Origin of the sequence: Kitasatospora sp. NPDC059327, assembly GCF_042752535.1 — a bacterium.
GTDB lineage: Bacteria > Actinomycetota > Actinomycetes > Streptomycetales > Streptomycetaceae > Kitasatospora.
On the sequence record NZ_JBHYYB010000043.1, the window covers coordinates 1 to 55,328 of the forward strand.

A 55,328-nucleotide genomic window follows, 5' to 3' on the forward strand; every position below is an offset into this window, starting at 1 on the left:
CAGCTCTACCACTGCCTGCAGAGCCGGCAGCTCTTCGACGAACAACATGCGTTCACCTCCGGTCCCTCAGCGGCTCTGGCCGCGACGGCTTGACTAGTTAGGCACGCGAGATGTCTCTCGGAGTGGGGAGGGGTGGATCCCGCTTATCGGATCACAACCCACCGTCACAATCCCCTCACATACCGCCATCGGAGCGCGTGGCAACCCAAACGGCGGGCCCGCCGTCATCCATTCGAACGACGGCGGGCCCGAAGGTCCTTGACGTGACGTCAGGCGTCAGAGCACCTGGAGGTTCTTCCGCAGCTCGAACGGGGTGACCTCGGAGCGGTACTCCTCCCACTCCTGCCGCTTGTTGCGCAGGAAGAAGTCGAACACGTGCTCGCCGAGGGTCTCGGCGACCAGCTCGCTGCGCTGCATCAGGTCGATCGCCTCGCCGAGGTTCTGCGGCATCGGCTGGATGCCGAGGGCGCGGCGCTCCGCGTCGGTGAGCGCCCAGACGTCGTCGTCCGCGCCGGGCGGGAGTTCGAGGCCCTCCTCGATGCCCTTGAGGCCGGCCGCGAGGGTCACGGCGTAGGCCAGGTAGGGGTTGCAGCCGGTGTCCAGCGAGCGGACCTCGATGCGGGTGGAGCCCTGCTTGCCGGGCTTGTACATCGGAACGCGGATCAGGGCCGAGCGGTTGTTGTGGCCCCAGCAGATGTACGAGGGCGCCTCCCCGCCGGCGCCGGCGGTGCGCTGCGAGCCGCCCCAGATCCGCTTGTAGGAGTTCACCCACTGGTTGGTGACGGCGGCCGTCTCGGCGGCGTACTTCAGCAGGCCCGCGATGAAGGAGCGGCCGACCTTGGAGAGCTGGTACTCCGCGCCGGACTCGTGGAAGGCGTTGCGGTCACCCTCGAAGAGCGAGAGGTGGGTGTGCATCCCGGAGCCGGGGTGGTCGGAGAACGGCTTCGGCATGAAGCTGGCGTGCACGCCCTGCTCCAGCGCGACCTCCTTCATGACCAGGCGGAAGGTCATGATGTTGTCGGCGGTGGACAGCGCGTCGGCGTAGCGCAGGTCGATCTCCTGCTGGCCGGGGGCGCCCTCGTGGTGGGAGAACTCCACCGAGATGCCCATCGACTCCAGCATGGTGATCGCCTGCCGGCGGAAGTCGTGGCCCACCCCGCGCGGGGTGTGGTCGAAGTAGCCGGACTGGTCGGCCGGGATCGGCGCGGTACCGTCGCCGGGCAGGTTCTTCAGCAGGAAGAACTCGATCTCGGGGTGGGTGTAGAAGGTGAACCCGAGCTCCGAGGCCCGCTCCAGGGTGCGCTTCAGCACGAACCGGGGGTCGGCGAAGGACGGCGAGCCGTCCGGCATCAGGATGTCGCAGAACATCCGGGCCGTCCCGGGCGTCTCCGAGCGCCACGGCAGGATCTGGAAGGTGGTCGGGTCCGGCTTGGCGATCATGTCCGACTCGTAGACGCGGGCGAAGCCCTCGATCGCCGACCCGTCGAAGCCGATGCCCTCCTCGAAGGCCTGCTCCAGCTCCGCCGGCGCCACCGCGACCGACTTCAGGAACCCGAGCACGTCGGTGAACCACAGCCGGACGAAACGGATGTCACGCTCTTCGAGCGTCCGGAGCACGAACTCCTGCTGCTTGCCCATGGGGACAGTCTCACCTCTGCTCTTTACGTTCGTGTTACGCCCGGAAACCACCCCAAAGCGACTGTCCCCATCATGGCGGATCGCGGCCCCCAAGGGCAGTGGCGACCCCCTGGACGCGACATCGCGTCAGATCGACGATTAGACTCGCGGCATGCCCAATCTGCGTCTCGCCCTGTGCCAGACAGACCCCTGGGTCGGTGACCTCACCCGCAACGCGGACGAGGTGGTGCGCCGGACGGCGCAGGCCGTCGGGGCCGGAGCCCAGCTGGTCGCCTTCCCCGAGATGGCCCTGACCGGGTACCCGGTGGAGGACCTCGCGCTGCGCGGTTCGTTCGTCGAGGCGTCCCGGTCCGCGCTGGTCGCGCTGGCCGCGCGGCTGGCCGCCGAGGGGCTGGGCGGGGTACCGGTCGTGGTCGGCTACCTCGGCCGGTCCGACCGGGCCTCGCCGCGGTTCGGCCGGCCGGCCGGATCCCCCCAGAACTGCGCCGCGGTGCTGCACCGCGGCGAGGTGGTCCTCCGGTTCGCCAAGCACCACCTGCCCAACTACGGGGTGTTCGACGAGTTCCGCTGGTTCGTCCCCGGCGACCAGCTGCCCGTGCTGCGGCTGCACGGGGTGGACGTGGCACTGGCGATCTGCGAGGACATCTGGCAGGACGGCGGCCGGGTGAGCGCCGCCCGGGAGGCCGGCGCGGGCCTGCTGCTGGTGGTCAACGGCTCGCCGTACGAACGGAACAAGGACGACGTCCGGCTGGAGCTGGTCCGGCGGCGCGCGGCCGAGGCGGGCTGCCCGCTGGCCTACGTCAACATGGTCGGCGGCCAGGACGAACTGGTCTTCGACGGCGACTCGGTCGTGGTCGGCGCGGACGGCGAGGTGCTGGGCCGCTCGCCGCAGTTCGAGGAGCACCTGCTCGTCCTCGACCTCGACCTGCCGGCCGCCGACAACGACCACACCGACGGGCTGCTGCTCGCCGACGGCCTGCACCTGGTCCGCCGCGAACTGGGCGGCGAGCCGCTGCCCGCGCCGGCCGTGCCGCTCCGGGCCGAGGTGGCGCCCCGGATCTCCGACGAGGCCGAGATCTGGGCCGCGCTGGTCGCCGGCACCGCCGCGTACGTGCGCAAGAACGGCTTCCGCTCGGTGCTGATCGGCCTCTCCGGCGGCATCGACTCCGCGCTGGTGGCGGCCGTCGCGGTGGACGCGGTCGGCGCGGAGAACGTGCACTGCGTCTCGATGCCGAGCCGGTACTCCTCGCGGCACTCCCGGGACGACGCCGCCGAGCTGGCCCGCCGGACCGGGCTGCGCTTCCGGACGGTGTCGATCGCCCCGATGTTCGACGCCTACCTGGCGGCCACCGAGCTGACCGGCCTGGCCGAGGAGAACCTGCAGTCCCGGCTGCGCGGCACGCTGCTGATGGCGATCTCCAACCAGGAGGGGCACCTGGTCCTCGCGCCGGGCAACAAGAGCGAGCTGGCGGTCGGCTACTCCACGCTGTACGGCGACTCGGTCGGCGCGTTCGGGCCGATCAAGGACGTGTACAAGTCGCTGGTCTTCCGGCTGGCCCGCTGGCGCAACGAGGAGGCCGGGCGGCGCGGCGAGCCGGCGCCGATCCCGGAGCACACCATCGACAAGCCGCCGTCCGCGGAGCTGCGGCCGGACCAGGTGGACTCCGACTCGCTGCCCGACTACGACCTGCTGGACACCGTGCTGAGCCGGTACGTCGAGGGCGACCAGGGTCGGGACGCGATCGTGGCGGCCGGCTTCGACCCGGCGCTGGTCGACCGGATCGTCCGGCTGGTCGACACCGCCGAGTACAAGCGCCGGCAGTACCCGCCGGGCCCGAAGATCTCCGCCAAGGGCTTCGGCCGGGACCGCCGGCTGCCGATCACCAACCGGTGGCGCCGGGGCTGATCACCACCGGGTCGGGCCGGGGCCGGTCACCCACCGGTCGGTCGCACCGGGGCCGGTCACCCCTGGTAGCGATAGCCGGCGGCGATCGCGAGGTGGTCGCTGCCGTCCCGCTCCAGGGTGCGGGAGTCGGTGGGCTTGAGGCCGCCCTTGCTCATGATCTGGTCGATCCGGGCCATCGGGAAGGCCGCCGGCCAGCTGAACCCGAAGCCGTCGCCGGCCGCGCCCTGGGCCGAGCGCATCTGCGAGGTGACCGGGGCCAGGCTCCGGTCGTTCATGGTGCCGTTGAGGTCGCCGAGCAGCAGCACCTTCTTCAGCGGCTCGGCCTGGATCGCGTCACCGAGCGCCTGGGCGCTGGCGTCCCGCTGGTTGACGGTGAAGCCGCCCTCGGCCTTCAGCCGGACGGACGGCAGGTGCGCGACGTACACCGCGACCGGGCCCTGCGGGGTGGTGACCTGGGCGCGGAAGGCCCGGGTCCACCCCATCCGGATGTCGACCACCGAGACACCGCTGATCGGGTACTTGGACCAGAGCCCGACCGTGCCCTCGACCGCGTGGTACGGGTAGCTGTCGGCCAGCCCGCTCTCGTAGGCGCGCAGCGGCTTCCCGGCCAGCTCCTGGAGCGCGACCATCTGGGCGCCCGAGTCCTCCAGCAGCTTCACCGTGCGCTGCGGATCGGCGTTGAGGGCCGCCACGTTGTGGCTGACCACCGTCCAGTCCGGGGTGCCGCCGCTCTTGTCGCTGAGCAGGCCGCCGAACATGTTGAACCAGATCACCACGGGCAGCAGCAGCGCGATCAGCGCCGTGCCGGAGCGGCGCAGCAGCGCGGGCACCAGCAGGACCGGGACGGCCAGGCCGAGCCAGGGCAGGAAGGTCTCCAGCAGGCTGCCGAGGTTGCCGACGGTGTTGGGCACCTCGGCGTGGAAGGCCAGCAGGGCGGCGGTCAGCAGGGCGAGGACGGCGAGCAACAGGCCGCGCCGCCAGGTGGTGGCGCCCCGGGCGTCCCGACCCCAGCCGCGCAGCCCCAGGAAGCCGGCCCCCCGACCCCCGGGGCCGCCGGAGCGGCCCGCGCCGTCCGGACCGCCGGGGCGGTCGAAGCCGTCGGCGCCGTCCGGGCCGGTGCCGGTACCCCCGGCGGTGGCCGGTGCGCCGCCCCCCGCCTCCGGTGCCGCCCGGTCCGTCCAGTCCGCCTGCGCCATCCTGTGGCTCCCGTTCGTTCGTGCCGTCTGCCGGTCCGACGCGCGACGCCGCCGGAGAGCGGGCACGGTGCCGGACTGGTGCCGGTTTGATCGGATTCCCGGCTCAGCCTATGCCGGGACAGACGCGGGGCCGGTGGAGCGGGTTCCGGCGTGGCCCGGTTTGGTGAGCCAGGCCACGCCGCGGTCGGTGGGCCGGGTGACCGCTCAGACCTGGGCCGGACGCCAGAGCGGGCCGCCGAGTCCCTGGAGCAGGGCGTCGACCATCCGGACCGGCAGACCCGGGTCGTCCAGGTCGGAGTCCTCCCAGAGGACGGTGCGGGCGAGGATCGGGCCGAGCAGCAGGTCGGCGAGCAGTTCCTCGTCGAGGTCGGAGCGGAGTTCGCCCGCGGCGACACCCCGGCGGACGACCTCGCGGGCCATCATCCGGCGCGGCAGGATCACCCGCTCCCGGTAGGCGGCGTGCAGCTCGGGCCAGCTGTGCATCTGGCCGAGCGCGGCCCGCAGCACCCAGCGGGAGCGCTTGGCCAGGCCGCGGATGCGCATGTACTCGACCATCGCGATCAGGTCGTCCCGGACGGTGCCGCCGGTGGTCTCCGGGACGGGGGCCTCCAGCCGGCTGACCATGTCGATCAGCAGGGCCTCCTTGTTGGGCCAGCGCCGGTAGATGGTCGCCTTGCCGACCCCGGCGGCGGTGGCGATGCCCTCGATGGTCAGCTCGGGCAGCGTGGTGCCGCCCGCCATGAGCTCCTCGACCGCGGCGAAGATGGCCTGCTCGGCCGCCTCGCTGCGCGGGCGGCCCCGACGCGGGCCGGTGCAGGTCGACGCGGCCGTGGTGTCCGTCTTCATCCCCGCTTCTCTCCCTGGATGTTCGCGGGCGCGCGGCGCCGTTCCCTCTCCGATTGTCGTCCGTGGGCGGGCCCGGTGGAAGCCGCGGCACGAACGGTGGCCCTGCCCGGCCGGACGAGTCCGGCCGGGCAGGGCCCCATTGTCGCTCAGCACCGCCGTCGGCCGTGCCGCGCGAGCGCGGGTCAGGCGCCCGCGGCCTCGGTGCTGCGGGCCGGCTCGGTGGACCCGGACTGCTTCGCGGCGTCCACCGGACGCTCCTCCCGGACGGCGGTCGGGCCGCCCGGGGCGCCACCGGGGCCGCCCGCGGCCACCCGGCCGGGGAGCAGGAACCAGGCCAGCAGCGCGCCGACCGCGGTGACGCCGGCCGAGAGGCCGGCCACCACGTGCATCGCGTCGACGAAGGAGGCGTTGGCCGGACCGATCAGCCCGGCCCCCTGCGGGCCGAGCTTGCCGGCGACGGCCAGGGTGGCCTCCAGGGACTCGCCCGCCTTCTCCCGCAGCGCCTCGGTCGGCAGCTTGTCCAGCTGCTCGGCCATGCCGTCGCGGTAGACGGTGGAGAGCACCGCGCCGAGCACGGCGACGCCGAGCGAGCCGCCGACCTGGCGGAAGGTGTTGTTGATCGCCGAACCGGCGCCGGCCTTCTCCCGCGGCAGCGAGCCCATGATGGCGACGGTGACCGGCGGCATCACGTGCGCCATGCCGCTGCCCATCAGCAGGCCGAGGACCACCAGCACCCAGATCGGCGTGTCGACGTCCAGCAGCAGGTAGCCGAGGAAGCCGATCGCGATCAGCGCCATGCCGCCGGCACAGGTGGCGCGGACGCCGAAGCGGTCCACCACCAACCGGGCCCGCGGCGCGAACAGCAGCTGGGCGACGGCGAGCGGCAGCATCAGCACACCGGCCTGCAGGGCGCTGTAGCCGCGCACGCTCTGGATGTAGAAGACGCCGAAGAAGGAGACGCCCATCAGGGCGAAGAACACCACGCCGACGACGACCACGGAGGCGCTGAACACCTTGTTGCGGAACCAGGTGACGTCCAGGGCCGGGTGCGCGGTGCGGCGCTCGAACCAGACGAAGGCCACCAGCGCGACCACGCCGACCAGCATCGGCGCCCAGGCCTCGGGGGAGGTGAAGTCGGCCAGCTCGCCGCCCTTGATGATGCCGAAGATCAGCGCGACCAGGCCGATGATCGAGAGCAGCACACCGACCGGGTCGAGCCGGCCCGGGTTCGGGTCCTTGGACTCCGGCACCAGCAGGACCATGGCGATCAGGGCGACCACCACGATCGGGACGTTGATCAGGAAGACCGAGCCCCACCAGAAGTGCTCGATCAGCAGGCCGCCGGTGATCGGGCCGATCGCGATGGCCAGGCCGACCGCGCCGGCCCAGATGCCGATCGCCTTGGGCTGCTCGGCACGTTCGAAGACGTTCATGATGATGGCGAGCGTGGCCGGCATCGCCAGCGCGCCGCCGACCCCCATCAGCGCGCGGTAGCCGATGAGTTCACCCGGCGAGGCGGCCAGCGAGGAGAGCAGCGAGGCGATCCCGAAGACCACCATGCCGGCCAGCAGGGCGCGCTTGCGGCCGAACCGGTCACCGAGCAGGCCCGCCGTGAACAGCAGCCCGGCGAAGACCAGGGTGTACGAGTTGATCGACCATTCCAGGTCGCTCTGGCTGGCGCCGAGCCCGGTGGGTGCCGGGGACGCGATGGTCTTCATCGCGACGTTCAGGATCGAGTTGTCGAGAACGACGACGAGCAGGGCGAGCACCAGGGTGCACAGGATCGCCCAGCGTCGGCGGTGGATGGCTTCCGGCACGCGAGGTGGCGCGGCTGCGGTGGTCATTGCGGCTTTCCCGTCCGTGGTGGCGTGTCACTGGCGGGCAATTCCGAGTCGTGTGCGTCTCGTAACCCCCGGGTCAGCCTAGCGCGACTTTCGATACGAGACGAATCCGTTTCGTAAAGTTCAGGCAAAGGGTCACCGCCGGGTCCGCACGGCCGCCGGTCTCCGCCGTGCCCGGACCTCCGGCGCGCGCCCCGGGCCCCCGACGCACCCGGACCCCCGGGGCGGGCCGGCCTCCGGTGTGCCGCAGATCGCAGCGCGGCCGGGGCACGCCTCTTTGCGCCCGGGCCGGGGCGTGCAAGCATGGAGGTGATCCGGGGACGCCGCACGGCGCCACGAGACGACAACCCTTCAGGAGCCTGTTCGATGAACGCTTCTTCGCCTTCGCCTGCCCAGAACCAGGCGTCGACCGCGACCCTCTACGGCGGGGTCACCAACCGCCGCGTCACCGTACGCGATCTCGCCGCCGCCAAGCAGCGCGGCGAGAAGTGGTCGATGCTCACCGCCTACGACGCCCTCACCGCGGGCGTCTTCGACGAGGCGGGCACCCCCGTCCTGCTGGTCGGCGACTCGGCGGGCAACTGCCACCTCGGCTACGAGACCACCGTGCCGGTGACCATGGATCAGATGGTGATGCTCTCCGCCGCCGTCGTCCGCGGCACCAAGCGGGCGATGATCGTCGCCGACCTGCCCTTCGGCTCCTACCAGGAGTCCCCCGCGCAGGCGATGCACAACGCCGCCCGACTGATGAAGGAGGCCGGGGTCGGCGCGGTCAAGCTGGAGGGCGGGGAGCGCAGCGCCCGTTCGATCGAGCTGCTGGTCGAGGCCGGCATCCCGGTGATGGCGCACATCGGCCTCACCCCGCAGTCCGTGCACGCCTTCGGCGGCTACCCCGTCCAGGGCCGCGGTGACGAGGCGGCGCACCAGCTGCTGCGCGACGCCAAGGCCGTCCAGCAGGCCGGCGCCTTCTCGGTCGTCCTGGAGGCGGTCCCCGCCGAGCTGGCCGCCCAGGTCACCGAGCAGCTGGCGATCCCCACCGTCGGCATCGGCGCGGGTGTGGACACCGACGCCCAGGTGCTGGTCTGGACGGACATGGCCGGGATGACGGCGGGCCGGGTGCCGAAGTTCGTCAAGCAGTACGCCGACCTGCGGGCCGTCCTCGGCGAGGCCGCCCGCGAGTTCGCCGCGGACGTGCAGTCCGGCGCCTTCCCGGCCCCGGAGCACACCTTCCACTGACCGGCCGGCCCGGCCCCGCTCCACCGCGAGCGGGGCCCCGGCCGTGCCCGTCGGCCTCCGGGCCGGGCGCCCGGGACGCCCACGACAGCGGCGCGACAGCGCGATGACAGCGGCGCGCCCGGCCGCTGCCCCGGTGACAGCGGGCCGACAGCCGGGTCGGACAGCCTGGGGGCATGACACGAATCGCCATCGCCCCGAACGACCGGGGACCCGCCGAAGGCAACGCCGTCGAGGTCCGCGGCATCGTCAAGCACTACGGCGCGACCAAGGCACTCGACGGTGTCGACCTCACCGTCCGCGAGGGCACCGTCCTCGGGGTGCTCGGCCCCAACGGAGCCGGCAAGACCACACTCGTCCGGGTCCTCTCCACCCTGATCAAGCCGGACGCCGGCACCGCCTTCGTCGGCGGCTACGACGTCCTGCGCCAGCCCAAGCAGCTGCGCCGCACCATCGGCCTGACCGGCCAGTACGCCTCCGTCGACGAGATGCTCTCCGGCTACGAGAACCTCTACCTGATCGGCCGGCTGCTGGACCTCTCCCGCAAGGACGCCAAGGCCCGCGCCACCGAGCTGCTGGAGCGCTTCTCGCTCACCGAGGCCGCCAAGCGCGTCGCCAAGACCTACTCCGGCGGCATGCGCCGGCGCCTCGACCTGGCCGCCAGCATGATCGGCCGGCCCCGGGTCCTCTACTTGGACGAGCCCACCACCGGGCTGGACCCGCGCACCCGCAACGAGGTCTGGGACGAGGTGCAGCGGATGGTCGGCGAGGGCACCACGGTGCTGCTCACCACCCAGTACATGGAGGAGGCCGAGCAGCTCGCGAACGAGCTGACCGTGATCGACCGCGGCCGGGTGATCGCCTCCGGCGGAGTGGCCGAACTCAAGGCCCAGGTCGGCGGCCGGACCCTGCAGGTCCGCCCGGCGCACCCGGCCGAGCTGCCCGAGATGGCCCGCTGCCTGCACGAGACCGGCATCGCCGAGGCCACCGTCTCCGCCGACGCCGGCCTGCTCTCGATACCGATCACCGACGAGGCCCAACTGACCTCCGTGATCGGGGTGCTCGGGACCCGCGGCTTCGCCGTCGCCGGGATCGACACCCGGGTGCCCAGCCTGGACGAGGTCTTCCTCACCATCACCGGCAAGTCCGCGACCGCCGCGACCGCCGCCCCGAGCCTCGCCAAGGAGCCCGTCGCATGACCACCGCAACGCTCGCCCCCGTCCGGGCGGAGGACACCCGGATCGGCGTCGCCGGCACCCTCCGGCACATCGGGGCCCTGACCCGCCGCAACCTGATGCGGATCAAGGCCGACCCGGAGTCGATGTTCGACGCGGTGCTGATGCCGGTCATCTTCATCGTGCTCTTCGTCTACGTGTTCGGCGGCGCGATCTCCGGAGGCCAGGACGCCTACAAGCAGTACCTGATCCCCGGTCTGCTCGGACAGACCGGGATCACGCTGGCGATGGCCGTCGGCACGGGCCTGAACAGCGACTTCCAGACCGGGGTGATGGACCGGTTCCGGACGCTGCCGATCGGCCGCGCCTCGGTGCTGATCTCCAAGATCGTCGCGGAGAACTGCCGGGCGCTGCTCTCCTTCACCATCCTGATCGGCTTCGCGATGATCCTCGGCTTCGAGGTGCGGACCGGCCCGCTGGAGCTGCTGGCCGCGATCGGACTCTCGCTGCTGTTCGGCATGTCGGTCGTCTGGATCTCGATGCTGCTCGGCATGGCGATGAAGAGCGCCCAGGCCGTCCAGGGGGTCTCCATGCTCGTCCTGATGCCGTTGCAGTTCGGCAGCTCGATCTTCGCGCCGACCGGCACCATGCCGGGCTGGCTGCAGTCCTTCACCAACGTCAACCCGCTCTCGGCGCTCGCCGACGCCTGCCGGGCGCTGCTCAACGGCGAGGGCGCGGTGGCCCACCCGGTGCTCATCGTGCTCGGCTGGTCGATCGGCATCACCGCGGTGTTCGCGCCGCTCGCGGTGGCCCGCTTCCGCAAGCGGACCTGACGGTCCGACCCCCGGTCAGGCCGGCCGGTCGACCCCTGGGACGGGGGGACGGCCGGCCGGCCAGTCGGTCAGCAGTTCCAACAGGTCGCCCGCCTGCTTGACCGACAGGCCGACGGCCTCCCGCTGGGCCGCGACGAACCCGGCCTCGCCGAGCAGGGCACGCAGACTCTCCTCGGCCCGCTCGCTCTCCATCCGGTCCAGGTAGCCGCCCTTCGGCCCGTTCAGACCGGCGTGCGCGCCGAGCAGGACGGCCGCCCGGCGGGCCGCCTCCAGGTCGTGGTCGCGTTCCGCGAAGGCGCGCAGCACCCCGATCGCCGGCGGCACCAGCATCACCGCCATCTGCTCCGCGAAACCGCTCGCCGACTCCGGCACGTCCCGCAGGCGCCGGCGGCCCTCGCTCAGCAGCTCCATCCCGCCCTCCGGGTCCCCGGCGCGGGCGACGATCCAGCCCCGGGTGACCATCAGCATCCCGCCGACCAGACCGGGGGCGAAGGGGCCCACCCTGGTGGCGTTCAGCTCGTCCAGCTGGCGCAACGCCTCGTCGTACTCCTCGCGCTGGGCGAGGATGCCGCAGAGCATCAGACGCCCGAAGAGCAGCGCACCGCTGGAGGCCTGGGTCTCGCCCGGCTCGATCCCGGCCAGGGCGTCCCGGATGTGCCGCTCGCCCTCGGCGAGGTCACGGCCGAGCATCGCGCTGCCGAGCTGCACCCGCAGCATCGGCACCTCCTGCGGGGCACCCAGCAGCTCGGCCAGCTCGATCGCCTGCCGGTACGCGTCGACGGCCTCGTCGGCCCGGCCCTGGTTGGCCATCGACTCGCCGCGGGCCGCGTAGGCCTGGGACATCCCCCAGCGGTCGCCGGAGCGCCGGAACAGCTCCAGGGACTCCTCGCCGTCCAGCAGGGACTGCTCCATCCCACCGGGCCAGTCGTTCATCATCTTGGCCCGGATCTGCAGGACGAACGCCAGGTCGTTGTCACTGCCGTGCAGCCGGCAGCCCCGCACCGCGTCGTCCAGCAGATCGGTCAGCAGCTCCAGCCGGCCGGCCAGGAAGGCCCCGAACACCCGCATCAGGCCCGGGAACCGGTAGGCCTGCGGGAGGTCCGGGGTGTAGACCGCCAGCAGTTGCTGGGAGAGCCCCAGCGCCTCCCGGTCGACCAGCACCTCCAGATTGCCCTCGAAGAGCCCGACCAACCGGTACATCACCAGCTCGCGGCGGGCCTCCGCCGCCACCTCGGGCGGCAGCGGCATGCCGTACTCCAGCACCGGCCGGCTCAGCGGCACCACCGGCAGGGAGTCCGGACCGAACGGATCCGGGCCGATCGCGCCGACCGCCTCGTACCACTCCCGGGCCTCCAGCCCGAAGCCGCGCAGCGACCAGTACCAGCTCATCCCCAGCACCAGGACCAGCGCCTCGTGCTCGTCGCCGCGGTCCACCGCCCGCCGCAGCGCCGCCCGGATGTTGTCCTGCTCGCGTTCCAGCACCGCCAGCCAGGCCAGTTGCTCCGGCCCGTGCAGGTGCAGCTCGGCGGTGCGGACCAGCTCGCGGAAGTGCTCGACGTGCCGGCGCCCGGTCTCGCCGCGTTCGGCCGCCTCGGCCAGCCGCTCGACGGCGTACTCGTGGATGGTCTCCAGCATCCGGTAGCGCGGCAGGCCCTCGCCGCCCAGGTCGGCCACCAGCAGCGACTTGTCGACCAGGGAGAGCAGGACATCCGCGACCTCCTCGCGGGGCACCTCGGCCTCGTCGGCGCAGACCGCCTCGGCGTCCTCCAGCCGCCAGCCGCCGGCGAAGACCGAGAGCCGGCGCAGCACCGCCCGTTCCTGGGTGCCGAGCAGGTCCCAGCTCCAGTCGACCACCGCCCGCAGGGTCTGCTGGCGCGGCAGCAGGGTCCGGCTGCCGGCGGTGAGCAGCGCGAACCGGCTGTCCAGGCGGTCGGCGATCTGGCGGGCCGTCATCACCCGCAGCCGGGCGGCGGCCAGTTCGATGGCGAGCGGCAGGCCGTCCAGCCGGCGGCAGATCTCGGTGCAGGCGGCCGGCTCGCTCTGCGGGTCGAAGCCGGGCCGGGCCTCGGCGGCGCGCTCCGCGAGCAGGCGCAGCGCCACCGGGTCGGGCAGCGGCTCGACCGGCAGCACGCGCTCGCCGGGGACGCCGAGCGGTTCGCGGCTGGTGGCCAGGACGGTGAGGCCGGGGCACTCGGCGAGCAGCTGGTCGGTGAGGTCGGCGGCGGCCTGGATCAGGTGCTCGCAGTTGTCCAGGACGAGCAGCATCCGGCGGTGGCCGCAGTACTCGACCAACCGGCGGACCGGGTCTTCGGCGCGGTTCTCCAGTGCCTCGGCCACCAGGCTCCCGGTGTGCAGCACCGTCTCGCGCAGCCCGAGCGCGGAGACCACCGCGGCCGGGGCGGCCTGCGGGCTCTCCAGCGGGGCGAGCTCGGCCAGCCAGACCCCGTCCGGCCAGCGGCCGGCGCCCTGCTCGGCCCGGCCGGCCTCGATCGAGAGCCTGGTCTTGCCGGAGCCGCCGGGGCCGGTCAGGGTGACCAGCCGGCTGCCCGCCAGCGCGGCGCGCAGCGCGCCGAGGTCGTCCTCCCGGCCGACGAAGCTGGTGAGCCGGCCGCGCAGGTTGCCCCCGCCCCGGGGCGGCTGGGGCGTCCGCGCCGGAGCCTGCTCGGGGGTCGTCGCCTGGTGGGGAGCCGGTCCCCGCCCGGGGGCCGGTGCCTGAGCGCGGACGGGCGGCGGCCCGGGCGCCTCGACCGGGGCCAGCAGCTCGGCGTGGAGGTCCTGGAGCCGGCGGCCCGGATCCGCGCCGAGCTCGTCCGCCAGGGCGCACCTGGTCCGCTCGTAGTGGCGCAGTGCCTCGGCGGTGCGCCCGCTCTCGTGCAGCGCCCGGACCATCAGGTACTGCAGGGACTCGTCCAGCGGCTGCCGCTCGCAGAGTTCGGCGAGCTCGGCGGTCAGCTCGGCGGCCCGGCCGAGGCCGAGGTCGGCGGTGATCCGGTGCCGGCGGGCCTCGTCCCGCTGGGCCTCCAGCCGGGTGGCGGGGCCGCCGGGGTCGGGCAGGTCGGCGAGGGCCGGTCCGCGCCAGAGCGCCAGAGCGGCGCGCAGGCGTTCGGCGGCCAGCGCGTGGTCGGCCTCCTCCAGGGCCCGGCGGCCCTCGCCCGCCAGCCGCTGGAAGTCGCCGAGGTCCGTCCGCGGCTCGGTGAGCCAGTAGCCGGCCGGGCCGGAGCCGACCCGGTCGCGGCCGATGGTGCGGCGCAGCCGGCCGACCAGGGTCTGCAGCGCGGCGGAGGAGTCCTGCGGTGGTTCGGTGTCCCACACCTCGTCGACCAGGAGGTCGGCGGGCACCGGCCGCCCCTGCCGCAGGACCAGCGCGGCGAGCAGTGCCCGCAGCCGGGCACCGCCCAGCGCGACCGGCGTGCCGTCGTCGTGGTGGGCGGTGGTGGTACCGAGGATGCCGTAGTGCACCCGCCCATTCTGGTCGATGGCCGGTGGTGTGACGTACCCGGTTTCCGCGACCGGGTCCCCGAGACCGGAACCGGAGCCCGGGCGCCGTACGTTCACCGGGAACGGCTTGTCCGGCAGCGGGCCCGCCGGGCATGATCGGTCCCCGGCCCGCACCCCAGACCCCCGGAGCAACCACGCCATGACCTTCGCCGCAACGCAGCGCTCGCGCAGCGAGGACCGACGGATCAGCCCGGTGTTCTGGGCCATGCTGGCGACCCTCGTGACCTCCGGCTGGGCGGTCTACGCGGGCTACGGCAACGCCCGGTTCGGGATCTTCCTGTTCGTGGTGGCGGGCTGGATGGTCTCGCTCTGCCTGCACGAGTACGCCCACGCCCGGACCGCGCTGCACGGCGGCGACATCACCATCGGGGCCAAGGGCTACCTCACGCTCAACCCGCTCAAGTACACCAACGCGCTGCTGAGCTTCGTCCTGCCGATCGTCTTCGTGCTGCTCGGCGGCATCGGCCTGCCCGGCGGCGCGGTCTGGATCGAACGGCACCGGATCAACGGGCGGCTCAAGCACAGCCTGATCTCGGCGGCCGGCCCGCTGGTGAACCTGCTCGCCGCGGTGCTGCTCCTGGTCCCGGTCGGCGCCGGCTGGCTGGACGGCGGCGAGGTGCACGCGGTCTGGAACGGGTACGAGCTGAGCGTGGCGCCGCTGGCCCTGGCCCTGGGCTTCCTCGGCATGCTGCAGCTCAGCGCGACACTGCTGAACCTGCTGCCGGTGCCGGGCCTGGACGGCTACGGGATCATCGAGCCCTGGCTGTCCCACAAGGCCCGCCGGGCGGTCGAGCCGTTCGCCCCGTACGGGATGCTGGCGGTCTTCGCGCTGCTCTGGCAGCCCGAGGTGAACCACTACTTCTTCGAGGCCGTCTACGGCGTGATGGACCTGCTCGGCGTCGACCGGGCGTACGCCCAGGTGGGCCGCGACCTCTTCAGCTTCTGGAAGAACTAGCGGAACCGGCCGGTCAGGAGGCCTCGGCCCGCTCGGCGGCGGCCTTCGCCAGCTTCTCGCGGCGCAGGTTGAGCCACAGGACGTTGCTGGCGACGCCCGCCAGCGGGATCCAGACCAGGCCCACCCAGTTGCCCCGCACCACGGAGACCACGGCGGCGGCCAGGGCGAGGACAACGACGATCGAGGCGAAGAGGGACGTGCGGGGCATGGCGGGGGGCTCCTAAGGCCGGGTGACGGTCGGCCCCCATTCTCGCCGACCTCACCCCCGGCCCGGGCCGGGGGTGAGGTCGGCGCGCCCGCCGCCGGTTCGGACGCCCGGCCGCCGTCGGCGCGGGAGTCGCTCCGGGTGCGCTCCGGGTGCGCTCCGGCTGTCGTGCCGGCCTGCCGTGCGGGTGTCGCTCCGGGCGTCGGCTCAGACGTCGGTGATCCGCAAGCCCGCGTGCGCCTTGTAGCGGCGGTTGACCGAGATCAGGTTGGCCACCAGCGACTCCACCTGGTGCGCGTTGCGCAACCGGCCCGCGAAGATGCCGCGCATCCCCGGGATCCGGGCGGCCAGCGCCTGGACGATGTCGGTGGCGGCGCGCTCCTCGCCGAGCACCATCACGTCGGTGTCGATCCGCTCGACCGACTCGTCCTGGAGCAGCACCGCCGAGAGGTGGTGGAAGGCGGCGGTGACCCGGGAGTCCGGCAGCAGCGCGGCGGCCTGCTGGGCGGCGCTGCCCTCCTCCGGCACCAGCGCGTACGCGCCCTGCTTGTCGAAGCCGAGCGGGTTGACGCAGTCCACCACGATCTTGCCGGCCAGCTCCTCGCGGAGGGCGGAGAGGGTGGCGGCGTGCCCGTCCCAGGGCACGGCGACGATCACGATGTCGCTCTCGCGCGCGGTGGTCGCGTTGTCGGCGCCGCGCACGCCGAGGCCGAGTTCGGCCGCCGAGGCCTCGGCGCGGGCCGCGTCGCGCGAGCCGATGATCACCTGCTGGCCGGCCTTGGCGAGCCGGTGGGCGAGCCCCCGCCCCTGGTCGCCGGTGCCGCCGAGGACACCGACCACCAGCTGCGAGACGTCCGGCAGCTCGTGGGCCGGGTTTGTCGCTGATTCGAGGGAAGTCATGGGCAGATCCTGCCAAACGCCCGGCCCCCCGCGACATTCTGTGGCGTATGGACGCGGTGAGAGTTTCGGCACTCCGGAAGCGGCTGACCGGCACGGGCTGGCTGGAGGCGGTCGGCGGCTTCGCCGGCTCGCTGCGGCACGCGGTCTCCCGACGCGGGGCCGGCGACCTGCTGCTGGTCGGCACCGAGGGGTACGAGCCCTGGCACCTGGCCGCCCATCTGGACGACGAGGCGGCCTGGTCCGACGTCCCCCGGCTGGCGCCGGTCCTGCTGCGCCACCGGGTGCCCGCGCGGGCACCGGCCCACCTGGCGCACGGACTGCGGCGGCTGACCGAGGCCGGGCGCGGGACGACCGTGCTGGTGGTGGCGCCGACGGCGGCCGGGGCGCCGCTGCTCGAACGGGTCCACGACGCCCGGCGCGGCGGGGCGACGGTGCTCGCCCTGGACGGCCTTCCCGGGCCGGCCGGGCTGGCGGATCTCGCGCACGAGCGGCTGGCGGTCGGCACCGCCGAGGAGGAGCCGTTCGACCTCGCGCAGCACCTGGTCGGCGCCGCGGCCGGGCAGGCACCGGGCCGGCGCGGCCCGCTCGACCGGCTGGCGGCGCTCGCCGGGCGGCTGACGGCGGGGCCCGGGCTCAGCCGCTGGTAGCCGGGGACCGGCGGGCGGCCGCCCGCCGGGGCGGCACGGGCGGCACAGGGCCCGCGGCACAGGGCCCGCGGCACAGGGCCCGCGGCACAGGGCCCGCGGCACGGGGCCCGCGGCACGGGGCCCGCGGCCGAAAATCCGTTGCGGCCCGGCGTGGCGGCCGCCGAGGATGGTCGTTCGTGACCGAAGCCGAACCACCTCCGAACGGGCGGCTGCGCACGCTGCTGAGCTCGCTGCGCCCCGACCTGGCCCCCTGGCACTCCTCCCGGGACTTCCGGCTGCTCTGGCTCTCGGGCTGCGTGACCAGCCTCGGCAGCTATCTGACGTACGTCGCCGTGCCGATGCAGATCAAGGACCTCACCGGCTCCTCCTTCGCGGTCGGGCTGGTCGGTGCCTTCGAGCTGGTCCCGCTGATCGTCTTCGGCCTCTGGGGCGGTGCCCTCGCCGACGCGCTGGACCGCCGCAAGCTGGTGCTGTTCTCGGAGGCCGGGCTCGGTGTGCTGACCGGCCTGCTGCTGCTCAACGCGCTGCTGCCGACGCCGGTGCTCTGGCCGGTCTACCTGGTGGCCGCCCTGGTCGCCGCCACCGACGGTCTGCAGCGCCCGGCGCTGGACTCGCTGACCCCGCGGATCGTCCCGCACGACCAGCTGACCGCCGCCTTCGCCCTCAACTCCCTCTACCGCAACGCCGGTTCGGTGGCCGGCCCGGCGCTGGCCGGGATCATCGTGGCCTTCGCCGGGGTGCAGACCGCGTACGCGCTGGATGTGCTCACCTTCGGTGCCTCGCTGCTGCTGCTCGCCCGGATCCGGGCGGTACCGCCGCCCACCGGCGCCGAGAGGCCGTCCGTCCGGGCGGTGCTGACCGGGGTCCGCTACGCCTGGAGCCGCAAGGACCTGCTGGGCACCTACGCCATCGACACCTGCGCGATGCTGTTCGCCTTCCCGGTGGCGATCTTCCCCTTCCTGGCCTCGGAGCTGGGCGCCGACTGGGCGCTCGGCCCGATGTACGCGGCCTCCGCGGTGGGCGCGCTGGCGGTCTCGGCCACCAGCGGCTGGACCTCCCGGGTCCACCGGCACGGCCGGCTGCTGGTGGTGGCCGCGCTCGGCTGGGGCGCGGCGATGGCCCTGGCCGGGCTCTGCGGAAGCGTCTGGCCGGTCCTGCTCTGCCTGGCCCTGGCCGGCGGCGCCGACCAGATCAGCGGGATCGCCCGCTCGACCATGTGGAACCAGTCCATCCCCGACGAGGTGCGCGGCCGGATGGCCGGTGTCGAGCTGCTCAGCTACTCGGTCGGCCCGCAGCTCGGCCAGGTCCGGGCCGGCGGGATGGCCGGCCTCGTCGGCGTCCGGGCCTCGGTCTGGGCGGGCGGCGTGGCGTGCGTGGTCGGGGTGGTGGCCCTGGCCGCCGCCCTGCCCAGCCTGCTCTCGTACGACGACCGCACCGACCCGCACGCGGCGGCGGTGCGCGCCGAGCACGCGAGGGCCGAGGAGGAGCGGGCCCGGGCGGCGGTCTGACCGGCCCGGTTCCACCCCATGAGAAAGTAAGTGACACAGCGCGGCTTAGCCTATTACGCTGACCTTCGTCGACGTGCGGCGAGCGAAGGGGTGGCCATGCTGGAGACCACGACGGAGAACGTCGTACGGAGCTGGGTGGACGGGTGGGTCGTGTCGCGGTCGGCGGCGCCGCCGATCGTGGAGCCCTGGGGGTACACCGTCGATGTCGGCGTCACCGGCCAGGTGAGCAGGCACGTCCTGGACGCCACTGGCGACGCCGTCCGGGAGGCCGACGTCCGCAAGGTGGCCGGCGGGGTCCGCGCCCCGGGCGTGTGGCTCAAGATCTTCGCGGAGCCGGCGGTCGTCGCCCCCTGGCTCGGGCCGCACTGGTGGGTCGACGACGAACCGGCCTTCCTGATGACCGTCCCGCTCGCCCCCGCCCACGGGCTCACCGCCCCAGCGGGCTACCGCCTGCGGACCTGGTCCCGCGGCGGCGTCGTCCGTGCCCTGGTCACCGCCGAGGACGGTGCGCTGGCGGCCCGCGGCCAGATCGCCGCCACCGGCGCGACCGCCGTCGCCGACCAGATCGAGACCGCCGCCGAACACCGCCGCAAGGGCCTCGGCTCGCTGGTCGTGCGGACCCTGGCGGGCGCGGCGCACGAGCAGGGCGCCCAGACCGGTGTCCTGGCCGGGACGCCCGACGGGCACGCGCTGTACACCACGCTCGGCTGGCGGGTGCTCGCGCCGCTGACCAGCGCCAAGTACGTCGGTCCGCGGGGCGGCTGACGCCGCGCCACCGCGCGCGCTCCCGGACCCGCCGCGGCCGGCGGGCCCGGGGCCGGGGTCAGCTCCCGCCGCCCTCCGCCGGCCGGTCGTTCCAGCGCTCGTCGTCCTTCTTCCACTCGCGGTTGCGTTCCTCCGCGGTGTCCAGCGCGCGGCCGGCCTCCTCGCGGGTGGCGTACGGGCCGAGGCGGTCCTTGGCGGGGCACTCCGGCCCCTCCTCCACCTTGGCGTGCTTGATGCAGTAGAACCACTCGCCCGGCAGTCCGGTCGGCTTGCGGTGGAATCCCAAGGACATGGCGGTCACTCCCGTTCGACGGACCTGTCGTACTGATCATTCCCCGCGACCGCCCGCCCCGCACACCCCCCGGGCGACCGGGAGCCGGCGGATAGACTCGCGACCATGGCTCTCGTACCCGGCATCCAGTCCCCCACCCGCAAGGTTCCGGCGCACATCGCACGCCCCGAGTACGTCGGACGGCCCGCGCCGACGCCGTACACCGGGCCCGAGGTGCAGACCGCCGAGACCATCGAGAAGATGCGGATCGCGAGCCGGATCGCCGCCCGGGCGATGGAGGAGGCCGCCAAGCTGATCGCGCCGGGCGTCACCACCGACGAGCTGGACGCCGTCGCCCACGCCTACATGTGCGACCACGGCGCCTACCCGTCCGACCTGGGCTACCGGGGCTTCCCCAAGTCGATCTGCACCTCGATCAACGAGGTGATCTGCCACGGCATCCCGGACTCGACCGTGCTGCGGGACGGCGACATCGTCAACATCGACGCCACCGCGTACATCCACGGGGTGCACGGCGACCTCAACGCCACCTACCTCTGCGGCGACGTGGACGAGGAGTCCCGGCTGCTGGTCGAGCGCACCCGGGAATCGCTCAACCGGGCGATCAAGGCGGTCAAGCCGGGCCGGCAGATCAATGTGATCGGCCGGGTGATCGAGTCCTACGCGAAGCGCTTCGACTACGGCGTGGTGCGGGACTTCACCGGGCACGGCATCAACACGTCGTTCCACTCCGGCCTGATCATCCCGCACTACGACAGCGAGCGGGCCACCGAGGTGATCAAGCCGGGGATGACCTTCACCATCGAGCCGATGCTGACCCTGGGCACCTACGACTACGAGATCTGGGCCGACGGCTGGACGGTCGTCACCAAGGACGGCAGGCGCACCGCCCAGTTCGAGCACACGCTGGTCGTCACCGCCGACGGCGCGGAGATCCTGACCCTGCCGTAGGCCCGCTCCCCCGCTGAACGCGTCCTCGAACCTCCCGTGCGCGGGGGTTCGAGGACGGGCCTAACCGATCAGCCACTGCTCCTCGGCGACCGCGCCCACCTCGGTGCAGGCGTCGGTGAGCACGTCCAGGACGCGCAGCGGATCCGGCAGGGGCTGCTCGGGCCCGCGGAGCCAGCGCACCTGCGAGCCGTCCGGCAGCGCGGCCGGGGGCAGCAGGGTGTACGAGCCGCGGCAGTGCCAGCGCAGGCCGGGGTGCTCGGACATGGTGTCCGGCGTGGAGTCCAGCGCGCTCGGCCACCACTCGTCCTCGTCCACCGGGGTGCCCCTGGTGGCGGTGAAGAAGAGGTGGCGGTCCTCGCCGACGGCGGCCACCGGGCCCTCGACGCCCAGCGCGGCCAGGCGGTCGAGCGCCAGCCGGCCGGCCTCGGCCGGTACGTCCAGGACGTCGTGGGCACGGCCGGTGGCGGTGATGAAGTTGGCCCGGGGATCCCGGGACAGCCAGCGGGCGACCTGCTCCGGGTCGACGGTCGCCTGGGTCTGCCAGGCGAAGGAGACGGGGTGCTGCGCGGGGGCCGGACAGGCCACCCGGTCGCAGGAACAGCGGTAGCCGGCCGGATGGGCGGCGGGTGCGAGCGGGAAACCGGCGCGCACGGCACCGAGCAACTGATCCAGCCGGGCGGCGGGACTCTCCGCATCGGCCGACCTGGCCCGCTCACGATCACGCTTCTGCCACCAGGTCGTCCACCTGCTGCCGGCTTCCATCGGGCCCCTTCCGCGCACTGCCGTGCCTGGTGTGACACAGCATTCGACGTACCACTCCGACGCAACGCACAGCGCCCCCCGCTGCTTCCCGGGACGGTGCTCGGCCCTGCTGTCCGCGCCCCGCCGGCCGGAGCCGGGGTTGCCGGGCGACCGACGCCCGGGCCACGGAACGGAGTCGCGGCAGTACGGGAACTGCGGCTCGGCGGCCCGGCGGGCACACCGCTGTGCGCCGCACCCGGCCCGTTCGGGGCCCGCTGACCCGGGTGAACCCCAGGGGCGTAACAGGAAGGATAAGGGTGCGCGGACCCTCCGGATGACCGGGGGCGGTGCCTCTCCGGTCACACTCCCGGCACCCGACCCTCACACCCCCTCCGCCGCGCCGGCTCCGCGCACGCCCGACGGCCGACCCCGCGCACGCCCGTCGCCGCCCCCGGCCGCTGGTCGGCGCCCGGTCGGGCGTCGGGCGGCCGTCGGGCGGCCGCGGCGAAGTGAGACCCTGGTGGGGTGAAGAGCGCGGACACCGAATTCGTCGGCGGCCCCCTGGACGGCCGGATCCTCCCGATCCCGTTGGGGCCGATGTACGGCGTGCCCAAGACCTACAAGGTGCCGGTCCCCGCGCACGGGGAGTCCCCCGCGCGCACACTGGTGTACGTCCGGGCCAAGCAGCAGCGGGGCACCCGCTGGTTCTGGCGCTACGAGTTCGACGAGACGGCCACCGCCCGCGCCTCCGGGTGACGGCCGCTCCCCTCGGGAGGACGGCCATGGCGAAGACCGTACGGCACCGCCCCAGGAGCAGGACGCGGGCGGTGACGCAGCACAACCGGCAGGTCGCGGCGGTCACCGCCGGACTGCTGGTGGTGGTCAGCCTCTACAGCGCGACGCTCGGCCCGAACGGCTGGCTCTGGTTCGGCTGGACGGTGCTGCTGCTCGCCTGCGTGGCCCTGTTCGCCGTCCGCGGCTGAGCGGCGGCACCGCCCGTCGTCCCCCGCCCCGCGGTCAGGCATCCTCGGCGAGGATCAGGTAGAGCTTCTTGCGGGCCTCGTTGAGCACCGCGAGGCCCTTGGCGCGCTGCGCCTCCGTCCCCGTCGCCATCACCTGCCGGATCGCCTGGTCGACCGCGCCGAGCGCCTGGCCGACCTCCTGGACGGCCTCCCAGTCGACCTCGCGGCCGGCCTCCGCCCACGGCTCCGCCGGCCCGGCCTCGGCCTCGGCCCGGCCCGCCTCGGTGAGCGAGACCAGGCGCTTGCCGCCCACCTCCTCGGCGGTGATCAGACCCTCTTCCTCCAGCAGTTGGAGGTTGGGGTAGATCGACCCCGGGCTCGGCCGCCAGGCCCCGCCCGTCCGCTCGGTGATCTCCGCGATCATCTCGTAGCCGTGCATCGGGCGTTCCTTGAGCAGCGCGAGCAGCGAGGCCCGCACGTCCCCGCGCCGGGCCCGCCCGCCGCGCCGGCCGCGCGGACCGTGCCCGCGACCCCCGTGGCCGCCGAAGCCGTGGCCGAAGGGCCCGCCGAACGGCCCGCCGGGCGGCCGCCCCGGGCCTGCGAACGGCGGCCCGAAGGCGCCGCGGCTCTCGAACCCCTCACCGGGGAACTCCCCGGACTCCGGGCCCCGTCCACGACGCCGACCGCCGCGCGGGCCCCCTTCACCGAATCGCGTTCCGGAGCGCATCGCGCTCACCTCCTGGATGACTCGGACAGTGCTTACGTCACTGTCTCAATAGCTCGACGATATATCGGTGACTGTCGCTCGTCAATCGTTTCCGACTGCCCGGCCCGTCGGCGGCCTACCGTGCGGGCCGGCCGCGGACCGGCCCGCCGACGGTGAACCCGAGCCGGCGCGGGGGCCGTCAACCCAGGTGTCGGCCCTCCGGGCCGGCCGGTTCGGCGCGCCCGAACCACGGCTCACCACGGTCAGCCGGCCTGACCGACGCCCAGGAGGTCCGCACATGGCCCCGAAAGAACGCGCGAAACCCCTGTTCGGAACCGCGAGGCTGATCAGCCTCGGCCTCGGCGTGATCGTGATCGCCACCGTGGCCTCCGGGCCGGACGGGACGGGGGCGACGACGCCCGTGGCAGCGGCCCGCGGCAACCGCCCGGCCCTGACGTTCAGCAGCCTGGACGGCCCGGTCACCCCGGACGAGATCACGTCCTTCAAGGACTACATCCGGACGCTGACCCCGGCCGCGGACAACATCCGCAACCAGTGGGCCCAGGGGCACAGCGGCGAGGACACCAAAGCGATGGGCCTGGTGTACGAGGTCTCCGCCGACCGCGCGATCCTCGACCGGATGATCGGCTTCTGCGACGCCGTCCTCTCCGAGCGCAACGACCTGGCCGAGCGCCCGGTCGGGCAGCACGTGCTCTGGACCGGCAAGGTCGATCCCGCCTGGCCCAACGACGTCACCACCAAGCCCGTCGGCACCGGCGGCGAGCAGGGCGACCCGGTCGGCCACCTCGCCAACTGCGCCCGGCTGATCCTGCGGACGCCGGCCATCTGGCAGACCCCCGTGGCGACCGGCGACCCGCACGGGTACGGCACCACCTACCTCGACCGGGCCAAGAGGTTCGTCGCGGAGGCGGACACCGCCGTCGACCGGCACATCCTGGCCCGGCTGCTGGACGTCTCCAAGGGCAACCGCCAGTACTTCGCGGCCGACTCCCCCTACAAGGGCGGGCAGCCGGTGCCGTGGAACCAGCAGATGATGTTCGACTACGCCTTCCAGAACCTGGCGATCGCGCACCAGCTCCTCGGGGACGACCCGCGGCGGGTCAAGACGTACGACTCGCTGGTGCAGGCCAGCGTCGACTGGTTCTTCTCCTCGGTGCGCACCTACACCGACCACGCCGGCAAGCCGGCCTACGACTGGGGGTACGCCCCGGCGACCAACGGCAAGGAGGACAACAACCACGGCAGCCTGGACTGCGCGGGCCTGTACCGGGCCTACCTGTCCGGCCGGTACAAGATCACCCCGGCCATGCTGGCCCCGCTGGCGAACACCTTCGTGGACGTGATGAGCAAGGCGCCGCGCCACTACGCGGGCCGGATCGACGGCGCCGACGGCGCCGGCAACAGCGCGCCCACCGAGTACGTCCGCAGCGGCTGGCTCCTGATGGCCGAATTCCGGCCCGACGCCTACCAGAAGCTGATGAACGCCAACTTCCCCGGGAAGACCACGACGGCCGACGACCAGTTCTCGCGCGCCCTGATGCTGAAGAGCCGGCGCCACAAGACGCGGGGCTGAGACGACACGCCGTGACGGCACGGCCGGGGGCGGGCCAGCACCCGCCCCCAGCCGTTACGGTGGCGGGCATGGCCGGTGAAAGAGATCTCGCGACCCTGCTGCGCGGAATGCGCCCTCGGCTCAACCCGGGGCGCTACGTGTACTGCACGCTGCCCGCGAAGGTGCCCGCCGGGATGCGGCCGGTGGTGACCGTCGCCGAACCCGAGGGCGTGACGGTGGTGGTGGCCCAGGAGGAGGCCGACGCGCTCGGCCTGCGCTACGAGTACGTGGCGGCCTGGATCACCCTGCACATCCACTCGGCGCTGGAGGCCGTCGGCCTGACCGCCGCCGTGGCGGCCCGGCTGGCCGAGGAGGGGATCAGCTGCAACGTGGTGGCCGGCTTCCACCACGACCACCTGTTCGTCGGCGCCGACGACGCCGACCGGGCGGTGCGCGCCCTGGAGGAGCTGTCGGCCCGGTCCGCCTGACCGGGTGCGCCGAGTGGCCGCTCCCCCGGGGGGCTCCGAGACTGGGAGGGCTGGTCGCCCGCCAGGTCGGTCAGCCCCCGACAGGAAGGGAGACGGCCCCATGGCGGTCTGCGACGTCTGTTCCAACGACTACTGGCTCTCCTTCGAGATCAAGACGATCACCGGCGACGTGTACACCTTCGACAGCTTCGAATGCGCGATGGAGAAGCTCGCCCCGCGCTGCGAGCACTGCCAGGTCCGGATCGTCGGCCACGGCGTCGAGGTGGCCGGCCGGTTCTTCTGCTGCGCCCACTGCGCCCGCGTCAACGGCGGTCTGGGTGAGCAGATCCGCGACGCGGTCGGGGCGCACCCGTCCTAGACGGCCCTCCCGGGCGGGCCGGCGTCCCCGGGCCGGTCCGCGGCACCGGGGCCGGCCGGGTCCCCGGGGCCGGCCGGCCGCTCCGCCGCGAGCAGGGTGACGCAGTGCGCGGCCGAGGCGAGCGTCACATGGCGGTTCCAGCCCGGATAGGTCCGCCCGGTGAAGTCCCGGACGCCGACCCGGTCGGTGATCCGGGCGAAGGAGTCGTCGACGGCCCCGAGCAGCGAGATCAGGCCGGTGAGTTCGGCGGCGTCCGCGTCGAGCAGATTGGTCAGCCAGACCTCCTCGGGCCGCCGGTGGGGGTCGGCCCCGGTGCCGAGCAGCAGCAGGTCGTGGGCGTCGGGCAGGTGGCCCGCGCCGGCGTGCGCGAAGGGCGACCGGACCCGGACGGCCGCCAGCGGGCCCAGCCGCCCCGCCCGCTGCCCCGCGGCCCCCGGGTCCGCGGCGCGGCGCAGGCTCTCCGAGGCGGTCAGGACGTGCGCGACGGCCGGCCGGGCCGGGCCGCGGTCCGCCTCGCGGGCCCCGACCACGGTGAGCGGCAGCGCGGCGTCGGCCCGCACCACGAAGGGCACCCGGGCCGCCCGCAGCCGGTGGACGGCCCGGACCACGTCGGCGTCCCCCGCCATCACCAGCGGGCGGACCCCGGGCCGCCCGGCCGGGTCGGTCACCGCCCCGTCGGCCCCGGCGGTGGCCATCGCGAGGTAGGTCTCGATCGCGCAGTCCACCGGCGACTCCGGCAGCAGTCCGTCCGGGACGGCGGTCCGGGCCCGGGCGGCCTCGTCGTCGAGCCAGTCCCTGGTCAGCAGCAGCCGCCAGCCGACCGGGTGGGCCCGCTCCGGCTCCGCCGGGGAGGCGCCCCAGAGACCGGCGGCGAACTGGGCGTTCAGGAACTGGCCGAGGGCGGGGACGTAGCGCCGGTGCACCCCGACGGTACTGTCCCCCTCCTTGGGGACGACCATCGGGCGCAGCACCCAGGCCGCCGGCGGCGCGGCGGCGGCCATGTACGCGGCCAGCGCCCGGCGCATCGGCATCCACTCCCAGGTGGAGCAGCTGACGAAGTGGTGCAGCCGCTGTTCCAGGGTGGCGTCGCCGCCCAGGCCCACCGCCATGTTGCGGAAGGACTTGCGCCCCTTCGTGGTCAGCAGGCCGCGGAGGTAGTCCCGGCCGGTCCTTCGCTGGTCGCTGCGCGGCAGTGACGCGAAGAGGTGGTCGCACAGGTCGGCGAGGACCTCGTGCCGGTCGGCGGTACCGGTCATGACACATCCCCCTGGTCGTGGGCGGTGGGGCGCCCCGGCGACGGCCCGGGTGTGGGGTCCGGGCGGGTGGTGCGAACGCGTGCGAGCGGTGTGCTCCACCGCCGGGGGATGACGGAGCACACCGCTCGGATCAGGGGACCCGTACCTGTCGGGTCATCACGCGGGCTCGGCCTCGCGGACCCGGAAGGCGCCCGCCGCGGCGAAGATCGCGAAGGCGACCAGCAGGGCCAGCACCGTGAAGCCGGCGACGCCGTAGAACCCGTCGAAGTCGGTCAGCAGGATGCCGCCGACGATGCCGCCGATGGTCGTCCCGGCGTACAGCGCCGTGGTGGCCAGCGAGGAGACCGTGCCGCGCGCGGCGGTGGTCTGGGAGAGCAGCATGGCCATGAAGATCGGGTAGTTCATGCCCAGGACGGCGGAGCCGAGGGCCAGCAGGACGATGGCCACGGCCAGGTTGGGCGCGAAGGGCACCGCGCCGTAGATGACGACCAGCGCGGCGAGCGCGATGGCGAGCGTGCGCTCCTGCCCCAGTCGCTTGATGATGTGGCTGCCGAACAGCGAGGTGATCGCCATGCCGGTGCCCAGTGCCATCATCGCGGCGCCGATCGCCGAGACGCCCAGCCCGAAGTCCTTGCCCAGCCAGGACCCGATGAACGAGAAGGTCTCGAACACGCCGGTCTGGTAGGCGAGGTAGGCGACCAGGTACCAGGTGAAGGTCCGGGACCGGAACAGCGAGGCGTAGGTGCCGAAGAAGCCGCTCGTCGCCGACGCGGGCGGGGCGGGCACCGACGGGAAGACCCGCCAGAGCACCAGCCAGGCCACGGCGGCCAGGCCGGCCACCGCCACGAACGGCACGTGCCAGGACGACGCGGCCAGCCAGCCGCCGATCGGCACGCCGACGACCTGGGAGATGGACATGCCGGCCCCGGCGAAGCCCATCGTCCGCACCACGGCACTTCCCGGCACCAGGACGGGAATCGAGGCCCAGATCTGGGGGGTCACCAGGGCGGCGGACATCCCGGCCAGCAGCCGGAAGAGGATCATCGTCCAGAAGCCCTGGGCGACGGCGCACAGCCCGGTGGCCACCGTGAAGCCGGCGAATCCGAGCAGCAGCACGCCGCGCCGGTCCCGGCCGTCCGACAGCGGGCCGGCCACCAGGGCGAAGAGCGCGAAGCCGAGGGCGTACGCGCTGACCATCCAGCCCGAGACACCGGTGGAGACGTCGAAGCTGTCGGCGAGCGTGGGGAGCATCGGGGCGACGAGGAACGTGTCGGTCCCGATCACGAACATGGTCGCGAACGACAACCATGCGATGACGCTGCTCGATCCCGGTGGAGCAGGGGACTTGGTGGCACTGCTCAGGGGCTCGGTCGTGGTCATGGATTACACCGCCGGGGAGATCAGGGGGTCGGGTTGGAACTCGGCTACCGGGCGGGCTTCTGGCCCCACCCCGAGTAGACGAGGGTCGAGACGTCCGGCGCGGGGTGGCTCTCCACCAGCAGCCGGGCCTGGTCGATCTGTTCGGCGGTCGCCAGACCGGCGCCGACGAGCCGGTCACCGCTCTGCAGCAGCCGGATGCGCAGCAGCTCGTCCTGGTCGTCGTCCACGCCCAGGCCGCCGGGGGTGACCGAGACGCCCACCGAGGCGCAGCCGGCGTCGGTGAGCGCCGCCGGGATCCGGCGGGCCCAGGCCAGGTCGATGCCCTGCGCCGCGAGCGCCGTCGTCCACGCCCCGTTGGCCTGCCGCCACTGCGGGTACGGCGAGTCCTCGGCGGGCAGGAAGTAGACGTCCTCCACCACCAGCCAGCCCCCGGGGGCGAGCCAGCGCACCGCGCGCCGGAGGATCTCCTCGCGCTGCGGCAGGTGCATGAACACCGCCCGGGCGTGCACCAGGTCGAACGAGCCCTCCGGGAAGTCCTCGGTGGTGATGTCCGCGCACTGGACGGTCAGGTTGGCCGCCCGGCCGGCGTCGATGAACCGCGGGTCGATGTCGGCGGCGACCACGCTGCCGGCGGGCACCCGGTCGGCCATCCAGTACGCGATGGACCCGGCGCCGGCGCCCAGCTCCAGGCAGCGCCAGGTGGGCTCCGGCCGGAGCCGCTCCAGGACCTGCACCGTGCCCGGGTCGTAGGTCTTCTCCAGCAGCTGGAGCCGGGTGAGCTCGGTCGGCAGGTCCTTGCTCAGGAGCCCGGTGGTGTATGCGTCGGCGTGTACGAGGTTTCCGCTCATCGCGTGGTGCCTTTCCTGGGGATGGCCGGCCGGGTGGGTGGGGTCAGGACTCGACGACGTAGCCGGACGAGTGGAGGACCCGCAGCCAGCTGCCGTCCGGCTGGCGCCGCGCGACCTGGTACCGGCCGGTGCTGTCGTCGGCCGGGACGGTCGAGGTGAGGGCGAGGTCGCCGCTGCGCAGCGTGGGCACCGTCTCCTCCAGCGCGAAGGTGGAGAACCGGGTCAGCATCTCCGCGAAGGCGGCCCGGATGGCGTCCCGGCCGACGTGCAGGCGGCCGATCGGGAAGGCCATCACCGCGTCCGGCTCGTAGAGTTCGGCGAGGCCCTCGGCGTCGCCGGCGTTCGCCAGCTCGACCCAGATGCGGGCCAGGTCCTCGGGCTCGGTGGCCTTCTCGCGTACAGCGGTCATGGAGTCCGCCCTTTCCTCGGTCGTCGACGACCGGTCTCGGTGACCGGCCTTCGGCGGCCGGTCGTCAGGGAGTCGAGCCCTCGGGGGAGCTCACGCGCTCGTCAACCCGCGAGGGTCGTAGATCGCGCGCAGTCTGGTGATCTTTCCGTTCTCGACCCGCATCAGATTCGCGACCGGGGTCGGTTCCGCGATCGTGGTGTGCAGGACGAACCAGGTCAGCACGTCGCCGTCGTCCACGAAGGTCCGCTCGACGACCAGGTCGACGGTGATGCCCGCCATGCCCTCCAGCGCCCCGGCGACCGCGTCGCCGCTGCCGTGCCGAGCCAGCGGGCCCTCGTACTCGACCTCGTCGGCGAGCAGCCGGCGCAGTGTCGTGAATTCCTTGTTCCGCCAGCTACCGAAGTAGGCGGCGGCCACCTTCTCGGCGTCATCGGCCATGGGGTCTCCCAGCGTTGTGCGCGGGGCCGGCTGGCCCGGGGGGCCGCCCGGCGGCCCCGCACCGAGAGTCTGCTCGCGCTGCCGCCGGCCGGGCGACGCCTGGCGGAGGACTATGTCAGGTCGGCCCGCCGACGGCTTCGCGCCGCAGGCCGGAGGGGGTTCAGGGCTGCAGCCGCCGGGTCGTCCACCCCGTGTCGGTGCGGTCGTAGCGCAGTCGCTCGTGGACCCGGTCGGCGCCGTTGGCCCAGAACTCGACGCCGTCGAACCGCAGCAGGTAGGCCACGTAGCTCGCCGGACGCGGCCGCGGGCCGAACTCGGCGACCCGGGAGACCTCGGCCTTGAACGCCGCCATGTCCCGCAGTTCCTCGCTCTGCCGGGAGGTCACCGAGGCGGCGTGGGTGAACAGCGGCCGCTCCAGCCACTTGGCGTCGGCCACGTCGGAGCCGAGCAGTTCCACCGCGCCGCTGACCGAGATCTGCTGGCTGGTCTCGCGCCAGTACAGGACGCCCGAGGCGAAGGGATTCTCGGTCAGCTCCCGTCCCTTCTGGCTGCCCAGGTGGGTCGCGAAGACCAGGCCCTGGTCGGTGATCTCGTTCACGGCGACGATCCGGGTCGAGGGGCGGCCCTGCTTGTCCGCGGTCGCCAGGGCGAGTGCCCTCGGCTCGCGCACGCCCAGCCGCTGGGCCCGTTCGTACCAGCTCCGGACCAGGCCGGCCGGCCCGGGCGGCGGGTTGTCGTACTCCGGGAAGTCGGTGTCGACCGTCCCGGTCATGGTCTCGGACCTGCCTGCGCTCATCTGCTCCTCCGTCGATGTGTCGTCATGGGGTGGGTCGGGCGCCGCCCTGGGCCACGGCGCCGGAGGCCCGGGCAGCGGAGGCCCGGACGCCGGATGGGCCCGGACGCCGGATGGGCCCGGGCGCCGGGTGGGCTCAGACGGTGGCCGTGCCGTGGGCGAAGACCGCGCCACTGCCGCCGACCTCGACGAACTCGATCACCCCGTCGGTGGCCTCGGCCCGCGCCAGCATCAGCGACGGACGGCCCATCTCGACGCCCTGGAGGATCTCGATCGGCTTGCCGTGCTCGATCAGTCCGTGCCGGGCCAGGTGGATCGCGAGCGGCCCCGCCGCCGAGCCGGTGGCGGCGTCCTCGACCACGCCGTAGGCCGGCGAGAACATCCGGCTGCGCCAGTGACTCCCCGAGCCGGCGAAGCAGTTGGTCGCCATGTCCTCGAAGCGGGCCAGCGCCCGGTGGTCGGGATCGACCGCCGACAGCGCCTCGACGCTCTCGAAGCCGACGAAGACGTGCCGCGGCCCGTTGCGGTAGATCTCCACCGGCAGGGTCGAGCTCTCCACGCCCAGGGCGGCCAGCAGTTCTCCGGCCCGCGCGAAGGGCTCCCAGGTGGGGACCGGCTGCCGCATCCGGGTACCGACCACCTTGCCGTCGACCCGGTCCAGCTCGAAGGGAATCGAGCCCATCCAGGTCTCCAGGCGCAGCCCGTCGCACTCCCGCTCGTTGCCGAGGGCGATCGCCGTCCCGATCAACGGGTGTCCGGCGAAGGGGAGTTCGTTGACCGGCGTGAAGATGCGGATGCGCGCGTCACCGCCCTTCTCCGGCGAGAGCACGAACGTGGTCTCGGAGAGGTTCATCTCCCTCGCGATGCGCTGCATGCGCTCGGCCGAGAGGTCGTCGGCCCCGAAGAACACGGCCACGGGGTTGCCCCGCAGCGGCTCCTCGGCAAAGGCGTCCACCACCGCGTATCGGTGCATTCTTCTGCTCTCCAACTGGTCTGTGGGCCCGCCCGGTCGGCGGGCGGGTGTCGGGCGGGGCCGACCGGGGTCAGGCGGGGCTGACGGCGGTCGACCGCAGGACGTCGCGGACGGCGGCGGCGACGATCCGCGGCCCGTCCTGGGTGAGCACCGACTCGGCGTGGAACTGCATGGAGGCGAAGTGCGGGCCGCGCAGCGCGTGCACCTCACCGCTCTCGGCGTCCCGGCTCACCGCCACCGCGCCGACCCCCTCGACCTCCACCTCGTCCGCGGGACCGCGGGCGGCGAACGAGTTGTAGAAGCCGACGCGTTCACGGGCGCCGAAGAGGTCGATCTCCTTCTGGACGCCCTGGTTGGGCACCGCCCGGCGCTCCAGCCGGAAGCCGAGCAGCAGACTGAGCACCTGGTGGCTGAGGCAGACGGCGAGGAACGGCCGCCGCTCCCGGAGCAGGGTGCCCACCGCCTCGCGCAGATGTGCCATCTTCGGGTCGCCGGCCTCGCTCGGGTCCCCGGGGCCCGGCCCCATCACCACCAGGTCGTACCCGTCGAAGGAGTACGCCTCGTCGAAGCGCCGCACGGTGACCGACAGCCCGACGGACCGGAGCTGATGGGCGATCATCGAGGTGAAGGTGTCCTCGGCGTCCACCACCAGGGCCTCGCGGCCGAGCAGTTCGGGCAGCGGGCGCTCGCGCTCCGCCCGCTCGCGGAGCCAGAAGTCCGCGATGGTGTCGTTGCGGCTGGCCAGGGCGGCCCGCACCCTCGGGTGGGTGCCGAAGCGGGCGCCCGTGCCGTCCTCCAGCGCCGCGATCAGGCCGGCCGCCTTGGCCCTCGTCTCGGCGGCCTCGGCCGCCGGGTCCGAGTGGCGGACCAGGGTGGCGCCCACGCCGATCCGCACCCGGCCGGTGTCGTCGATGTCGGCGGTGCGGATGAGGATCGCCGAGTCCAGCCCCCGACCGCCCCGCTCGTCCCGGCCGATCAGGGCCGCGACGCCGCTGTAGTAGCCGCGGCCCTGCGGCTCGAAGCGGTCGATCACCCGGCAGGCGCTCTCCAGCGGGCTGCCGGTGACGGTCGGGGCGAACAGCGTCTCGCGCAGGATCTCGCGCGGGTCGCGGTCGGTGCGCCCCTCGATGAAGTACTCGGTGTGGGCGAGCCGGGCCATCTCCTTGAGGTAGGGGCCGGTGACCCGGCCGCCCTCCTCGCAGATCCGGGCCATCATCTTCAGTTCCTCGTCCACCACCATGTACAGCTCGTCGGCCTCCTTGCGGTCGGCGAGGAAGTCCATCACCTCGGGGAGGGTCGGACCGGTCGGCGGGTACCGGTAGGTGCCGCTGATCGGGTTCATCACGGCGACGCCGTCGCTGACGCTGATGTGCCGCTCGGGCGAGGCCCCGACCAGGGTCCGGGTGCCGGTGTGGATGACGAACGTCCAGTACGCGCCGCTCTCGCGGCGCAGCAGGCGCCCGAAGAACGCCAGCGCGCTGGGCAGTCCGTAGTCGGTGATGTCGGCGACGAAGGAGCGCCTCAGGACGAAGTTGGCGCCCTCGCCCTCGCCGATGACCTCCGTGACGATCCGGCGCACGGTGTCCGCGTAGGCCTCGTCGTCCAGGTCGAAGTGCCCGCCGGTCAGGCCGGTGGCCACGTCCGGGAGCCGGCCCAGCACCTCGGTGACGCGCACCACCCGCTGGTCCGTGACCGTCATCGCGATCAGCGGGGCGCCGTCGTCCGGGGCGGCGAAACCCCGCTCGGTGATCTGGCGGTAGGGGATGACCGTGAGCACCTCGTGCCGGGCCGGGGCCCCGGTGTCCACCGGCCCGCCGGACAGCGGCAGGTCGGCCAGGGCGGCCGGGTGGGACACCTCGCCGACGAGCACGTCCAGGAGGTCAGGCCCGGTCGCCTCGGGCCGGTGGAGCAGGGCGAAGGACCCGGGGTTCTCGCCCAGGATCCGCCCCAGCAGGTCGTCGGCGGGGTCGCCGGCCGGCCCGTAGGCGGGGTCGCCGTTCATCCGACGACCTCCTTGGTGGTGACGACCATCGCGCAGCGGTCGGCGGCGTAGCGCAGCGCGAGTTCGTGGAACTCCCGGGAGAAGTCGGCGGTCGCGTCGGCGACCAGGAAGGGCTGGATGTCGTTGGTGAACGCCTCGACCGCGGACATCAGCACCCCGACGTGCGCGTAGACGCCGCAGACGACCAGCTGGTCCCGCCCCGCGGCGCGCATCCGCGCCAGCAGGTCGGAGCGGAAGAAGGCGCTGTAGCGCCACTTGGTGAACACCCAGTCGGACGGGTCCGGCGCCAGCTCGTCGACGACCTCGCGGTCCACCGGGTCGGTCCGCATGCCGGGCCCCCAGAAGTCCTTGAGCAGGCCGCGCTCCTGCTCGGTCATGCCGCCCGGCTGGGCGGTGTAGGCGACCGGGACCCCGCGCGCGACGCACCAGGCGCGCAGCGACGCCGCGTTGCGCACCAGCTCGGCGCGCACGGTGTCCGGGAAGGGCTTCAGGAAGTACCGCTGCATGTCGTGGACGAGCAGGACAGCGCGGTCCGGGTCGACGTCCCACTGCGCGGTGTTGACCGGCAATTCGCCTGCCGTGGGCAGCGGATACGGGGTGATGGGCGGTATGCCGGCCATGCCATGGCCTCCAGTTCGCGGGTGCTCCGGGGTGGACGGGGGATGGGCCGGCTCAGCCGTTCCAGGCCGAGACGACGGTGAGCGCCTGCCGCGGGTTCAGCCGCGGGTCGCACAGGCTCGTGTAGGTGTCGCCGACGTGGTCGAGGGCGGCGTGGTCGGACGCGCACTCGGTGACGTCGTCGGGGGTGGTCTCCAGGTGCAGCCCGCCGGCCACCCCGCCCGCGGCGGTGACGGCCCGCACGAAGCCGCGGACCTCGCGGGCCACCGTCTCCACCATCCGGGTCTTGTTGCCGTCGGGCGCCGTGACGGTGTTGCCGTGCATCGGGTCGCCCAGCCAGATGACCGGGTGGCCCGCGGCCTTGACCGCCTCGACGAGCGGGGGCAGCCGGTCCTCGACGGCGTCGGCGCCCATCCTGGCGACCAGGGTGAGCCGGCCCGGCTCGCGGCCCGGGTCCAGCCGGGCGCACAGGGCCAGCAGGTCGGCCGGGGACATGCTCGGGCCGACCTTGCAGGAGACCGGGTTGAACACCTCGGCGAGCAGGGCCACATGGGCGCCCTCCACCTGCCGGGTGCGCTCGCCGATCCACGGCCAGTGCGCGGAGGCGAGGAAGAGCCGGCCCAGGTCGTCCTGGCGGAGCATCGGGATCTCGTAGTCCAGCAGCAGCGCCTCGTGGCTGGTCCAGACCGGGAGTTCGATGCCGGTGCCGGCGGCCCGGCCCTTCCACCCCAGGTGCTCCATGATCTCGTTCGCGGCCATGTAGCCCGCCAGGATGCGCAGCGGGTCGGGCCGCCGGCTCTCCGCGTCCGGATCCGGCCCGTTGACCATGTCCCCGCGGTACGACGGGATCTCGACGCCCCGGTGGTGCTCGGTCCCGCTGGAGCGGGGCTTGGCGAACTGCCCGGCGATCCGGCCGACCCGCACCACCGGCTGGTGGGTCGCCAGCCGGAGCGCGCCGGCCAGCAGGTCGAGCACCGCCGTCTTGCGGGCCACGTAGCCGGGGGTGTGCTCGTTCACGTCCTCGGCGCAGTCGCCCGCCTGGACGATCTTGGCCTCACCGGCGGCGACGCGGGCCAGGATGGCCCGCAGCGAACGGATGTCCTCGGCCCGGGCGAGCGGCGGACGGGCCGCCAGGGTCTCGTGGACGCGCCGGACCTGGGACGCGTCGCTCCAGGTCGGCTGTTGCAGGGCCTCACGGAAGCGGATGTCACGCAGAACGTCTTCCATGCTGAGCCTCCAATCCGGGAGAACCCGGTCAGGTGGGTATTCCCTCGCGCTTGATCTCCGGCACCGGAATGCTCAGTGCGCGCAGCTGCTCGAAGGGGTTCATGAACTCGCGGTTCTGCTTGATCTTTCCGTCGTCGAGCGTGAAGGAGTGGAGGAAGTGGTTTTCGTAGTAACCCTCCGGGTAACCGGGGAAGAGAATCTTCCCGTGCCCGTCGCACTCGACCCAGAAATGGTTCGGGTCGTCCGTGCCGAAGATCTGGATGTTGTACCACTCCCAGTCCGGGAAGCACTTCAGCGACCAGACGGCGTGCTCGGCCAGCCGGTCCCGGCCGTTGATCGCGATCGGGGAGCCGGTGTCGGTGGTCCACAGACCACCGCTGCCGTCCTCGGTGAAGAGCTCGTGCCGCTTCAGCCGGTCCTCGCCCCGGGTGTGCATGTACCGCTCCACGGTGGCGCGGTTCTTGGCGCGCAGCTCCGCCGCGTCGGCGAACCCCTGGGGGCTGGTGAAATCGGACATGGGTATCCCCTCGAAGTGAATGGCGGAGGTCTTCCGAATCGGACTTCGTGCAGCCTAGGCCGCCGGCCGGTGTGCAGGGAATGTCCTGCCGGATTTCCGGTCCGGCCGGCGCCTTCCGCATTCGGACATGCCGATGGCCCGCACACGCTCTTCACGCGGTGCGGGTGGGGGTGATGAAAAGGGGGAATCACGGCGGAAGGGGCATTGCGGCGGAATACGGGGGCGGCCGGGCGGCGCGGCGCCCGGGCCCCGGGCGGGCCCGGGCCGGGCCCGGCTAGCGGACGATCAGGTGGTCCAGGTACCCCCGGACGTTGCGACGGGTCTCCGACACGTGGTCACCGCCGAACTTCTCGCTCACCGCGTCCGCCAGCACCAACGCCACCATCGCCTCCGCGACGATCCCCGCCGCCGGCACCGCGCACACGTCGGACCGCTGGTGATGCGCCTTCGCCGGCTCACCCGTCCGCACGTCGAAGGTCCGCAACGCCCGCGGCACCGTCGCGATCGGCTTCATCGCCGCACGCACCCGCAACAACTCACCCGTCGACAGACCACCCTCGGTCCCACCCGAACGACCCGACACCCGCTTCGCGCCCTCCGCCGTCGGCACGATCTCGTCGTGCGCCAGCGAACCCGGCACCCGGGCCAACTCGAACCCGTCACCGACCTCGACACCCTTGATCGCCTGGATGCCCATCAACGCCGCCGCCAACCGCGCGTCCAACCGCCGGTCCCAGTGCACGTGCGACCCCAGACCCACCGGCACCCCGTACGCCAGCACCTCGACCACACCCCCCAGGGTGTCACCGTCCCCGTGCGCCCGGTCGATCTCCGCCACCATCGCCTTCGACGCGTCCGCGTCCAGGCACCGCACCGGATCCGCGTCCAACCGCGCCTCGTCCGACGGCGACGGCAGCACACCCGCCGGAGCCTTCGCCGCCGCCAGCTCCACCACATGGCTGACGATCTCGATCCCGCACGTCTCCCGCAGGTACGCCCGCGCCACCGCGCCCAACGCCACCCGCGCCGCCGTCTCCCGGGCACTCGCGCGCTCCAGGATCGGCCGCGCCTCGTCGATCGAGTACTTCTGCATACCCGCCAGGTCCGCGTGACCGGGACGCGGCCGGGTCAACGCCTCATTACGGCCCAGACCCGCCAACACCTCCGGATCCACCGGATCGGCCGACATCACCTGCTCCCACTTCGGCCACTCGGTGTTGCCCACCATCACCGCCACCGGGCTGCCCATCGTCTCCCCGTGCCGCACCCCGCCCAGGAAGGTGACCTCGTCCCGCTCGAACTTCATCCGGGCACCGCGACCGTACCCGAGCCGGCGACGCGCGAGCGCCTGCGCCACCACCTCGGTGGTCACCGGAACACCCGCGGGCAGGCCCTCCAGCGTCGCGACCAGTGCCGGACCGTGCGACTCCCCCGCCGTCAGCCAGCGCAACGTACCCAACGAACCCTCCCCGTCCGGTGTACCGATGGTCATCACGCGACTCAGGCCGCGCCGCGGGCCCGCTGCGCCAGCGCGTCGGCGAGCGCGCTCCACTCCGCGCTGCGCCGGGCGGCCGCGACGTGCACCAGCGGGACGCTGTGCGGCGGGAGCGCGTCGGCGATCCGCTCCCACTGGTCGGGCGTCAGTTCCGTGGTGAGCAGGGCGCGCAGCAGCAGCCGACCGGAGTCGGTCGCCTTCAGGGCCGGGTCCCTGATCAGCTTCCGCAGCGCCGCACTCGCGAGGTCCGCCGCCACGTCCGCCGACGGCGCCTCACCCGGCGACCGCTCCACCGTCCGCTGCCGGGGCAGTCGCGGGGGCACCGCCGTGGGCCCGGCGCCGTCGCGCCGCCCCTGCGGCACCGGGCTCTCGCCGCGCCGCAGCCGGTCCCGGACGTCCCGGACCGTACCGGTGGACACCCCGGCGCCCCGGGCCAGTTCGCGCAGCGAGGCGCCCGGGTCCTCCGCGAGCAGGGCGGCGGCGATCCGGCGCCCCTCGGCGCTGCTGAGCGGGCGCACCGTACCGTCGCGGCCGGTCCGGGTGTGCGACTGCGGAATGTCCGCACTCGCACTGCGGCGCAGTTTGCCCACGGTCTTGCCGCTCAGGCCGGTGCGCTCCGCGATGGCCCGGTCGGACCAGTGCGGGTGGGAGCGCAGGATGCGCCCCGCGGCGAGCCGGCGCTCGGCCGGGGTCAGCGGGAGCCCGTGCCGGACGTTCAGCTGGACGGACAGGACGTACGCGTCGGCCTCGCTGCCGTCGAAGAAGCGGACCGCGATCTCCCGGCGGCCGCGCAGGGCGGTGGCCGAGAGCCGGTGCATGCCGTCGATCACCCGCATCGTGTCGCGGTGGACCAGGACCGGTTCGAACTCCCAGTCGGAGTCGGCGAGTTTGCGGACGTGTTCCTCGTCCTGGCGCCGGGCGCGCGGCGAGTCCGACGGTTTCAGCACGTCGAGCGGCACCCGTCTGGGATCGGAGGGGTCGATGCCGGGCATGGTGGACGTCGAGTTGCCGGTGGCCGTCACGAAAGCGCTCCCCCCGTTGGCCGGCCACTGGCCGGCACGAATCGCTGTCCGGGAGATCGTGCGGCAGGCCGGGCGATCGGGCCAACCGTGATCCAGCACTCCGTCAGGTGCGACGGAGTCCGTCAAGTCCCGCTCCCACCTGGGCGATTCTCCTGAGTCGGGGCGGCCGGGGGACGGCGGACGGCCCGGGCCGCGCGCCGTCCCCCGGTCGCTCAGAGCACCACCGGATCCGGGTGGCGCCCGGGGAAGTGGGCCCCGAGCGCCGCCAGCAGCGGTCCCGCCTTCACGGCGGTCTCCTCGAACTCGTCCGCCGGGTCGGACAGCGCGATGACGGCGCCGCCGACCCCGTAGCGGATCCGGCCCGGGGTGACCAGCGCGGTCCGGATGACCACGCTCAGGTCGGCCGCCCCGGTCAGTGAGAAGTACCCGACGGCGCCCGAGTAGACGCCGCGCGGACCGGCCTCCAGTTCGTCGATGATCCGCATCGTCCGGACCTTGGGCGCCCCGGTCATCGAACCCGGCGGGAACGCGGCCCGGACGCAGTCCACCGCGCCGCGCCCCGCGCGCAGCCGCGCCCGGACCGGACTGACCAGTTGGTGGACGGTCGCGTAGGTCTCCACCTCGAAGATGCGGTCGGCCCGCACCGAACCGATCTCGGCATGGCGCCCGAGGTCGTTGCGGACCAGGTCGACGATCATCAGGTTCTCGGCCCGGTCCTTCCGGTCCGCGCGCAACTGCGCCACCAGTTCGGCGTCCTGCGCCGCGGTCGCCCCGCGCGGCCTGGTGCCCTTGATCGGGCGGGACTCCACCCCGCCGTCCGCCTCGATCCGCAGGAAGCGCTCGGGCGAGGTGCTGAGCACCGAGAGCCGGCCGAAGCTGAGCAGCGCCCCGTACGGCGCCGGGCTGCCGCGGCGCAGCGCGCGGTAGCCGTCCCAGGGGTCGAGGTGGCCCCGGGCCTCGATCATGTTGGTCAGGCACACCTCGTAGGTCTCGCCGGCGGCGATCCGGTCCTGGCAGTCGTCGATCAGCCGCAGGTAGGCGTCGCGGTCGTGCCGCAGCGACAGCTCGCCCACGTCCGGGAGTTCGGGGTGCTCCCCCGCCGGCAGGCCGGCCACCGACCGCAGCGCGTCCTCGGCCGTGCGCAGCCACGCCCGGGCCGCGTCCTCCTCGCCCTCCTCCGCCAGGGCGAGCAGGTAGGTGGTGCGGGTGGCGTGGTCCAGCACCAGCGCGCGGTCGGCGAAGACCGTCACCGCGTCGGCGTCCGGCGACCGGTGGACGGCCCCGCCACCGCACTCGGCCTTCAGCTCGTAGCCGAGGTAGCCGACCCAGCCCAGCGCGAACGCGAAGGGCAGCGGCGGCACTTCGGCCCGGTTCGCCCGCAGGTCCTGGTCCAGCCAGTCCAGGAAGTCCGCCGACAGCACCTCGGTCCCCCCGGCCGAACGGACGGTCACCGTCCGGCTCGCCACGTCGGCCTCGGCGACCCGGGCGAGCGGCCCCGAGCCGTCGCCCATGATCGAGAACCGCCCGCCGGCCGCGTCGGGGCGGCTGCTGTCCAGCCAGAAGGCGTACGACCCGGTGCGGAACAGCCGGTCGTAGGCGACCTCGTCCTCCCAGCGGGTGGGCAGCCGCTCCACCAGGACCCGCAGGGAGCGCGACGGCGGCTCGTCGCCCCCGGCGGCGCACTCCCCGCCCGCCCGGGCGAGCGGCCCGAGGGCCACCGCCTCCACCCGCTCCCGGCCGCGCTCGGCCCGCCAGGCCGCGCTGAGCCGGGTGAAGTTGGCGAGCAGGTCGTGACCGTGCCGGGTGAGGACGGACTCGGGGTGGAACTGCAGCCCCCACATCGGGCGGTACCGGTGCTCGACGCCCATCAGGACGCCGTCCGGGGTCCACGCGACGGCCTCCAGCTCCGCCGGGAGGTCCGTCACCGCCAGCGAGTGGTAGCGGACCGCCTCGAACGGCGAGGGCAGGCCCTCGAACAGGCCGGTACCGGTGTGCAGGACGGGCGAGACCTGGCCGTGCCGCGGCTCACGGGCCCGCCCGACGGTGGCGCCGTGCGCCAGGGCCAGCCCCTGGTGCCCCAGGCAGACCCCGAGCAGCGGAAGGTCCGCGTACTCGACGATCTCCCGGCAGATCCCGAAGTCGGCCGCGACCGCCGGGTTCCCTGGCCCCGGCGAGAGCACCACGTTGTCGAAGGCGTCGAGCAGCCCGCGGTGCCACCGCGGATCGTCGTTGCGGAGCACCACCGGCTCGTGGCCGCCCACTTGGGCGAGGTAGTGGAACAGGTTGTAGGTGAAGGAGTCGTAGTTGTCGACGAGCAGCGTGCGCAAGGTACCTCCGTGGCCCCGGGCGGGCGCCCCCGCCCGGTCGGCGGACGGGTCGGCCGCGTGAACGGCGGTGTCAGTCCGCCGTGCGGATCTCGAAGAGGATGTGCTCGATCGTCTCGCTTCCCTCCAGGAAGTCCTGCCGGTGCCGGACCAGCAGGACCCGGCCGCAGTCGGCGGCGATCTCGTGGAGCCGCTCGACGTCGCCGCGGTCGCTGAACTGCAGCAGGGCGCGGCCGCCCTCGGTCAGCCGCAACGGCGCCTCGACCAGGTAGCCGCGGTGCGCCCGGTAGCCCGGGTCGACGTAGGCGCGCTCGTGGTCGCTCGCGTAGCGGTAGTCCGTCGGTGCCAGCACGAAGTTGGAGTGCCAGTAGACGGTGTCGAACCGCTCGCCGCCGTCCAGCGCGGAGAACAGATCGCTGTGCACGGCGCTCACCCGGTCGGTGACGCCGTGCCGCAGCGCGTTGCGCCGGGTGTTCTCCACCGCGACCGGGTTGATGTCGGAGGCGACCACCCGCGCACAGCCCGCCAGGGCCGCGGTGATCGCGATGATGCCGGTACCGGCGCCGATCTCCAGGAACGATCCGTGCTGCCGGTACGGCGTCTCCCGTGCGCCGACCAACCCCAGGATCTCCATGGCCGTCCCGGTGGTCGCCGAGAACGGTGGCGCGAACACCCCGGGCAGCAGGTCCCACTCCCGGCCCGCCATGGTGAACCGGTCCGGCCGGTCCTCCCGGGTCAGCGCCGACCGGCTGCGTTCCAGAGATCTCGCGTAACTCTTCAGATCTGTCATCCCCCGCCCCTTGCCTTTTCGAGGAAGGCCGCTGTCCGACTTCCGAGGTCATCGTTCCGAAACCGCGGGGCGCCCCGTAAGGTGCTCCGATGACACCTCGGGCCCTTCGCCGCGGTGTTCGGAGCACACCGCGGCCGGCCGGCCCGGCGGCTCTCTCTTGACCAGCACAAACGCACAACCTAGGCTCCACCAACGATCTCGTGGGTCTTGCGTGGGGGGACGCTTCTTGAACTCGGGCGACGCGTCGATGGACGCCCATACACCTGTCGTTCTCGAACTCCTCGCGCAGGAGGCACCCCCCGGCCGCTTCGAGGAGCTGCTGTGGACGGCCCGTCAGGACGACCTCACCGCAGAGCAGTTCGGCCGGCTCGAACACGCCGTCCGGCTGGCCCTGGACGTGCGGGCCGCCGCCGACCAGCGGCGCAGACGGGAGGCGTCGCTGGCGTCCCTGGTCGCCACCGCCCGCGACCTGGCCTACCAGCCCGACCTCGACTCCCTGTTGAACGTCATCACCGGCCACTCGCGGCGGCTGCTCGACTTCGACATGGCGTACGTCAGTCTGCGGCTGCCCCAGGGCGGTTCCTACGTCCACCGCTCGGACGGTGAGACCACCGCGCTCAGCGAGGGCCTGTCACTGCGCCGCGGTCTCGGTCTCGGCGAGCAGGCACAGGGCCGCCAAGCGCCGTTCTGGACCTCCGACTACCTCACCGACGACCGCTTCCCGCACTCCGCGGAGATCGACGCGGTGGTGGGGGCCGAGGGCCTGCGCGCGATCCTCGCGGTGCCGATGACCCACGGCGACGTGGTGGTCGGCGCGCTCTACGGCGCCGCCCGCCAGCGCCGCCACTTCACCCCGGACGAGGTCGGGCTGCTGCGCTCGTTCGCCGACATGGCCGCCGCGGCGATCGAGGCCACCCGGCGGGCGGACCGCCTGCGGGCCGAGCTGGCCGAGGTGCGGGAGGCCGCCGCCCGCACCGACACCGCCCTGGCCTGCACCCGCCTGGTCGCCCGGACCCAGAGCGAGTTCGCCGACCGGGTGCTCGGCGGCGCCGAGCCGCACGACATCGTCCGGGCCGTCGGCGACGCCCTCGACGGCACCCTCGTCCTGCGGGACGCGTCCGGGCAGATCCTGGCCTGCACCGGGGAACTCCCCCGTCTGGACGAGGCGGTGGCGGTCAAGGCCCTCGTCGACTCGCACGCCGCCGGCGCCCCGATCGCGGTGACCGACACCGTCTGGGCGACCCACGTCACCACCGGGGTCGCGGGCCCGTGCGTGCTGCTGTTCCAGGCGAGGACTCCGCTGACCGAGGAGGGCAGACAGCTGCTCTACTCCACCGGGCAGGCCGTCGCGCTCGTCCTGCTGCTGCGGCACAGCGTGTCGGCCGCGGCCGGGCCCGCCCGTGACGAGTACCTGGACGACCTGCTGGCCAGCACACCGCAGTCGAGCCGGCGCCTGAGCGCGCGGGCCCGCCGGCTCGGCATCGACCCGGCCGGCCGGCACGTCGTCCTGGTGCTGCGCCCCGAGGGCGGCCGGCAGGGCGAGGCCGCCGTCTGGGCCTCCTCCTACGCCTACCGGCACGGCGGGCTCAAGACCGTCAGCGGGGAACTGCTGGTGCTGCTCCTGCCGGGCACCGACGCCTCGGCCGCCGCCCGCGCGGCCTCCAACGAGCTGTCGCCCCTGCTCGGCCACGCCGTCTCCGCGGGAGCGGCGGGGCCGGCCCAGGACCTGGTGTCGGTCGGCAAGCTCTACCAGGAGGCGCGGCGCTGCCTCGACACCCTGGTCGCCCTCGGCGGCATCGGCGGCACGGCGTCGGCGTCGGACCTGGGCTTCCTCGGGCTGCTGCTCTCCGACGAACGCGACGCGGGTGCCTTCATCACCACGGCGGTCGGCGCCGTCATCGACTACGACGCCCAGCGGGGAACCGACCTCGTACAGACCCTGGAGGCCTACTTCACCTCGGGAGGCAGCCCGACCCGGGCCGCCCAGCAGCTGCACGTGCACACCAACACCGTCTCCCGGCGGCTGGACCGGATCACCGAACTGCTCGGCCCGGACTGGCAGCAGCCCGGCGGCGCGCTGGAGATCCAGCTGGCCCTGCGCCTCCACCGGGCCCGCGGGGCGATCTACCCGGGAACGGGACGGTAGGGCCCGCCCACCGGGGCCGGCGCGGTGGACCGGACGGGGCCGTCCGCCGGACCGACCCGGACCGGACTGCTCCCGGTCCGGGCCGGTCCGCCGGCCGTCGCGCGGTCAGGCCGAACGCGGGGTCGGGTACTCGGCCGGGCTCCCGCCGACCCCCGCCATCGCGGTGGCCGCGTGGGCCGCGGAGGCGAGCGAGATGTGCCGGTGCCAGCCCCGGAACGAGCGGCCCTCGAAGTCCCGCAGGCCGACCTCCTCGCCGACCCCGGTCAGGTCCCGGCACGCCCGCCCGGCGAGCTTGGTCAGCCGCAGCAGCGCGCCCGCGGGGGCCGAGGCCAGATTGGTGACCCACAGCGCCACCGGCGAGCTGTCCGGGTCCGCCCACTCGCCGAGCAGCAGCAGGTCGCGGTCGCCGTCGCCGGAGCCGGGGCGGCGGCCCCGGCCGGAGCCGTCCGCCGGACCGACCCGGACCGCGACGGTGAGCGACCCGCCCGCCCCGGTCGGCCCGCCCCACGTACTGCGGCGGCGCAGGCCCTTGACCGAGGCCAGGATCCGCTGGGCGGCGAGCGGTCCGCCGCCGTACCCGGGCAGCGCCGGGTCACGGACCTCCAGCCGGGACGTACCGCTGACCCGGGCGACCACCGGCAGCCCGGCCGCCGTGAACCGGTCGACGGTGGCCGCGACCCGGTCGACGTAGGTGTTCAGCACCACCGGCCGCGCCGGCACCCGCCAGCTGCCGACCGACTCCGTGAAGGCGGCGACCGCGCAGTCCGGCAGCGTCTCCTCCGCGATCCCCTCCGGGATCTCGGCCCGGCGCCGTCTGAGGTCGTCCCGCAGCCAGGACCCGGGCAGGAACAGCCGCCAGTGCACGGGGACGGTCAGCAGCTCGGAGGCGTAGAAGACCCCGAAGGCCTGCTGGCCGTGGAAGCTCTGACCCTGGCAATGGTCGAAGCCCTGCTCCACCCCCACCGACTGGTCGCCGGCCTTGGGGATCGGCATCGGGCCCACCACCCAGGCCTGCGGGGCCGCCGTCCGGGCGAGGTGACGGGCCAGCGCCTCCCGCATCGGCATCCAGTCCCAGGTGGAACTGCTGATGAAGTGGTGCAGGCTCTGCTCGGCGGCGGGGCCGCCGACATGGGCGGCGATGTTGCGGATGGACTTGCGCCCACGCGCCTGCAGCAGCCCCCGCAGGTACTGCTCACCCTTCTGACGCTGGTCGCGTCGCGTGAGCGAGGCGAAGAGCGTGCCGGCCAGCTCGGCGGTCGCCGCCTCCCACACGTCGCCCGGCCCACCCGCCGGGTGACGCCGCTGCGGCAGGTACAGCTCCGACCCGACCCCGCTCTCGCCGAACGGCACGATCACGACTTGCCCCCTTCGATGACCCGGCGGCCTCAGGTCGCCGCCCTGTCAAGACTGACGGCCCGACGGCCCGCTGGGGAGGTGGGCCGGCCCCCTCACCGCAGCTGTCAAGGGTCGCTCGGGCACCATCGGGGGCGCCGCCCGGCGCGAACCCCGGAGCACCGGCGCGCCCCCACCGCCCCCGAGCGGGTGCCGGGCCACCCCCCGGAGCGGCGGCGGGGTGGGGCCCCCGGGACCACGCGGAACGCCGCCGAGGGCCGCTGCTAGCCTGGCTGACATGATCACGCGGGGGTTCGAGCGACGGGTGCCCGACGAGCCGACCTCCGGTCCGCAGCGGGCGCTCATCGCGGCCTCCTTCGTCAACCGGGTCGGCAACGGTCTCTTCAACACCGCCGCCATCCTCTACTTCACGCTGGTGGTGCAACTGCCCGCCACCCAGGTGGGAGCCGGCCTGACGATCGCCGGCCTCTGCGGCCTGGCGGCCGGCATACCGGCGGGGAACCTCGCCGACCGGTACGGACCGCGCACGATCTGGCTGACGACGCTCGTCCTGCAAGCCGTGGCCATGGCCTCGTTCGTCCTGATCGACAGCTGGCTCGCCTTCACCCTCGTCGCCACCCTGGACCGGCTGGCCGCCACGGCGAGCGGCGCCGCGGGCGGCGCGCTCATCGCCAGGGCCGGCGGCGAGCGCCCGGCCGCGTTCCGGGCCAGACTCCGCACCTTCGTCAACCTCGGCGTCGTCGTGGGCACCCTGGGCGCGGCCGTCGCCATCCAGATCGACACCCGCGCCGCCTACACCGCACTGATCCTCGCCAACGCCGCCAGCTTCGCCGGCACCGCGCTGGTCGCGCTGCTGGGCCTCCCGAACTACCGGCCGCTGCCCCGGCCCGCGGGGCACCGCCAGTGGTCCGTCCTGGCCGACCGGCCGTACGTGTCCTTCGTCGCGCTCTACAGCGCCATGGGGCTGCAGTACCAGGTCGTCTCGCTCCTGCTGCCGATCTGGCTCAGCTCCCACACCGACGCGCCGCGCTGGACCGTGGCGGCCGTCTACGCGATCAACAGCGGTGTCTGCGTGGCCCTGCAGAGCAGACTCGGTGCCAGGGTGGAGACGCCCCGGCAGGGCGGCCGCGCCTTCCGCCTGGCCGGGATCCTGTTCCTCGTCAGCTGCCCGCTGATGGCCCTGACCGCCGCCGTCCCGGTCTGGGTCGCGCCCGCGCTCGCCGTCCTCGCCGTGTGCGTCCACAGCGTCGGGGAGGTCTGGGAGTCCTCGGCCGGCTTCGCCCTCGGCTTCGGCCTCGCGCCCGACCACGCCCAGGGGCAGTACCAGGGCTTCCTCGGCATCGGCTTCAACGCGGGCCAGGCCCTCGCCCCGGTGATCCTGACCGGCGCGGTCCTCGCGCTCGGGTCCGCCGGCTGGCTGCTCCTCGGTGCCTTCTTCGCCTGCCTCGGCGCGGCCGGCCCCCCGGTCGCCGCCTGGGCCGCCCGCACCCGACCGGGCCCCCCGAACACCGAAACCCCCGTCCCCCGCCGCCAGGACACACCCGCCCCGGTCGCCGAGTAGCCCCGGAAACACCGCTGCCCCGACCCGCGTTCACGCGGGTCGGGGCAGGAGGGGCGGAAGAGTCGGCCTGTACGCCGGGTTCTGTCTCCGCCGAGCACGGCCCCGGGGGGCGCCGTCCTGCCAGGGAATCCGATCGCCGGCTGGGCGCGGCACCCCGGGCGACCGGCAGTCAGCTGCCGAAGGAAGCCCCGCTGCCGGCCGCGCGGCGGTACACGCTCGATCGAGTGTTCTCCTCTCGATCGGACAATCGAAACGGATCGACTCCGCCTCACACACCGTCGCCGACCACATGGCGGCCCCCAGTGCGGCCAAACGCCGCAACCCCGACGACAGGCCGCTCGACGACGTGATCCGTGCGCGCGTCGGCTGCCGCGGGCCCTCGGGCCGTCCTTGCGGGTCCCCGGGGACTCCGGTTGGATATCCGCTGTGAACGAGCGACTGCGCTCCGCACTCACCCAGCGCGGTGTCCCCCCGGAGGCCCTCGCGACGGTCTGCGAGGTGGACCCGAAGACCGTTGCCCGCTGGTTGAGCGGCCGTGTACCCCACGCACGTCATCGGTGGAGCGTCGCACACCACCTGAAGGTGGACGAGTCCTTCCTCTGGCCGGAGACCCGGCCCAGGAACGGACAAGATCCAGGACAGAAAGTTGGCCTCGTGGCCACATACCCAGACCGTGCCAGCGTCCCGCGGGAGACATGGCTCTCCCTGCTGCTGGCAGCAGAGCAGCGCATCGACGTGCTGGTGTTCTCGGGAACGTTCTTGGCCCAGTCGAACCCCCGCATCGCCACCATGCTCGCCCAGCGCGCGGCGGCCGGAGCCCGGATCCGGTTGTGCTTCGGTGACCCGCAGAGCCGCGCCGTGGCGATCCGCGGGCGAGAGGAGGGGATCGGGGATGCGCTCGCCGCGAAGGTCCGCGCCTCGCTCACCTACTACCGGCCGCTGTTGGGGGCGCCCGGCTGCGAGATCCGTCTGCACGACACCACCCTCTACAACTCCCTGTTCCGCTACGACAACGACTTGTTGGTCAACCCACACATCTGGGGCCAGCCCGCGTCCGCAAACCCCCTGCTGCACCTCCAGAAGGCCCCGGAGACAGGGTGGTTCGACCGCTACGCTACGAGCTTCGACGCGGTATGGGACTCCGCCCGGCCGTGGACGGACGACGCTGAAGGAGCGCAGTCGCATGGCCGGTAGGACTGAGTACTACGGCGATCCGGCGGCACCAGCGGCCAACTCGCTGGTGCCCGCGAGCAACCTGCTCGTTCAGAACGAGGAGGGCGCGATCCTGCTGCAGCGCCGACGCGACACCGGGCAGTGGGCGCTTCCCGGCGGCAAGCAGAACATCGGCGAGTCCGCCGCCGACTGCGCGGTGCGGGAGTGCGAGGAGGAGACCGGCATCAAGGCGGAGATCACGGGCTTCCTCGGCGTCTACTCCAATCCGGCGCACGTCGTCGTCTACAGCAGCAACGGCGAAGCCCGCCAGCAGTTCGAGGTCGTCTACATCGGCCGCCCGGTCGGCGGCGCGCCCACGATCAACGAAGAGGCGGACGGCGTGCTCTGGGTACGGCCGGGCGACCTGGACGACTACGACGTCCACCCGAGCATGCGCGAGCAGATCGGCCACTACCTCAGCGGCCAGTACCCCTACCTCGGCTGAACCTCAGCGGCGACCCGCCGCTCGGTACGGGCTACCGCCGCCTCGATCTCCACCTGTGCCCGCTGGATGAAGCGCCCTACCAGGGTGCCGGCTCCGTACCGGGCGACGATCTCCGCGACCCGGTCCCGGGCGCTGGTCGGCGTCCCGTCGGGGGTCGTGGTCATGTCGCAGTAGACCAGCGCGTCCACCAGCATCTGGTCCTCAAGCAACGGGAACTCCCCCTCCAGCTGGAGCCGAAGCCCACGCTCCTCGGCCTCCAGCAGGGCGAAGGAGTGGTTGGCGACCAGCTGGACCAGCCGCTCGTCCGCACCGTGCTCGTCCCGCAGGAATCGCGCGCCGTCCAGAGGATGAAAGCCGGTCAGGGCCAGGCGAGGTGCGTAGCCGACATCGTGGAGCACCGCCGCCGCGACCAGCAGGCCGTCGTCGGGCCCGGCCACCGTAGCCAGCCGCGCAGCCTGACGCGCCACCCCCTGGGAGTGTGACCACCGCCTCGGCAAGGTGCCCGCCAGCTCCTGTTCGGCGATCCGCCGCGCCCACTGGGGCAAGGTTTCCGTCACGCTGTCGGCCTTCCCCGCCGGGTGACTGTTCCATGCGGGCCGGCGCCGGACAGCGGCGGTCCGGCCGATATCGCCGCCCCGTCCGTTCATTCGCTCAGCAAATGGACCATACCCAGGGGCCGGACAACGAGGTTCGGACAATGTCCTGGGCAGGGCACCCTTCGGGTTGTGCACGCTGGGCGACGCGTTCGGCGCAGTCGCTGTTCAGGGCCGCAAAAGTCTCATGGAGCCGACGTTGTCCTTGAAACCAAGTCTGCGGTACAGCGGAATTCCATCGGCACTGGCGGTGAGGCTGACCAGCCCACAGCCTTGCTCCCAGAACCAGGCAAGCAGTGCCGTCATGACCGCCGCAGCGTGGCCCCGTTGGCGGTGTTCCGGGTCGGTCAGAACGAGGTGAACGTACCCTGTGCGTCCGGTATAGGTGGGTCCGGGAGGCGCCTTGTAGATGGTTCCGAGCGCGACCGAGATCAACCGTTCATCCGGCCCGCCGATCGCGAACCCAGCCATGTCCCCGCCGGCTGCGAGGCCGTCGACCAGGTAACCCGCGAGATCCTCGAACCACCGGCCTGTCGGAGCCGCTCCGATCATCGCCGCACGAATCCGTGCTATCGGCATCGCATCAGCGACTGTCACTCTCCGTGCAACCGAATCGCCCCGCCCCTCGATGGGGTGACTTCGCGATGTCGTACTGGACACTGGGGCGAACCTCGGGGGGTGTTTGTTCGAGAAACCGATGGTCGCCAACGGTGAGCCTGCACTGTCGCCGCCATCAGCCTGATGATTGCTACCGCCGTTGTGTTCCCTCCCAGCTATCAGGTCAACACTGATCAAGATGAACGGCAACCGGAGCATGCGCGCGCCGCTACCGTGTGTCCATGACTGTTGACCCTTCTCCGGTTCGTGTCCGCTTCGCTCCGAGCCCGACGGGCATGTTCCACGTCGGTGGTGCCCGCTCTGCCCTGTACAACTGGGCGACAGCGCGACAGCGCGGCGGCAAGTTCGTTCTGCGGATCGAGGACACGGACGCCGCGCGCAACCGCGAGGAGTGGACCGAGGGGATCATCAGCGCACTCGCGGCCGTCGGCATCTCGAAGGCGGACCCGGCATTCGAGGGCCCCTATTTCCAGTCCGAGAACGAGGTCCGGCACCGCGAGGCATCCGCTCGGCTGCACGAGGCCGACCTCGCGTACTACTGCGACTGCACGCGCGAACAGGTCACCGAGCGCACGGGCTCCCAGCAGCTGGGGTACGACGGCTTCTGCCGCGACCGGGGGCTCGGCTTTGAGGCCGGCCGCGCTCTGCGGTTCCGTACCCCGGACAACGGTGCAACCGTGGTGGTCGACCTGATCCGCGGCAACCCCGAGTTCCCCAACTCGGCCATCGAGGACTTCGTGATCGCTCGGGGCGACGGCAGCCCGGTGTTCCTCCTGGCCAACGTGGTCGACGACCTTGACGAGGGGATCACCCAGGTGATCCGCGGCGAGGAGCATCTGTCGAACACTCCGAAGCAGCAGCTGTTGTGGCGCGCTCTGGGCGCCGAGCCCCCCGTGTGGGCGCACCTGCCGGTCATCGTGAACGAGAAGCGGCAGAAACTGTCCAAGCGGCGTGACAAGGTGGCGCTGGAGGACTACCTGGCCGAGGGCTACCTTCCCGAAGCGATGGTGAACTACCTGATGCTGCTGGGCTGGGGTCCAAAGGACGACGTGGAGATCCGCCCCTATGCCGAGTTGGAGCGGCTGTTCCGTGTGGAGGACGTGAACGGCTCCTCGGCGTTCTTCGACGTGAAGAAGCTGACGGCTTTCAACGGGGAGTACATCCGGGCACTGTCGGTGGAGCGGTTCGTGGCGGCGTGCGCACCGTGGCTCGCCGCACCTCAGGCACCCTGGCGTGCCGAGGCGTTCGACCCGGCACTGTTCGCCACGGTGGCGGGCCTTGCGCAGACACGGATCTCGGTGCTGTCGGAGATCACCGCTTACGTCGACTTCCTGTTCCTGGACGAGCCGGTGCGCGACGAGGCGTCGTGGGCGAAGGCGATGAAGGAGGGGGCGGCCGATCTGCTGCGCGCGGCGCGGCGGCGTATGGCCGACGCTGAGTGGGAGGCGCAAGCGCTCAAGACGGTGTTGGAGGAGACGGCTACGGAGGCCGGCTTGAAGCTGGGCAAGGCTCAGGCGCCGATCCGGGTGGCAGTGACTGGCCGTACGGTGGGGTTGCCGCTGTTCGAGTCGTTGGAGGCGCTCGGCCGCGAGCGGACTCTGCTGCGCCTGGACAAGGCGCTGGCCGAGCTGGTGTGACAGCTCGTGGGTCCGCACGCCCACTGGGCTGTGCGGACCCACGCTTGCGCCTGCTCAACGCAGGTCAACCAGACGGTGTGCGGTGCCGTCCGGTTCGGCGGGCATTGACCACAGCGGGCACACCGGGATGGTGCTGCGGTCGCAGTTGCTGCTGGTCAGGGTCTTCTGGAGGTGGTCGTATGCGGCGCAGCCGCCTCCGCAGGTGGAGCTGTGCTGGCAGGTGCGGCAGTTGGAGGAGACGGTGTTGACCAGGGTGAGTTCGCTGATCCCGTCCTGGAGTCGGGGGCGGATGGCCCCGTTGCGGAACTCGCCGTAGTGGAGATCGGTGTCGAAGAACGCCGAGCAGATGTAGACCCGTCCGTCAGGAAAGATCGCGAGGCGTTCGAGGTTCCGGGCGGTGCAGCCGCCGTATCCGGCGGCGCGAAGGGCGGGGAGTTGGTCGGCGGTGGCGAACGCGGGCGGGTAGAAGACGCGTAGTCGGCGGCCGGCGGCAGACTGGCGGATCTGGGTACACAAGTCCGCCCATTCGGTGGGTGGGATCTGGAAATGAGGCTTGTCGAGACCGAGCCCGGTCGGGGTGAAGTAGTGGAAGGAGAGCATCTCCAGGCCGATGGAGTCGGCGAGGTCGATGGCATCGAACACGTCACCCTGGTTGGCGGTGGTGACAGTGAAGATGGCGCGGGTCTGGAAGCCGTCGGCGACGGCGCGCTTCATACTCGCGAGCAGGGGACGCCAGGTCTTGGGGCCCCGCATCTGCTCGTGCGTCTCCTGGCGGGCACCGTCCATGGAGAAGGAGAACGAGTCGAGCCGATCCTTCAACAGAGGCCAGGTCTTGGGGGCGATGAGACCGTTGGAGGTCAGGACGACCTTGTAGCCCTGCTCCTTGCAGACGTCGAGGATGTCGCCGAACTGGGGGTGAGTGGTCGGCTCGCCGCCCAGGAGATAGACCTTGTACTGGCCGTAGGCGACGCGGAGGCTGGAGAGGATGTCCTCGACCGTGGCGGGGGCCATGCGTCGCTCCGATGCGAGGCGGTCACCCATATAGCAGTGCTTGCAGCGTAGTTGGCACCTCTCGGTGATGTAGAGGAAAAGGAACGGTTCCTTGGCCGCGGTGGCGTGCCCGGCGGCGTGTACCAGGGCGTGGGGCACGGTGGTCAGGATGGTCACGGTGGTCCTCTCCTTGTCAGCGCAGGGCGTGCAGCGAGTCGGCTTCGCGGGCGCCCCAGGCGGAGACGGTCCACAGGATGCACAGCGGGGTGGTGTCGCGGTCGCAGGAGTAGAATCCCTTGTCCGCGTAGGCGGGGATCTCGGAGTAGGCGGGGCAGCCTCCTCCGCAGGTGTCGGTATTCGGGCAACCGGTGCACACCGGGTCGACGGTGAGGTAGGCGTTGAGCTCATTGTTCGGGTCGGGATTCAGGACGAGCCGGTCGCCTTCGAAGGTGGCGTAGTGCCGGCCGTCGTCCATGAAGACGGGGCAGGCGAAGACCGTGCCGTCCGGGTAGACGTGCGGGCGGTCGAGGGTGCGGGCGGGGCAGCCCGGGTACCCACGGTCGAACCACGCTGCCTGGTCATCGGCCTTGACGAAGGTCGGCGGGTAGTAGACCGCCAGGCGTGGCTCGGGCTTGTAAGCCTCGATCTCGGCGCAGAAGTCCATCCACTCGATGGGGCTGAGCGGCTGGAGGAAGCGACCGCCGTTCCCGGTCTTGCCAAGGTTGTGAAAACTCAGGGTGTGGGCGCCGCGTTCGGCGAGGAAGGGGATGAGGTCGAGAGCTCCCTCGCGGTTGGTCTGCGAGACGGTGCACATCACCCGCACCTGGTAGCCGAGTTCGCGTGCCTGTCCGATGTGGCGAACGACCTTGTCGTAGTTGGTGGGGTTGCCGCGAATCTTGCGGTGGATGCGTGGGTCGGCGGACTCCAGCGAGAAGTTGAAGCTGTCCAGGCTGCTCGGCGGGATCTTGTCGAAGAGGTCATCGTCGAAGTCGCCGTTGCTGCTGATGGTGACCCGGTACCCACGCGTGCGGCCTTCGGCGACGATGGTGGGCAGCTCGGGGTGCATGGTGGGCTCGCCGCCGAGGAGGTAGAGCTTGTCGTGGCCCCCGGTGATCCGGAAGTAGTCCATGACCTTGATGGCGGTCTCGACGCTCATGCTGTTGGCCGCGTCGAGGCGGCCGTTGCCCACGTAGCAGGTCTTGCAACGCAGACTGCACGCGGTGGTGGGGTAGAGGAACACGAACCGTTCGCGGGTCTGACGGTAGATCGGCGGCCGACTGGTGGGCATGCCGAGGGAGACGGTGGTCATCGGGTTCCTTCCGGTTCGGTGTGGAGGAAGGCCAGGCACTGGGCGGTCAGGGACGCCGCGAGTGTTTCGTCAGCGGTGGGCAGCGGGCATGTGGCGCCGTCAGCGGGCGGCTGAGCGTCCTGGCACCCTGCGGGCAGGGCGTCGGTGCGGCTGAGCAACTCGGTTCCGAACCATCGCTCCAGGCCGATCCCGACGGGGGTGTCAGCCCACTCGGCGGTGGCGACCCGGGACTGCCACAGGTAGGAGAGCTGGTGCTGCGGACTGTCGGGCGGCAGGCGCAGTCGGCCCTTGTAACCCTGGATCCGGGGCATTGGCCAGGTGGAGAAGTAAGCTGCGGCGCGGGCTTCGAGGGCCGGCAGCACACCGGCCGGGTCGTGGACCCCAATCTTGGGATCGGCGAGGAACTTGAACACTACGTCGCCCTTGCGGAACACCGACAGCGGGCAGTCCGCGAGATAGCAGGCGGATCGCTGGACAGCCGGCACGGCGGCGATGCTGGCTTCGGTGAAACCCAGCAGGTCGTTCAGGGTGTCGGCGGTGAAGGCCTCCCCGCAGTGATCGAAGTCGAGGCCGGCGAGCAGGTGCAGGGCGCGCAGGCGTTCGGCGAAGCGTCGCTCCTGACCGTGGTCGCTGTGGGCGGTGATAACGAACAGGTCGATGTCGCTGGTCGGCTTGTTGGTGCCGCGAGCGTACGAGCCACCAACGAAGGAGCACAGCAGGTTGTCGCCGAAGCCCTCGACGGCGGCGTTGCTGGCCGCAGCGACCGTCTGGGCGGCGCTCATGCGGCCCTCTTGGTGGTGCGTCCAGGTTCGCGGGTGATGGCCTCGGCCGCTACCAGGCCGCCGACTGCGGCCTGGAGGATGCCCTGGGCCAGCCCGGTGCAGTCGCCGGCCGCGTACAGGCCGGCGGCGCTGGTCTCAAGGTCCTCGGTGAGCTTCAACTCGTCCCAGAGATTCTCCAGTTCCAGTCCAATCACGGCGACCTGGGAGAGGGTGGCGACGCTGAGCGGGCGGCCGGAGAAGTAGGTCATCAGGTCTTCGAAGGCACTGCACAGGGCGGTGTGGACCTCGCGCGGCAGGATGCTTGCGAGGTCAGCGACCTGGTAGTCCCGTAGGGAGGGCTGGATGCCGCTGAGCCTGGCGAACTGCTCCAGGTCGGTGCAGGCCAGGGCACGGTTGTGGAAGTCGGGATACCACTGGAGTACGGGCTTGCCCGGACGGTCGGTCCTCAGCGCCCGGTAGGGGGTGAGGAGGTTCACTTCGACCCAGGCGGAGTTGCGCGGGGTGGCGTTGGCGTCTCGTAGCTGCGCGAGCAGGGCGAAGTTCGCGGTGTTGCCGTCGTGCGGCTCGGGGATGACGTGCCCGTCGAGGAGGGTGTGGTCGCCATAATCCGTAAACTTGATACGCCCGCCACCGGGGCCGGCGCAGAAGCAGAACGTTTTGATCTTCACGTCGTTGGCGACGATGGTGGTCTTGAAGTCCTCGTGGATGTCGGCCCCGAGCTGTAGGAGGGCCTTCGGCATCTCGAAGCGGACCCCGACGGACGGTGCGGGCGCAGCGTGCGCGAGCCCGAGGTCGCGCAGGATCTGCTGCCACCAGCGCTGGCCGCGTCGTCCAACCGCCACGATCACAGAACTGGCCAGCACGGTCTCGCTGATGCCGGCGCGGTCAGCGACCTCGGCCCGCCACATTCCCCGCGCACGCTGAAGGGAGGCGACCTGCGCCTGCATCCTCAACTCGGTGCTCGGAGCGACGGTGATGCGCTGGTGCAGCCGCTCGATTACGGTCCGCACCTGCTGCGCACCAAGCGAGGCCACCGGATAGTCCTTGATCTGAAACGGCCCGACTGTTGGGAGGGCTCCGCGGAAAGCGATTTGCTCCTCGCTGCACAAGCGCCGTACGGCCCGGTCCATGAGTGTCTCGGCCCGCTCGGTGCCAAGGAGTTCGGCCAGCCGCCGACCACTGGGGAACCTCGATAGCTTCACCCCGTCCCCGTAGTGAATGGAGCCGCCAAACCCGGAGATCACGTTGCAGATGCCCTTACAACCGTTGCAGGACCGCATAAGGTCGACCGGGCAGGCGCGACGCTGGTAAGGGCGGCCGGCATCGACCAACAACACTCGAGCCCTGTCGTCGGAGAGGCGATCGGCGGCGAT

51 protein-coding genes (1 of these 51 running past the window's edge) are annotated in these 55,328 nt (G+C 72.7%); 19 read left to right on the forward strand and 32 right to left on the reverse strand.

Going from position 1 to position 55,328, the window contains the following annotated elements:
* Positions 1-276: 276 nt before the first annotated feature.
* On the reverse strand, positions 277-1,638 hold the full coding sequence (locus ACFXHB_RS24620) for a glutamine synthetase family protein (RefSeq protein ID WP_380576773.1): 1,362 nt from the start codon (positions 1,636-1,638) through the stop codon (positions 277-279).
* A gap of 151 nt (positions 1,639-1,789) precedes the next feature.
* Here ACFXHB_RS24620 and ACFXHB_RS24625 point away from each other — a divergent pair, with 151 nt between their 5' ends.
* The gene (locus ACFXHB_RS24625) at positions 1,790-3,544 is read left to right on the forward strand and encodes an NAD+ synthase (RefSeq protein WP_380576774.1); all 1,755 of its coding nucleotides are present in this window, start codon (positions 1,790-1,792) and stop codon (positions 3,542-3,544) included.
* Positions 3,545-3,600: 56 nt separating this feature from the next.
* On the opposite strand, the gene ACFXHB_RS24630 is transcribed toward ACFXHB_RS24625, so the two are convergent.
* From ACFXHB_RS24630 to ACFXHB_RS24640, 3 genes are all read right to left on the reverse strand, one after another.
* Entirely contained in the window at positions 3,601-4,740 is a 1,140-nt protein-coding gene (locus tag ACFXHB_RS24630; protein ID WP_380576775.1) for an endonuclease/exonuclease/phosphatase family protein, read from the reverse strand.
* Positions 4,741-4,944: 204 nt separating this feature from the next.
* Positions 4,945-5,586, reverse strand: coding sequence for a TetR/AcrR family transcriptional regulator (locus ACFXHB_RS24635; protein ID WP_380576776.1), 642 nt, complete (start codon positions 5,584-5,586; stop codon positions 4,945-4,947).
* Positions 5,587-5,768: 182 nt separating this feature from the next.
* A complete protein-coding gene (locus ACFXHB_RS24640; protein WP_380576777.1) occupies positions 5,769-7,430 on the reverse strand; it encodes an MFS transporter in 1,662 nt (553 codons plus the stop codon).
* Between the two features lie 363 nt (positions 7,431-7,793).
* Here ACFXHB_RS24640 and panB point away from each other — a divergent pair, with 363 nt between their 5' ends.
* From panB to ACFXHB_RS24655, 3 genes are all read left to right on the forward strand, one after another.
* On the forward strand, positions 7,794-8,663 hold the full coding sequence (gene panB / locus ACFXHB_RS24645) for a 3-methyl-2-oxobutanoate hydroxymethyltransferase (protein ID WP_380576778.1): 870 nt from the start codon (positions 7,794-7,796) through the stop codon (positions 8,661-8,663).
* A gap of 173 nt (positions 8,664-8,836) precedes the next feature.
* On the forward strand, positions 8,837-9,859 hold the full coding sequence (locus tag ACFXHB_RS24650) for an ATP-binding cassette domain-containing protein (RefSeq protein ID WP_380576779.1): 1,023 nt from the start codon (positions 8,837-8,839) through the stop codon (positions 9,857-9,859).
* Positions 9,856-10,668, forward strand: a complete 813-nt coding sequence (locus tag ACFXHB_RS24655; RefSeq protein WP_380576780.1) for an ABC transporter permease — start codon at positions 9,856-9,858, stop codon at positions 10,666-10,668. The genes ACFXHB_RS24650 and ACFXHB_RS24655 overlap by 4 nt, the downstream gene beginning before the upstream one ends.
* Before the next feature lie 15 nt (positions 10,669-10,683).
* Here ACFXHB_RS24655 and ACFXHB_RS24660 read toward each other — a convergent pair whose 3' ends face one another.
* The gene (locus tag ACFXHB_RS24660; protein ID WP_380576781.1) at positions 10,684-14,127 is read right to left on the reverse strand and encodes a BTAD domain-containing putative transcriptional regulator; all 3,444 of its coding nucleotides are present in this window, start codon (positions 14,125-14,127) and stop codon (positions 10,684-10,686) included.
* Between the two features lie 178 nt (positions 14,128-14,305).
* On the opposite strand from ACFXHB_RS24660, the gene ACFXHB_RS24665 reads away from it, so the two are divergent.
* Complete coding sequence (locus ACFXHB_RS24665; protein ID WP_380576782.1) at positions 14,306-15,121, forward strand: site-2 protease family protein; 816 nt, start codon at positions 14,306-14,308, stop codon at positions 15,119-15,121.
* 13 nt (positions 15,122-15,134) lie between these two features.
* On the opposite strand, the gene ACFXHB_RS24670 is transcribed toward ACFXHB_RS24665, so the two are convergent.
* Positions 15,135-15,329, reverse strand: a complete 195-nt coding sequence (locus ACFXHB_RS24670) for a hypothetical protein (protein ID WP_380576783.1) — start codon at positions 15,327-15,329, stop codon at positions 15,135-15,137.
* Between the two features lie 204 nt (positions 15,330-15,533).
* Positions 15,534-16,226 (reverse strand): NADPH-dependent F420 reductase, encoded by a 693-nt coding sequence (npdG, locus tag ACFXHB_RS24675; protein ID WP_380576784.1) that lies wholly within the window; start codon positions 16,224-16,226, stop codon positions 15,534-15,536.
* A 47-nt stretch (positions 16,227-16,273) separates the two neighbouring features.
* On the opposite strand from npdG, the gene ACFXHB_RS24680 reads away from it, so the two are divergent.
* From ACFXHB_RS24680 to ACFXHB_RS24690, 3 genes are all read left to right on the forward strand, one after another.
* Entirely contained in the window at positions 16,274-16,873 is a 600-nt protein-coding gene (locus ACFXHB_RS24680) for a hypothetical protein (protein ID WP_380576785.1), read from the forward strand.
* A gap of 176 nt (positions 16,874-17,049) precedes the next feature.
* Positions 17,050-18,381 carry an MFS transporter gene (locus ACFXHB_RS24685; protein WP_380576786.1) on the forward strand — a complete coding sequence of 444 codons (1,332 nt, stop codon included), beginning with the start codon at positions 17,050-17,052 and terminating at the stop codon, positions 18,379-18,381.
* 96 nt (positions 18,382-18,477) lie between these two features.
* Positions 18,478-19,146: a GNAT family N-acetyltransferase gene (locus tag ACFXHB_RS24690; protein ID WP_380576787.1), complete on the forward strand. Its 669-nt coding sequence runs from the start codon at positions 18,478-18,480 to the stop codon at positions 19,144-19,146.
* Between the two features lie 58 nt (positions 19,147-19,204).
* Here the strand turns inward: ACFXHB_RS24690 and ACFXHB_RS24695 are convergent, their stop codons facing one another.
* Positions 19,205-19,438, reverse strand: coding sequence for a hypothetical protein (locus tag ACFXHB_RS24695; protein WP_380576788.1), 234 nt, complete (start codon positions 19,436-19,438; stop codon positions 19,205-19,207).
* 105 nt (positions 19,439-19,543) lie between these two features.
* Here ACFXHB_RS24695 and map point away from each other — a divergent pair, with 105 nt between their 5' ends.
* Positions 19,544-20,389, forward strand: coding sequence for a type I methionyl aminopeptidase (gene map / locus ACFXHB_RS24700; protein ID WP_380576789.1), 846 nt, complete (start codon positions 19,544-19,546; stop codon positions 20,387-20,389).
* A gap of 60 nt (positions 20,390-20,449) precedes the next feature.
* Here map and ACFXHB_RS24705 read toward each other — a convergent pair whose 3' ends face one another.
* A complete protein-coding gene (locus ACFXHB_RS24705) occupies positions 20,450-21,151 on the reverse strand; it encodes a bifunctional DNA primase/polymerase (RefSeq protein ID WP_380576790.1) in 702 nt (233 codons plus the stop codon).
* Positions 21,152-21,655: 504 nt separating this feature from the next.
* Here ACFXHB_RS24705 and ACFXHB_RS24710 point away from each other — a divergent pair.
* Positions 21,656-21,886: a hypothetical protein gene (locus tag ACFXHB_RS24710; RefSeq protein WP_380576791.1), complete on the forward strand. Its 231-nt coding sequence runs from the start codon at positions 21,656-21,658 to the stop codon at positions 21,884-21,886.
* 26 nt (positions 21,887-21,912) lie between these two features.
* Positions 21,913-22,113, forward strand: coding sequence for a hypothetical protein (locus ACFXHB_RS24715; RefSeq protein WP_380576792.1), 201 nt, complete (start codon positions 21,913-21,915; stop codon positions 22,111-22,113).
* A gap of 34 nt (positions 22,114-22,147) precedes the next feature.
* Here the strand turns inward: ACFXHB_RS24715 and ACFXHB_RS24720 are convergent, their stop codons facing one another.
* Positions 22,148-22,819, reverse strand: a complete 672-nt coding sequence (locus tag ACFXHB_RS24720) for a PadR family transcriptional regulator (protein ID WP_380576793.1) — start codon at positions 22,817-22,819, stop codon at positions 22,148-22,150.
* A 277-nt stretch (positions 22,820-23,096) separates the two neighbouring features.
* Between ACFXHB_RS24720 and ACFXHB_RS24725 the strand changes: the two genes are divergently transcribed.
* The 3 genes from ACFXHB_RS24725 (at position 23,097) to ACFXHB_RS24735 (ending at position 25,217) form a co-directional block, all read left to right on the forward strand.
* Entirely contained in the window at positions 23,097-24,392 is a 1,296-nt protein-coding gene (locus ACFXHB_RS24725; protein WP_380576794.1) for a hypothetical protein, read from the forward strand.
* A 68-nt stretch (positions 24,393-24,460) separates the two neighbouring features.
* Positions 24,461-24,859: an ACT domain-containing protein gene (locus ACFXHB_RS24730; RefSeq protein WP_380576795.1), complete on the forward strand. Its 399-nt coding sequence runs from the start codon at positions 24,461-24,463 to the stop codon at positions 24,857-24,859.
* A gap of 100 nt (positions 24,860-24,959) precedes the next feature.
* Complete coding sequence (locus ACFXHB_RS24735; RefSeq protein WP_380576796.1) at positions 24,960-25,217, forward strand: Prokaryotic metallothionein; 258 nt, start codon at positions 24,960-24,962, stop codon at positions 25,215-25,217.
* Here the strand turns inward: ACFXHB_RS24735 and ACFXHB_RS24740 are convergent.
* The 15 genes from ACFXHB_RS24740 to ACFXHB_RS24810 all read right to left on the reverse strand — a co-directional run bounded on the left by ACFXHB_RS24740 (position 25,214) and on the right by ACFXHB_RS24810 (position 41,309).
* On the reverse strand, positions 25,214-26,473 hold the full coding sequence (locus ACFXHB_RS24740; RefSeq protein WP_380576797.1) for an IS701 family transposase: 1,260 nt from the start codon (positions 26,471-26,473) through the stop codon (positions 25,214-25,216). The genes ACFXHB_RS24735 and ACFXHB_RS24740 overlap by 4 nt on opposite strands.
* 156 nt (positions 26,474-26,629) lie before the next feature.
* Complete coding sequence (locus tag ACFXHB_RS24745) at positions 26,630-27,853, reverse strand: MFS transporter (protein ID WP_380576798.1); 1,224 nt, start codon at positions 27,851-27,853, stop codon at positions 26,630-26,632.
* A 44-nt stretch (positions 27,854-27,897) separates the two neighbouring features.
* On the reverse strand, positions 27,898-28,701 hold the full coding sequence (locus tag ACFXHB_RS24750) for a class I SAM-dependent methyltransferase (protein ID WP_380576799.1): 804 nt from the start codon (positions 28,699-28,701) through the stop codon (positions 27,898-27,900).
* Between the two features lie 43 nt (positions 28,702-28,744).
* The gene (locus ACFXHB_RS24755) at positions 28,745-29,110 is read right to left on the reverse strand and encodes a YybH family protein (RefSeq protein ID WP_380576800.1); all 366 of its coding nucleotides are present in this window, start codon (positions 29,108-29,110) and stop codon (positions 28,745-28,747) included.
* A 90-nt stretch (positions 29,111-29,200) separates the two neighbouring features.
* Complete coding sequence (locus tag ACFXHB_RS24760) at positions 29,201-29,548, reverse strand: nuclear transport factor 2 family protein (RefSeq protein ID WP_380576801.1); 348 nt, start codon at positions 29,546-29,548, stop codon at positions 29,201-29,203.
* 160 nt (positions 29,549-29,708) lie between these two features.
* Positions 29,709-30,344: a phenazine biosynthesis FMN-dependent oxidase PhzG gene (gene phzG, locus ACFXHB_RS24765; protein WP_380576802.1), complete on the reverse strand. Its 636-nt coding sequence runs from the start codon at positions 30,342-30,344 to the stop codon at positions 29,709-29,711.
* Between the two features lie 133 nt (positions 30,345-30,477).
* Positions 30,478-31,314: a PhzF family phenazine biosynthesis protein gene (locus ACFXHB_RS24770; RefSeq protein ID WP_380576803.1), complete on the reverse strand. Its 837-nt coding sequence runs from the start codon at positions 31,312-31,314 to the stop codon at positions 30,478-30,480.
* A 70-nt stretch (positions 31,315-31,384) separates the two neighbouring features.
* A complete protein-coding gene (locus tag ACFXHB_RS24775) occupies positions 31,385-33,316 on the reverse strand; it encodes an anthranilate synthase family protein (RefSeq protein ID WP_380576804.1) in 1,932 nt (643 codons plus the stop codon).
* Positions 33,313-33,936: an isochorismatase family protein gene (locus ACFXHB_RS24780; protein ID WP_380576805.1), complete on the reverse strand. Its 624-nt coding sequence runs from the start codon at positions 33,934-33,936 to the stop codon at positions 33,313-33,315. The genes ACFXHB_RS24775 and ACFXHB_RS24780 overlap by 4 nt, the downstream gene beginning before the upstream one ends.
* Positions 33,937-33,988: 52 nt before the next feature.
* On the reverse strand, positions 33,989-35,161 hold the full coding sequence (locus ACFXHB_RS24785; protein WP_380576806.1) for a 3-deoxy-7-phosphoheptulonate synthase: 1,173 nt from the start codon (positions 35,159-35,161) through the stop codon (positions 33,989-33,991).
* Positions 35,162-35,189: 28 nt separating this feature from the next.
* Entirely contained in the window at positions 35,190-35,678 is a 489-nt protein-coding gene (locus ACFXHB_RS24790) for a phenazine biosynthesis protein (RefSeq protein ID WP_380576807.1), read from the reverse strand.
* 274 nt (positions 35,679-35,952) lie between these two features.
* Positions 35,953-37,137: a chorismate synthase gene (gene aroC, locus ACFXHB_RS24795; protein WP_380576834.1), complete on the reverse strand. Its 1,185-nt coding sequence runs from the start codon at positions 37,135-37,137 to the stop codon at positions 35,953-35,955.
* Positions 37,138-37,178: 41 nt separating this feature from the next.
* Positions 37,179-38,195 (reverse strand): ParB N-terminal domain-containing protein, encoded by a 1,017-nt coding sequence (locus ACFXHB_RS24800; RefSeq protein WP_380576808.1) that lies wholly within the window; start codon positions 38,193-38,195, stop codon positions 37,179-37,181.
* Between the two features lie 212 nt (positions 38,196-38,407).
* Positions 38,408-40,522: an aminodeoxychorismate synthase component I gene (pabB, locus tag ACFXHB_RS24805; RefSeq protein WP_380576809.1), complete on the reverse strand. Its 2,115-nt coding sequence runs from the start codon at positions 40,520-40,522 to the stop codon at positions 38,408-38,410.
* A 70-nt stretch (positions 40,523-40,592) separates the two neighbouring features.
* Positions 40,593-41,309 carry a 50S ribosomal protein L11 methyltransferase gene (locus tag ACFXHB_RS24810; RefSeq protein WP_380576810.1) on the reverse strand — a complete coding sequence of 239 codons (717 nt, stop codon included), beginning with the start codon at positions 41,307-41,309 and terminating at the stop codon, positions 40,593-40,595.
* A gap of 226 nt (positions 41,310-41,535) precedes the next feature.
* Here ACFXHB_RS24810 and ACFXHB_RS24815 point away from each other — a divergent pair, with 226 nt between their 5' ends.
* On the forward strand, positions 41,536-43,455 hold the full coding sequence (locus tag ACFXHB_RS24815; protein WP_380576811.1) for a helix-turn-helix domain-containing protein: 1,920 nt from the start codon (positions 41,536-41,538) through the stop codon (positions 43,453-43,455).
* Positions 43,456-43,560: 105 nt separating this feature from the next.
* On the opposite strand, the gene ACFXHB_RS24820 is transcribed toward ACFXHB_RS24815, so the two are convergent.
* Positions 43,561-44,811 carry an IS701 family transposase gene (locus ACFXHB_RS24820; protein WP_380576812.1) on the reverse strand — a complete coding sequence of 417 codons (1,251 nt, stop codon included), beginning with the start codon at positions 44,809-44,811 and terminating at the stop codon, positions 43,561-43,563.
* A gap of 274 nt (positions 44,812-45,085) precedes the next feature.
* Here ACFXHB_RS24820 and ACFXHB_RS24825 point away from each other — a divergent pair, with 274 nt between their 5' ends.
* The 3 genes from ACFXHB_RS24825 (at position 45,086) to ACFXHB_RS24835 (ending at position 48,026) form a co-directional block, all read left to right on the forward strand.
* A complete protein-coding gene (locus ACFXHB_RS24825) occupies positions 45,086-46,369 on the forward strand; it encodes an MFS transporter (RefSeq protein ID WP_380576813.1) in 1,284 nt (427 codons plus the stop codon).
* Between the two features lie 426 nt (positions 46,370-46,795).
* The gene (locus tag ACFXHB_RS24830; protein ID WP_380576814.1) at positions 46,796-47,563 is read left to right on the forward strand and encodes an XRE family transcriptional regulator; all 768 of its coding nucleotides are present in this window, start codon (positions 46,796-46,798) and stop codon (positions 47,561-47,563) included.
* Positions 47,553-48,026: an NUDIX hydrolase gene (locus tag ACFXHB_RS24835; protein WP_380576815.1), complete on the forward strand. Its 474-nt coding sequence runs from the start codon at positions 47,553-47,555 to the stop codon at positions 48,024-48,026. Before ACFXHB_RS24830 ends, ACFXHB_RS24835 begins: the two co-directional genes overlap by 11 nt.
* Here the strand turns inward: ACFXHB_RS24835 and ACFXHB_RS24840 are convergent.
* Positions 48,014-48,583 (reverse strand): HD domain-containing protein, encoded by a 570-nt coding sequence (locus tag ACFXHB_RS24840; RefSeq protein ID WP_380576816.1) that lies wholly within the window; start codon positions 48,581-48,583, stop codon positions 48,014-48,016. The genes ACFXHB_RS24835 and ACFXHB_RS24840 overlap by 13 nt on opposite strands.
* Positions 48,584-48,787: 204 nt before the next feature.
* Entirely contained in the window at positions 48,788-49,198 is a 411-nt protein-coding gene (locus tag ACFXHB_RS24845; protein WP_380576817.1) for a GNAT family N-acetyltransferase, read from the reverse strand.
* A 314-nt stretch (positions 49,199-49,512) separates the two neighbouring features.
* Between ACFXHB_RS24845 and gltX the strand changes: the two genes are divergently transcribed.
* The gene (gltX, locus tag ACFXHB_RS24850; protein ID WP_380576835.1) at positions 49,513-50,874 is read left to right on the forward strand and encodes a glutamate--tRNA ligase; all 1,362 of its coding nucleotides are present in this window, start codon (positions 49,513-49,515) and stop codon (positions 50,872-50,874) included.
* Between the two features lie 54 nt (positions 50,875-50,928).
* Here the strand turns inward: gltX and ACFXHB_RS24855 are convergent, their stop codons facing one another.
* The 4 genes in view from ACFXHB_RS24855 to ACFXHB_RS24870 are tightly spaced (at most 16 nt apart) and all read right to left on the reverse strand, a layout consistent with a single transcriptional unit that may run on beyond the window.
* Positions 50,929-52,041 carry a radical SAM protein gene (locus tag ACFXHB_RS24855; protein WP_380576818.1) on the reverse strand — a complete coding sequence of 371 codons (1,113 nt, stop codon included), beginning with the start codon at positions 52,039-52,041 and terminating at the stop codon, positions 50,929-50,931.
* Positions 52,042-52,057: 16 nt separating this feature from the next.
* Positions 52,058-53,173 carry a radical SAM protein gene (locus ACFXHB_RS24860; protein ID WP_380576819.1) on the reverse strand — a complete coding sequence of 372 codons (1,116 nt, stop codon included), beginning with the start codon at positions 53,171-53,173 and terminating at the stop codon, positions 52,058-52,060.
* Complete coding sequence (locus ACFXHB_RS24865) at positions 53,170-53,955, reverse strand: nucleotidyltransferase domain-containing protein (protein WP_380576820.1); 786 nt, start codon at positions 53,953-53,955, stop codon at positions 53,170-53,172. The genes ACFXHB_RS24860 and ACFXHB_RS24865 overlap by 4 nt, the downstream gene beginning before the upstream one ends.
* Positions 53,952-55,328, reverse strand: the 3' portion of a protein-coding gene (locus ACFXHB_RS24870) for a hypothetical protein (protein WP_380576821.1). The gene runs 51 nt beyond the window's last position; the window shows 1,377 of its 1,428 coding nt (coding positions 52-1,428); its start codon lies beyond the right edge, outside the window — the gene reads right to left on this strand; the stop codon is at positions 53,952-53,954. Before ACFXHB_RS24870 ends, ACFXHB_RS24865 begins: the two co-directional genes overlap by 4 nt.

What these genes read in the sequence shown, in the direction of transcription:
- ACFXHB_RS24620 (WP_380576773.1), bottom strand. Translation starts at nt 1,638, where the DNA reads ATGGGCAAGCAGCAGGAGTTCGTGCTCCGGACGCTCGAAGAGCGTGAC.
- ACFXHB_RS24625 (WP_380576774.1), top strand. Translation starts at nt 1,790, where the DNA reads ATGCCCAATCTGCGTCTCGCCCTGTGCCAGACAGACCCCTGGGTCGGT.
- ACFXHB_RS24630 (WP_380576775.1), bottom strand. Translation starts at nt 4,740, where the DNA reads ATGGCGCAGGCGGACTGGACGGACCGGGCGGCACCGGAGGCGGGGGGC.
- ACFXHB_RS24635 (WP_380576776.1), bottom strand. Translation starts at nt 5,586, where the DNA reads ATGAAGACGGACACCACGGCCGCGTCGACCTGCACCGGCCCGCGTCGG.
- ACFXHB_RS24640 (WP_380576777.1), bottom strand. Translation starts at nt 7,430, where the DNA reads ATGACCACCGCAGCCGCGCCACCTCGCGTGCCGGAAGCCATCCACCGC.
- panB (WP_380576778.1), top strand. Translation starts at nt 7,794, where the DNA reads ATGAACGCTTCTTCGCCTTCGCCTGCCCAGAACCAGGCGTCGACCGCG.
- ACFXHB_RS24650 (WP_380576779.1), top strand. Translation starts at nt 8,837, where the DNA reads ATGACACGAATCGCCATCGCCCCGAACGACCGGGGACCCGCCGAAGGC.
- ACFXHB_RS24655 (WP_380576780.1), top strand. Translation starts at nt 9,856, where the DNA reads ATGACCACCGCAACGCTCGCCCCCGTCCGGGCGGAGGACACCCGGATC.
- ACFXHB_RS24665 (WP_380576782.1), top strand. Translation starts at nt 14,306, where the DNA reads ATGACCTTCGCCGCAACGCAGCGCTCGCGCAGCGAGGACCGACGGATC.
- ACFXHB_RS24670 (WP_380576783.1), bottom strand. Translation starts at nt 15,329, where the DNA reads ATGCCCCGCACGTCCCTCTTCGCCTCGATCGTCGTTGTCCTCGCCCTG.
- npdG (WP_380576784.1), bottom strand. Translation starts at nt 16,226, where the DNA reads ATGACTTCCCTCGAATCAGCGACAAACCCGGCCCACGAGCTGCCGGAC.
- ACFXHB_RS24680 (WP_380576785.1), top strand. Translation starts at nt 16,274, where the DNA reads ATGGACGCGGTGAGAGTTTCGGCACTCCGGAAGCGGCTGACCGGCACG.
- ACFXHB_RS24690 (WP_380576787.1), top strand. Translation starts at nt 18,478, where the DNA reads ATGCTGGAGACCACGACGGAGAACGTCGTACGGAGCTGGGTGGACGGG.
- ACFXHB_RS24695 (WP_380576788.1), bottom strand. Translation starts at nt 19,438, where the DNA reads ATGTCCTTGGGATTCCACCGCAAGCCGACCGGACTGCCGGGCGAGTGG.
- map (WP_380576789.1), top strand. Translation starts at nt 19,544, where the DNA reads ATGGCTCTCGTACCCGGCATCCAGTCCCCCACCCGCAAGGTTCCGGCG.
- ACFXHB_RS24705 (WP_380576790.1), bottom strand. Translation starts at nt 21,151, where the DNA reads ATGGAAGCCGGCAGCAGGTGGACGACCTGGTGGCAGAAGCGTGATCGT.
- ACFXHB_RS24715 (WP_380576792.1), top strand. Translation starts at nt 21,913, where the DNA reads ATGGCGAAGACCGTACGGCACCGCCCCAGGAGCAGGACGCGGGCGGTG.
- ACFXHB_RS24720 (WP_380576793.1), bottom strand. Translation starts at nt 22,819, where the DNA reads ATGCGCTCCGGAACGCGATTCGGTGAAGGGGGCCCGCGCGGCGGTCGG.
- ACFXHB_RS24725 (WP_380576794.1), top strand. Translation starts at nt 23,097, where the DNA reads ATGGCCCCGAAAGAACGCGCGAAACCCCTGTTCGGAACCGCGAGGCTG.
- ACFXHB_RS24730 (WP_380576795.1), top strand. Translation starts at nt 24,461, where the DNA reads ATGGCCGGTGAAAGAGATCTCGCGACCCTGCTGCGCGGAATGCGCCCT.
- ACFXHB_RS24735 (WP_380576796.1), top strand. Translation starts at nt 24,960, where the DNA reads ATGGCGGTCTGCGACGTCTGTTCCAACGACTACTGGCTCTCCTTCGAG.
- ACFXHB_RS24740 (WP_380576797.1), bottom strand. Translation starts at nt 26,473, where the DNA reads ATGACCGGTACCGCCGACCGGCACGAGGTCCTCGCCGACCTGTGCGAC.
- ACFXHB_RS24745 (WP_380576798.1), bottom strand. Translation starts at nt 27,853, where the DNA reads ATGACCACGACCGAGCCCCTGAGCAGTGCCACCAAGTCCCCTGCTCCA.
- ACFXHB_RS24750 (WP_380576799.1), bottom strand. Translation starts at nt 28,701, where the DNA reads ATGAGCGGAAACCTCGTACACGCCGACGCATACACCACCGGGCTCCTG.
- ACFXHB_RS24755 (WP_380576800.1), bottom strand. Translation starts at nt 29,110, where the DNA reads ATGACCGCTGTACGCGAGAAGGCCACCGAGCCCGAGGACCTGGCCCGC.
- ACFXHB_RS24760 (WP_380576801.1), bottom strand. Translation starts at nt 29,548, where the DNA reads ATGGCCGATGACGCCGAGAAGGTGGCCGCCGCCTACTTCGGTAGCTGG.
- phzG (WP_380576802.1), bottom strand. Translation starts at nt 30,344, where the DNA reads ATGAGCGCAGGCAGGTCCGAGACCATGACCGGGACGGTCGACACCGAC.
- ACFXHB_RS24770 (WP_380576803.1), bottom strand. Translation starts at nt 31,314, where the DNA reads ATGCACCGATACGCGGTGGTGGACGCCTTTGCCGAGGAGCCGCTGCGG.
- ACFXHB_RS24775 (WP_380576804.1), bottom strand. Translation starts at nt 33,316, where the DNA reads ATGAACGGCGACCCCGCCTACGGGCCGGCCGGCGACCCCGCCGACGAC.
- ACFXHB_RS24780 (WP_380576805.1), bottom strand. Translation starts at nt 33,936, where the DNA reads ATGGCCGGCATACCGCCCATCACCCCGTATCCGCTGCCCACGGCAGGC.
- ACFXHB_RS24785 (WP_380576806.1), bottom strand. Translation starts at nt 35,161, where the DNA reads ATGGAAGACGTTCTGCGTGACATCCGCTTCCGTGAGGCCCTGCAACAG.
- ACFXHB_RS24790 (WP_380576807.1), bottom strand. Translation starts at nt 35,678, where the DNA reads ATGTCCGATTTCACCAGCCCCCAGGGGTTCGCCGACGCGGCGGAGCTG.
- ACFXHB_RS24810 (WP_380576810.1), bottom strand. Translation starts at nt 41,309, where the DNA reads ATGACAGATCTGAAGAGTTACGCGAGATCTCTGGAACGCAGCCGGTCG.
- ACFXHB_RS24825 (WP_380576813.1), top strand. Translation starts at nt 45,086, where the DNA reads ATGATCACGCGGGGGTTCGAGCGACGGGTGCCCGACGAGCCGACCTCC.
- ACFXHB_RS24835 (WP_380576815.1), top strand. Translation starts at nt 47,553, where the DNA reads ATGGCCGGTAGGACTGAGTACTACGGCGATCCGGCGGCACCAGCGGCC.
- ACFXHB_RS24845 (WP_380576817.1), bottom strand. Translation starts at nt 49,198, where the DNA reads ATGCCGATAGCACGGATTCGTGCGGCGATGATCGGAGCGGCTCCGACA.
- gltX (WP_380576835.1), top strand. Translation starts at nt 49,513, where the DNA reads ATGTTCCACGTCGGTGGTGCCCGCTCTGCCCTGTACAACTGGGCGACA.
- ACFXHB_RS24860 (WP_380576819.1), bottom strand. Translation starts at nt 53,173, where the DNA reads ATGACCACCGTCTCCCTCGGCATGCCCACCAGTCGGCCGCCGATCTAC.
- ACFXHB_RS24865 (WP_380576820.1), bottom strand. Translation starts at nt 53,955, where the DNA reads ATGAGCGCCGCCCAGACGGTCGCTGCGGCCAGCAACGCCGCCGTCGAG.